The 55,075-nt window shown below is 68.7% G+C and carries 61 protein-coding genes, 1 tRNA gene and 2 pseudogenes (1 of these 64 running past the window's edge); 33 read left to right on the forward strand and 31 right to left on the reverse strand.

Annotated elements, in window-relative coordinates; genetic code table 11:
* Positions 1–722, forward strand: the 3' portion of a protein-coding gene (locus AMO33_RS09805) for a LysR family transcriptional regulator (protein WP_060592147.1). It extends 166 nt beyond the left edge of the window; only the last 722 of its 888 coding nucleotides appear in the window; its start codon lies off the left edge, out of view; the stop codon is at positions 720–722.
* 93 nt (positions 723–815) lie between these two features.
* Here AMO33_RS09805 and AMO33_RS09810 read toward each other — a convergent pair whose 3' ends face one another.
* Positions 816–1,928 carry an NDMA-dependent alcohol dehydrogenase gene (locus tag AMO33_RS09810; protein ID WP_011208628.1) on the reverse strand — a complete coding sequence of 371 codons (1,113 nt, stop codon included), beginning with the start codon at positions 1,926–1,928 and terminating at the stop codon, positions 816–818.
* Positions 1,929–2,010: 82 nt separating this feature from the next.
* Positions 2,011–3,015 carry an AraC-like ligand-binding domain-containing protein gene (locus AMO33_RS09815; protein ID WP_060592149.1) on the reverse strand — a complete coding sequence of 335 codons (1,005 nt, stop codon included), beginning with the start codon at positions 3,013–3,015 and terminating at the stop codon, positions 2,011–2,013.
* Between the two features lie 259 nt (positions 3,016–3,274).
* On the opposite strand from AMO33_RS09815, the gene AMO33_RS09820 reads away from it, so the two are divergent.
* From AMO33_RS09820 to AMO33_RS09845, 6 genes are all read left to right on the forward strand, one after another.
* Positions 3,275–4,534 carry a lipid-transfer protein gene (locus AMO33_RS09820; RefSeq protein ID WP_060592151.1) on the forward strand — a complete coding sequence of 420 codons (1,260 nt, stop codon included), beginning with the start codon at positions 3,275–3,277 and terminating at the stop codon, positions 4,532–4,534.
* 59 nt (positions 4,535–4,593) lie between these two features.
* A complete protein-coding gene (locus tag AMO33_RS09825) occupies positions 4,594–5,034 on the forward strand; it encodes a type II toxin-antitoxin system Rv0910 family toxin (RefSeq protein WP_060592153.1) in 441 nt (146 codons plus the stop codon).
* A gap of 1 nt (position 5,035) precedes the next feature.
* Positions 5,036–5,893, forward strand: a complete 858-nt coding sequence (locus tag AMO33_RS09830; protein WP_060592155.1) for a MaoC family dehydratase — start codon at positions 5,036–5,038, stop codon at positions 5,891–5,893.
* A gap of 24 nt (positions 5,894–5,917) precedes the next feature.
* Entirely contained in the window at positions 5,918–6,799 is an 882-nt protein-coding gene (locus AMO33_RS09835; RefSeq protein WP_011208623.1) for an SDR family oxidoreductase, read from the forward strand.
* A gap of 27 nt (positions 6,800–6,826) precedes the next feature.
* Positions 6,827–8,083 carry an acyl-CoA dehydrogenase family protein gene (locus AMO33_RS09840; RefSeq protein WP_011208622.1) on the forward strand — a complete coding sequence of 419 codons (1,257 nt, stop codon included), beginning with the start codon at positions 6,827–6,829 and terminating at the stop codon, positions 8,081–8,083.
* A 315-nt stretch (positions 8,084–8,398) separates the two neighbouring features.
* Entirely contained in the window at positions 8,399–9,064 is a 666-nt protein-coding gene (locus AMO33_RS09845; protein WP_060592157.1) for a TetR/AcrR family transcriptional regulator, read from the forward strand.
* A gap of 58 nt (positions 9,065–9,122) precedes the next feature.
* Here the strand turns inward: AMO33_RS09845 and AMO33_RS09850 are convergent, their stop codons facing one another.
* The 10 genes from AMO33_RS09850 to AMO33_RS09895 form a co-directional block, all read right to left on the reverse strand.
* Positions 9,123–9,647 carry a flavin reductase family protein gene (locus AMO33_RS09850; protein ID WP_011208620.1) on the reverse strand — a complete coding sequence of 175 codons (525 nt, stop codon included), beginning with the start codon at positions 9,645–9,647 and terminating at the stop codon, positions 9,123–9,125.
* Positions 9,648–9,657: 10 nt separating this feature from the next.
* Entirely contained in the window at positions 9,658–10,005 is a 348-nt protein-coding gene (locus AMO33_RS09855) for a cupin domain-containing protein (RefSeq protein WP_011208619.1), read from the reverse strand.
* A 30-nt stretch (positions 10,006–10,035) separates the two neighbouring features.
* Entirely contained in the window at positions 10,036–11,490 is a 1,455-nt protein-coding gene (locus AMO33_RS09860; protein ID WP_060592159.1) for a 4-hydroxyphenylacetate 3-hydroxylase family protein, read from the reverse strand.
* Positions 11,474–12,172: a DUF2848 domain-containing protein gene (locus tag AMO33_RS09865; RefSeq protein WP_060592161.1), complete on the reverse strand. Its 699-nt coding sequence runs from the start codon at positions 12,170–12,172 to the stop codon at positions 11,474–11,476. Before AMO33_RS09865 ends, AMO33_RS09860 begins: the two co-directional genes overlap by 17 nt.
* Entirely contained in the window at positions 12,169–12,981 is an 813-nt protein-coding gene (locus AMO33_RS09870) for a carbon-nitrogen family hydrolase (RefSeq protein ID WP_060592163.1), read from the reverse strand. The genes AMO33_RS09865 and AMO33_RS09870 overlap by 4 nt, the downstream gene beginning before the upstream one ends.
* A 21-nt stretch (positions 12,982–13,002) precedes the next feature.
* Positions 13,003–13,647 carry a GntR family transcriptional regulator gene (locus AMO33_RS09875; RefSeq protein ID WP_011208615.1) on the reverse strand — a complete coding sequence of 215 codons (645 nt, stop codon included), beginning with the start codon at positions 13,645–13,647 and terminating at the stop codon, positions 13,003–13,005.
* A 24-nt stretch (positions 13,648–13,671) separates the two neighbouring features.
* Entirely contained in the window at positions 13,672–15,042 is a 1,371-nt protein-coding gene (locus AMO33_RS09880) for an MFS transporter (RefSeq protein WP_060592165.1), read from the reverse strand.
* A gap of 356 nt (positions 15,043–15,398) precedes the next feature.
* Positions 15,399–16,475 (reverse strand): NAD-dependent epimerase/dehydratase family protein, encoded by a 1,077-nt coding sequence (locus AMO33_RS09885; RefSeq protein ID WP_060592167.1) that lies wholly within the window; start codon positions 16,473–16,475, stop codon positions 15,399–15,401.
* A gap of 231 nt (positions 16,476–16,706) precedes the next feature.
* A complete protein-coding gene (locus AMO33_RS09890; RefSeq protein ID WP_011208612.1) occupies positions 16,707–16,928 on the reverse strand; it encodes a hypothetical protein in 222 nt (73 codons plus the stop codon).
* A gap of 25 nt (positions 16,929–16,953) precedes the next feature.
* Positions 16,954–17,124 carry a hypothetical protein gene (locus tag AMO33_RS09895; protein ID WP_157838372.1) on the reverse strand — a complete coding sequence of 57 codons (171 nt, stop codon included), beginning with the start codon at positions 17,122–17,124 and terminating at the stop codon, positions 16,954–16,956.
* Positions 17,125–17,408: 284 nt separating this feature from the next.
* Between AMO33_RS09895 and AMO33_RS09900 the strand changes: the two genes are divergently transcribed.
* The 8 genes from AMO33_RS09900 to AMO33_RS09930 all read left to right on the forward strand — a co-directional run bounded on the left by AMO33_RS09900 (position 17,409) and on the right by AMO33_RS09930 (position 21,156).
* Positions 17,409–17,591, forward strand: coding sequence for a hypothetical protein (locus tag AMO33_RS09900; RefSeq protein WP_115410880.1), 183 nt, complete (start codon positions 17,409–17,411; stop codon positions 17,589–17,591).
* Positions 17,592–17,701: 110 nt separating this feature from the next.
* Positions 17,702–17,869, forward strand: a complete 168-nt coding sequence (locus AMO33_RS32310; protein WP_197657689.1) for an FAD-dependent oxidoreductase — start codon at positions 17,702–17,704, stop codon at positions 17,867–17,869.
* Positions 17,866–18,891, forward strand: coding sequence for an FAD-dependent monooxygenase (locus tag AMO33_RS09905; protein ID WP_197657691.1), 1,026 nt, complete (start codon positions 17,866–17,868; stop codon positions 18,889–18,891). Before AMO33_RS32310 ends, AMO33_RS09905 begins: the two co-directional genes overlap by 4 nt.
* 128 nt (positions 18,892–19,019) lie before the next feature.
* On the forward strand, positions 19,020–19,445 hold the full coding sequence (locus AMO33_RS09910; protein WP_060592171.1) for an SH3-like domain-containing protein: 426 nt from the start codon (positions 19,020–19,022) through the stop codon (positions 19,443–19,445).
* Positions 19,442–19,744: an SH3-like domain-containing protein gene (locus AMO33_RS09915; protein ID WP_011208607.1), complete on the forward strand. Its 303-nt coding sequence runs from the start codon at positions 19,442–19,444 to the stop codon at positions 19,742–19,744. Before AMO33_RS09910 ends, AMO33_RS09915 begins: the two co-directional genes overlap by 4 nt.
* Complete coding sequence (scnC, locus tag AMO33_RS09920) at positions 19,741–20,451, forward strand: thiocyanate hydrolase subunit gamma (RefSeq protein WP_060592173.1); 711 nt, start codon at positions 19,741–19,743, stop codon at positions 20,449–20,451. The genes AMO33_RS09915 and scnC overlap by 4 nt, the downstream gene beginning before the upstream one ends.
* The gene (locus AMO33_RS09925; protein ID WP_060592175.1) at positions 20,448–20,771 is read left to right on the forward strand and encodes a hypothetical protein; all 324 of its coding nucleotides are present in this window, start codon (positions 20,448–20,450) and stop codon (positions 20,769–20,771) included. Before scnC ends, AMO33_RS09925 begins: the two co-directional genes overlap by 4 nt.
* Positions 20,772–20,817: 46 nt before the next feature.
* Positions 20,818–21,156, forward strand: coding sequence for a sporulation protein (locus AMO33_RS09930; RefSeq protein WP_011208604.1), 339 nt, complete (start codon positions 20,818–20,820; stop codon positions 21,154–21,156).
* 36 nt (positions 21,157–21,192) lie between these two features.
* On the opposite strand, the gene AMO33_RS09935 is transcribed toward AMO33_RS09930, so the two are convergent.
* On the reverse strand, positions 21,193–22,116 hold the full coding sequence (locus AMO33_RS09935; RefSeq protein ID WP_060592177.1) for a CHAD domain-containing protein: 924 nt from the start codon (positions 22,114–22,116) through the stop codon (positions 21,193–21,195).
* 203 nt (positions 22,117–22,319) lie between these two features.
* Here AMO33_RS09935 and AMO33_RS09940 point away from each other — a divergent pair, with 203 nt between their 5' ends.
* Positions 22,320–22,763, forward strand: coding sequence for a hypothetical protein (locus AMO33_RS09940; RefSeq protein WP_060592179.1), 444 nt, complete (start codon positions 22,320–22,322; stop codon positions 22,761–22,763).
* Positions 22,764–22,803: 40 nt separating this feature from the next.
* Positions 22,804–23,655 carry a GyrI-like domain-containing protein gene (locus AMO33_RS09945; protein WP_060592181.1) on the forward strand — a complete coding sequence of 284 codons (852 nt, stop codon included), beginning with the start codon at positions 22,804–22,806 and terminating at the stop codon, positions 23,653–23,655.
* On the opposite strand, the gene AMO33_RS32560 is transcribed toward AMO33_RS09945, so the two are convergent.
* Positions 23,652–23,945, reverse strand: a complete 294-nt coding sequence (locus tag AMO33_RS32560) for a hypothetical protein (protein ID WP_373862090.1) — start codon at positions 23,943–23,945, stop codon at positions 23,652–23,654. The two genes, AMO33_RS09945 and AMO33_RS32560, sit on opposite strands and share 4 nt — an antisense overlap.
* Before the next feature lie 19 nt (positions 23,946–23,964).
* Between AMO33_RS32560 and AMO33_RS09955 the strand changes: the two genes are divergently transcribed.
* Positions 23,965–24,606 carry a hypothetical protein gene (locus tag AMO33_RS09955; RefSeq protein ID WP_060592185.1) on the forward strand — a complete coding sequence of 214 codons (642 nt, stop codon included), beginning with the start codon at positions 23,965–23,967 and terminating at the stop codon, positions 24,604–24,606.
* A gap of 55 nt (positions 24,607–24,661) precedes the next feature.
* Positions 24,662–25,480, forward strand: a complete 819-nt coding sequence (locus AMO33_RS09960; protein WP_011208601.1) for a maleylpyruvate isomerase N-terminal domain-containing protein — start codon at positions 24,662–24,664, stop codon at positions 25,478–25,480.
* 10 nt (positions 25,481–25,490) lie between these two features.
* On the opposite strand, the gene AMO33_RS09965 is transcribed toward AMO33_RS09960, so the two are convergent.
* Positions 25,491–26,177 (reverse strand): MBL fold metallo-hydrolase, encoded by a 687-nt coding sequence (locus tag AMO33_RS09965; protein WP_228795364.1) that lies wholly within the window; start codon positions 26,175–26,177, stop codon positions 25,491–25,493.
* A 247-nt stretch (positions 26,178–26,424) separates the two neighbouring features.
* On the opposite strand from AMO33_RS09965, the gene AMO33_RS09970 reads away from it, so the two are divergent.
* A tRNA-Pro gene (locus tag AMO33_RS09970) sits at positions 26,425–26,498 on the forward strand.
* 45 nt (positions 26,499–26,543) lie between these two features.
* On the opposite strand, the gene AMO33_RS09975 is transcribed toward AMO33_RS09970, so the two are convergent.
* Complete coding sequence (locus AMO33_RS09975) at positions 26,544–26,969, reverse strand: tyrosine-type recombinase/integrase (RefSeq protein WP_060592189.1); 426 nt, start codon at positions 26,967–26,969, stop codon at positions 26,544–26,546.
* A gap of 879 nt (positions 26,970–27,848) precedes the next feature.
* Here AMO33_RS09975 and AMO33_RS30275 point away from each other — a divergent pair.
* Both AMO33_RS30275 and AMO33_RS31425 read left to right on the forward strand, forming a co-directional pair.
* Entirely contained in the window at positions 27,849–28,025 is a 177-nt protein-coding gene (locus AMO33_RS30275; protein ID WP_159005402.1) for a single-stranded DNA-binding protein, read from the forward strand.
* Between the two features lie 9 nt (positions 28,026–28,034).
* On the forward strand, positions 28,035–28,190 hold the full coding sequence (locus AMO33_RS31425; protein ID WP_159005399.1) for a single stranded DNA-binding domain-containing protein: 156 nt from the start codon (positions 28,035–28,037) through the stop codon (positions 28,188–28,190).
* A 634-nt stretch (positions 28,191–28,824) separates the two neighbouring features.
* Here the strand turns inward: AMO33_RS31425 and AMO33_RS09980 are convergent.
* Positions 28,825–29,817, reverse strand: a complete 993-nt coding sequence (locus AMO33_RS09980) for a hypothetical protein (RefSeq protein WP_086847550.1) — start codon at positions 29,815–29,817, stop codon at positions 28,825–28,827.
* Between the two features lie 292 nt (positions 29,818–30,109).
* On the opposite strand from AMO33_RS09980, the gene AMO33_RS30990 reads away from it, so the two are divergent.
* The 3 genes from AMO33_RS30990 (at position 30,110) to AMO33_RS09990 (ending at position 31,829) form a co-directional block, all read left to right on the forward strand.
* On the forward strand, positions 30,110–30,577 hold the full coding sequence (locus tag AMO33_RS30990) for a restriction endonuclease (RefSeq protein WP_107103094.1): 468 nt from the start codon (positions 30,110–30,112) through the stop codon (positions 30,575–30,577).
* A gap of 54 nt (positions 30,578–30,631) precedes the next feature.
* The gene (locus tag AMO33_RS31430) at positions 30,632–31,033 is read left to right on the forward strand and encodes a hypothetical protein (protein ID WP_139337505.1); all 402 of its coding nucleotides are present in this window, start codon (positions 30,632–30,634) and stop codon (positions 31,031–31,033) included.
* Positions 31,034–31,094: 61 nt separating this feature from the next.
* Positions 31,095–31,829 (forward strand): IS5/IS1182 family transposase, encoded by a 735-nt coding sequence (locus AMO33_RS09990; protein ID WP_062954307.1) that lies wholly within the window; start codon positions 31,095–31,097, stop codon positions 31,827–31,829.
* A gap of 728 nt (positions 31,830–32,557) precedes the next feature.
* Here AMO33_RS09990 and AMO33_RS09995 read toward each other — a convergent pair.
* The 10 genes from AMO33_RS09995 to AMO33_RS10040 all read right to left on the reverse strand — a co-directional run bounded on the left by AMO33_RS09995 (position 32,558) and on the right by AMO33_RS10040 (position 43,215).
* Positions 32,558–33,916: an FAD-binding oxidoreductase gene (locus tag AMO33_RS09995; protein ID WP_060593410.1), complete on the reverse strand. Its 1,359-nt coding sequence runs from the start codon at positions 33,914–33,916 to the stop codon at positions 32,558–32,560.
* Between the two features lie 81 nt (positions 33,917–33,997).
* Positions 33,998–34,324, reverse strand: a complete 327-nt coding sequence (locus tag AMO33_RS10000) for a putative quinol monooxygenase (RefSeq protein ID WP_060592195.1) — start codon at positions 34,322–34,324, stop codon at positions 33,998–34,000.
* Between the two features lie 86 nt (positions 34,325–34,410).
* Positions 34,411–36,060 carry a chaperonin GroEL gene (gene groL / locus AMO33_RS10005; RefSeq protein WP_060592197.1) on the reverse strand — a complete coding sequence of 550 codons (1,650 nt, stop codon included), beginning with the start codon at positions 36,058–36,060 and terminating at the stop codon, positions 34,411–34,413.
* Positions 36,061–36,095: 35 nt separating this feature from the next.
* Positions 36,096–37,121 (reverse strand): NAD(P)-dependent alcohol dehydrogenase, encoded by a 1,026-nt coding sequence (locus AMO33_RS10010; RefSeq protein WP_060592199.1) that lies wholly within the window; start codon positions 37,119–37,121, stop codon positions 36,096–36,098.
* Positions 37,118–37,864: an iron-sulfur cluster assembly protein gene (locus AMO33_RS10015; protein ID WP_060592201.1), complete on the reverse strand. Its 747-nt coding sequence runs from the start codon at positions 37,862–37,864 to the stop codon at positions 37,118–37,120. Before AMO33_RS10015 ends, AMO33_RS10010 begins: the two co-directional genes overlap by 4 nt.
* A complete protein-coding gene (locus tag AMO33_RS10020; protein WP_060592202.1) occupies positions 37,861–38,889 on the reverse strand; it encodes an amidohydrolase family protein in 1,029 nt (342 codons plus the stop codon). Before AMO33_RS10020 ends, AMO33_RS10015 begins: the two co-directional genes overlap by 4 nt.
* A 101-nt stretch (positions 38,890–38,990) precedes the next feature.
* Positions 38,991–39,332, reverse strand: a complete 342-nt coding sequence (mimD, locus tag AMO33_RS10025; RefSeq protein WP_060592208.1) for a propane 2-monooxygenase effector subunit MimD — start codon at positions 39,330–39,332, stop codon at positions 38,991–38,993.
* A complete protein-coding gene (locus tag AMO33_RS10030; protein ID WP_060592210.1) occupies positions 39,329–40,435 on the reverse strand; it encodes an aromatic/alkene monooxygenase hydroxylase subunit beta in 1,107 nt (368 codons plus the stop codon). Before AMO33_RS10030 ends, mimD begins: the two co-directional genes overlap by 4 nt.
* Before the next feature lie 36 nt (positions 40,436–40,471).
* Positions 40,472–41,515, reverse strand: coding sequence for a 2Fe-2S iron-sulfur cluster-binding protein (locus AMO33_RS10035; protein ID WP_060592212.1), 1,044 nt, complete (start codon positions 41,513–41,515; stop codon positions 40,472–40,474).
* A 68-nt stretch (positions 41,516–41,583) separates the two neighbouring features.
* Entirely contained in the window at positions 41,584–43,215 is a 1,632-nt protein-coding gene (locus tag AMO33_RS10040; RefSeq protein ID WP_060592213.1) for a ferritin family protein, read from the reverse strand.
* A gap of 472 nt (positions 43,216–43,687) precedes the next feature.
* Between AMO33_RS10040 and AMO33_RS10045 the strand changes: the two genes are divergently transcribed.
* On the forward strand, positions 43,688–45,217 hold the full coding sequence (locus AMO33_RS10045) for a sigma-54-dependent Fis family transcriptional regulator (RefSeq protein WP_314826516.1): 1,530 nt from the start codon (positions 43,688–43,690) through the stop codon (positions 45,215–45,217).
* Positions 45,218–45,507: 290 nt separating this feature from the next.
* Here AMO33_RS10045 and AMO33_RS10050 read toward each other — a convergent pair whose 3' ends face one another.
* Positions 45,508–46,536, reverse strand: a complete 1,029-nt coding sequence (locus tag AMO33_RS10050) for an Lrp/AsnC family transcriptional regulator (protein ID WP_240327468.1) — start codon at positions 46,534–46,536, stop codon at positions 45,508–45,510.
* Positions 46,537–46,656: 120 nt separating this feature from the next.
* Here AMO33_RS10050 and AMO33_RS10055 point away from each other — a divergent pair, with 120 nt between their 5' ends.
* The 6 genes from AMO33_RS10055 (at position 46,657) to AMO33_RS10080 (ending at position 52,160) form a co-directional block, all read left to right on the forward strand.
* Complete coding sequence (locus AMO33_RS10055; protein ID WP_060592219.1) at positions 46,657–47,757, forward strand: NAD/NADP octopine/nopaline dehydrogenase family protein; 1,101 nt, start codon at positions 46,657–46,659, stop codon at positions 47,755–47,757.
* Positions 47,754–48,797 (forward strand): 3-hydroxybutyryl-CoA dehydrogenase, encoded by a 1,044-nt coding sequence (locus tag AMO33_RS10060; protein WP_060592220.1) that lies wholly within the window; start codon positions 47,754–47,756, stop codon positions 48,795–48,797. Before AMO33_RS10055 ends, AMO33_RS10060 begins: the two co-directional genes overlap by 4 nt.
* Positions 48,798–48,807: 10 nt before the next feature.
* Complete coding sequence (locus AMO33_RS10065; RefSeq protein ID WP_060592222.1) at positions 48,808–50,220, forward strand: MFS transporter; 1,413 nt, start codon at positions 48,808–48,810, stop codon at positions 50,218–50,220.
* 397 nt (positions 50,221–50,617) lie between these two features.
* On the forward strand, positions 50,618–51,016 hold the full coding sequence (locus tag AMO33_RS10070) for a VOC family protein (RefSeq protein ID WP_011208574.1): 399 nt from the start codon (positions 50,618–50,620) through the stop codon (positions 51,014–51,016).
* A 4-nt stretch (positions 51,017–51,020) separates the two neighbouring features.
* Positions 51,021–51,584 (forward strand): PadR family transcriptional regulator, encoded by a 564-nt coding sequence (locus AMO33_RS10075; protein ID WP_060592224.1) that lies wholly within the window; start codon positions 51,021–51,023, stop codon positions 51,582–51,584.
* A 258-nt stretch (positions 51,585–51,842) separates the two neighbouring features.
* A complete protein-coding gene (locus tag AMO33_RS10080) occupies positions 51,843–52,160 on the forward strand; it encodes a hypothetical protein (protein ID WP_011208572.1) in 318 nt (105 codons plus the stop codon).
* A 175-nt stretch (positions 52,161–52,335) separates the two neighbouring features.
* Here AMO33_RS10080 and AMO33_RS32980 read toward each other — a convergent pair.
* Together AMO33_RS32980 and AMO33_RS32565 are read right to left on the reverse strand one after the other, a co-directional pair.
* Positions 52,336–52,460 (reverse strand): annotated as a pseudogene (locus tag AMO33_RS32980) (hypothetical protein); the annotation flags it as partial.
* Positions 52,461–52,467: 7 nt separating this feature from the next.
* Positions 52,468–52,593 (reverse strand): annotated as a pseudogene (locus AMO33_RS32565) (hypothetical protein); the annotation flags it as partial.
* 292 nt (positions 52,594–52,885) lie between these two features.
* Here AMO33_RS32565 and AMO33_RS10090 point away from each other — a divergent pair.
* Positions 52,886–53,893 (forward strand): helix-turn-helix domain-containing protein, encoded by a 1,008-nt coding sequence (locus AMO33_RS10090; protein WP_060592228.1) that lies wholly within the window; start codon positions 52,886–52,888, stop codon positions 53,891–53,893.
* Here the strand turns inward: AMO33_RS10090 and AMO33_RS10095 are convergent.
* The gene (locus AMO33_RS10095; RefSeq protein ID WP_060592230.1) at positions 53,886–55,004 is read right to left on the reverse strand and encodes a class II histone deacetylase; all 1,119 of its coding nucleotides are present in this window, start codon (positions 55,002–55,004) and stop codon (positions 53,886–53,888) included. The two genes, AMO33_RS10090 and AMO33_RS10095, sit on opposite strands and share 8 nt — an antisense overlap.
* Positions 55,005–55,075 lie beyond the last annotated feature (71 nt).

The following is a 55,075-nucleotide window of genomic DNA, read 5'->3' on the forward strand; positions in this document are numbered from 1 at the left end:
GCGACCACCGCGGGGCGCGGCTCACCGCGGCCGGGACGGAATTCCTGCCACTGGCCGTCGACCTGTTGTCGACGCACGATCGCGCCGTCGGCATGATGCGCAGACACCGGCGCGCCGAACATCACCGGATCCGGATCGGTTTCTATGCGACGATGGCCGGCCCTCGCACCCGGGAGATATTGGACTCCTTGCGCACGATTTCTCCCGCCACCACCGTCGAATTGGTGCAAGTGAGCTGGGGCGACCAGGTGCGCGCCGTCCTCGACGGCCGCGTCGACGTCGCTTTCGCCCGGCCACCACTGGATACCGCGCACGTGCGGACATTTCCGGTGTTCACCGAGAAGCGAGTGCTCGCGATGTCGGCGAACCATCCACTCGCCCGTTTTCCCGAATTACGGATCGCCGACATGTCCGGCGTGGTCCAGGTGGACACCGACAACGTTCCCGAAGAATGGCGCCGCTGGTGGTCGGTGGACCCGCGGCCGGACGGCACCGCGGTGCGTTACGGCCCGTTGGTGCACGGCGCCGAGGAAATGTTGGAAGTGGTCGCGAACACCGACGCGGTAGCGATCACCGCGGAAAGCCTGGTGATGGCATTTCCCCGCCCGGATATCGTCTATCGACCCATTGTGGACATCGAACCGGCGCGAATCGTGCTGGTCGCCCCCTCCGACGACCGCCCCGCCGTCCGGGCGCTCGTCCGCGCGGTCACCGGTGATTGACTGCGCCTAGTGCGGATGCCCCTTCGCCATGTTCGGAAGGGGCGCCGCAGAACTGCTCGACGGTGTCCGTCAGTAGACGATCAGGGGTGTCCGTCAGTAGACGATCAGGCCCTTGACGTTCTCCGCGTTGCGCATCGCCTCGTAGCCCTCGTTGACCTGTTCGAGGGTGTAGGTGCGGGTGATCATCTCGTCCAGCTTCAGCTGGCCTTCCATGTAGAGGCGCAGCAGGTGCGGGATGTCGAAGCGGATGTTGGCGTTGCCGAACCAGGCGCCCTTGAGGGTCTTGCGCATGGCGGTGAGGTCGAACAGGTTGAGGGTGACGTCACTGGTCTCCAGGTCGCCGACGGAGACGTTCACGCACACACCGCCCTTGGCGACCAGGCTCATCGCCTGCCCGATCAGCGCGCCGCTGGCGACGCCGACGGTGATGAGCACCTTGTCGGCCAGGTAGCCCCAGGTGAGGTCCTGCACCAGCGGCAGCGCCTCCTCGACGGTGGCCACGGCGTGGGTGGCGCCGAACACCTTGGCCTGCTCGCGCTTGACCGGCGACGGGTCGACCAGCACCACGTGCCGGGCCCCGGCCAGCGCGGCGCCCTGCACCGCGCCGCACCCGACGCCGCCCATGCCGAGCACCACGACCGTCTCGCCCGCGGACACGCCCGCGGCGTAGACCGAGGAGCCCCAGCCGGTGGTGACGCCGCAGCCGACCAGCGCGGCCTTGTCCAGCGGGACGTCGTCGGTGATCTTCACGCACGACGCCTCGTTGACCACCGTGTAGGGCGCGAAAGTGCCGAGCAGGCAGAGGATTCCGGCGTCCTTGCCGCGCACGTGATGGCGGGCGGTGCCGTCGGAGACCTGGTAGCCGTCGAGCAGGTGCGCGCCGAGGTCGCAGATGCTGGACTGGCCGTTGGCACAGGGCCTGCACCGGCCGCAGGCCGGGATGAAACCGAGCGCGACGTGGTCGCCGGGCTTCAGGTTGGTGACGCCGGGGCCGACCTCGCGGACCACGCCCGCGCCCTCGTGACCGCCGATGAACGGATAGAAGCTCACCGGCACGCTGCCGTCGCGGACGTGCTCGTCGGAGTGGCACAGGCCCGAGGCCGCGAGCTCGACGAGCACCTCACCGTATTTCGGTGCGTCCAGCTCGAGCTCCTCGATCTGCCACGGGGCGCCGGGCTCCCACAGAACCGCTGCTTTCGACTTCATCGTCGTGTCCTCTCTCCTCGAACCGGCCCGGCACAGCGGGCTGTGCGCGATCTGGGTCGAGTCTGTTCGGCGCGACGACGGATTACTTGTGCGCAGGCGTACAGCTGTTTGGCCATTCGCGCACCGGCGCGCGGCGGTCGGGCCGGGACGCGGCCAGCCGGTACTGCCGCGGGGTCATCCCGTAGGCGGCTTTGAAGAGCTTGGAGAAGTGCGAGGCGTCGGCCAGCCCCCACCGCGCGGCGACCGCGCTGGTGGAACGGTCGATGCGCGGATCGGCGAGATCGCGGCGGATGCGTTCGAGTCTGCGCTGGCGGATCCAGGTGGTGACCGTGGTGCCTTCGGTCTCGAACAGCCGTTGCAGGTAGCGCACCGAGATGTGGTGGGCGGCGGCGATGTCGGGCACGCTCAGCATCGGGTCGGCCAGGTGCGCATCGATGAACGCCTTGACCTGCACCAGCAGCCCGGCGCCCGCCGAGCGCGCGCGTTCCTCGACGCCGCCGAATTCGGCGACCGCCGCGGTGAGCAGATCCAGCACCGCGTCGGCGATGTGGATGTCGCGGCTGAGATCGCCGCATGCCAGGGTGGCCGGGATGGCGCGCAGGAACGGCGCCAGCAGCGCACCCACGCCGCCGCGGCCGCCGATCCGGCGGGCGGTGATCTCGGTGAGTTCCGCGGCGCGGATCTGCCAGGACTCGCGCGGGAACATCGCCACGATCATCTGGAACGGCTGGTCGAAGTGCAGGGTGTAGGGGCGGCCGGTGTCGTAGACGGCCAGATCGCCCGGCCCCAGGACCGCGGTGCGGCCGTCCTGGACGACGGCCCCGCGCCCGCGGGTCTGCAGGCCGAGCTTGATGTAGCCGGGGTCGGCGCGGCGGATGGCGCGCGGGTCGCGTTCCACCCGCACCGGACCGCCGCCGACCTCGTTGAGCTGCAACGAGCCCACTTCGTGACAGCTGAGCGTGCCGTCGAAGCCCGCCGCGGTCAGCGGGGTGGCGGTGAGGGGGACGAAGGCGTGCGAGATGGTCTCCTGCCATGTGTCGAACCGCTCCGCGGAGGGCGGTGTCGCGGCCGGTGCGAGAGTGCTCATACGACGACTCCGGTGTGGTCTCCTCCCGGGCTCCTGCGCGCCCGCGATCCCGGAATTATTACCGACTGTTCGGTCAGTAATCAAGGGGTCGGCATGCCCGCACCCGCCGACGCTCGGCCCGTCGAAACCATCACGTGTGTCTGTCCGCATCGAGTCGATTCCCGACAAGGTGCCGATTTTGCTTCCCAAAAAAACAGTCAGCTGTGTAGGTTTCTGGCAACCCCGAACCAGGGCCACGATCCGAAGAGGAAGGCGCTCCATGGCGAACAGGGTGTTTGTCGTCGGCGTGGGCATGACGAAGTTCGAGAAACCCGGACGGCGCAAGAACGCGGACGGCAGCGACTGGGACTACCCCGACATGGCCCGTGAGTCGGGCACCGCGGCGCTGGCGGACGCGGGTATCGCCTACACCGACGTGCAGCAGGCCTACGTCGGCTACGTCTACGGCGAGTCGACCTCCGGCCAGCGCGCCGTCTACGAACTCGGTCTCACCGGAATTCCGATCGTCAACGTCAACAACAACTGCTCGACCGGTTCCACCGCGCTGTACCTCGCCGCCCAGGCGATCCGGGGCGGCCTGGCCGACTGCACCCTGGCGCTGGGCTTCGAGAAGATGCAGCCCGGCTCGCTGGGGGCCACCTTCACCGACCGCGAGCAGCCGATGATGCGGCACATGGACCTGCTCGCGCAGATCTCGGAGGTGAAGTTTCCGCCCGCACCCTGGATGTTCGGCGCGGCGGGCCGCGAACACATGCAGAAGTACGGCACCACCGCCGAACAGTCCGCCCGCATCGGCCACAAGAATCACGCGCACTCGGTGAACAACCCGTACGCGCAGTTCCAGGACGCCTACACCCTCGACGAGATCCTCGCCGCGCCGATGATCTACGACCCGCTCACCAAATTGCAGTGTTCGCCGACCTCCGACGGGTCCGGTGCGGCCGTGCTGGCCTCGGAAGCGTTCGTGGCGCGGCACGACCTGGCCGGGCAGGCGGTCGAGATCGTCGGCCAGGCCATGACCACCGATGTCGAGTCCAGCTTCGCCGCGGGCACCGCCGCCGCACTGATCGGCTACGACATGAATGTCGCTGCCGCACAGCAGGTGTACGAGCAGTCCGGGCTCGGGCCGCGCGACTTCCAGGTGATCGAACTGCACGACTGCTTCTCCGCCAACGAGCTGTTGCTCTACGAGGCGCTCGGCCTGTGCGGCGCGGGCGAGGCGGGCGCACTCGTCGACGCCGGGGACACCACCTACGGCGGCCGGTGGGTGGTCAACCCCTCCGGCGGGCTGATCTCCAAGGGCCACCCGCTCGGTGCCACCGGACTCGCCCAGTGCGCCGAACTCTCCAAGGGCCACCCGCTCGGTGCCACCGGACTCGCCCAGTGCGCCGAACTCACCTGGCAGCTGCGCGGCACCGCGGACAAGCGCCAGGTCGACGGCGTCACCGCGGCATTGCAGCACAACATCGGACTCGGCGGCGCCGCCGTCGTCACCGCCTATCAGCGCGCCGAGCGCTGACCCCCAACCACACACACGCACCGTGGCGGTCCGCCGCCGACCCGATCGAGGAGCCGATCATGGGACACATCGAAGAAACCAAGCACCTCGCCGCCGAACCGCAGGCCGTGTGGGCCGTCGTCTCCGACCTCGCCTCGTGGAGCAGCTGGTTCACCGTGCACGACAAGTGGCTCGAGGAACCGCCCGCCGACCTCGCCGTCGGCACCACCCTGGTCGCCAAGGTCGTCATGCTCGGCATGGCCAACAAGATCGAATGGACCGTCCGCGAGGTCGAGGCACCGAGCAAGCTGGTGCTCACCGGCACCGGATTGGCCGGCGTCAAGGTCGAATTCGCGTTCACGCTCACCGCCCGCGACGGCGGCAGCGACTTCCACATCGCGGGCGACTTCGAGGGCGCCATGATCAAGGGCGCGCTCGGCAAGGCGGTGGAGAAGGACGCGGGCCGCCAGCTCGAGGACAGCGTGGGCAAGCTCGAAGCGCTCGCCACCGCCGGGGTCTGACGTGGTGAACCCCGACCTCGCGTTCGCCGAGGAGAACCTGAACGTCTGGACCGAGGACTTCCCGTTCACCGTCGAACGCGACCGCATCGCCGACTACGCCGCCGCCACCAACGATCCGATCCCCGCGCACCGCCGCGGCGACATCGCCTCCCCGGTGTTCGCGATCGTGCCGGTGTTCGAGCGGATGATCGAGCCCGCCGTCGACGTGGTCCCGCTGTCCATCTTCGGCCGGGGTGTGCACGGCGAACAGGACTTCCACTTCCACCGGCCGATCCGCCCCGGCGACACCCTGGTCTCGCGGGCGCGGATGACCGGCTACGAGGGACTGCCCAAGGGCACTCGCGCGGTGGTGCACGTCGAATGCCGCGACACCGCGGGCGAACTCGTCAACGAGCAGTACGTGACGATGTTCTTCCGCGGCGCGGACGCCAGCAACGGGCGGTCCGTCGGCGAGCTGGGCCCGTCCCACAAGCTCCCCGACGGTATCCGCGACCGCGAGCCGGTGGCGAAGGTGGCCCAGCACATCGATGCCGACCAGACCTTCCGCTACGCCCCGGCCTCCGGCGATCCGGTTCCGCTGCACCTGGACGAACAGGTGGCCAAGGACGCCGGCCTGCCCGGCATCATCGCGCACGGCCTGTGCACGATGGCGTTCGCGTCGTGGGCGGTGCTCACCGAGGTGGGTGACGCCGACGTCACACGGCTGAAGCGGCTGGCGGTGCGCTTCTCGAAGATGGTCTTCCCCTCCGACGACCTCGAGACCCGGATCTGGCGCACCGGCGCCGCCACCTATGCCTTCGAAACCGTGCGCGGCACGGACGTGGTACTCGGCGACGGTCTCGCCATTTTCACCGATTGAGCTTTGCGAACAGGAGCGCGACAGATGGGAACACTCGACGGCAAGGTCGCCGTCATCACCGGCGCGGGCCGCGGCATCGGCCGCGAACACGCCCTGCTCTTCGCCCGCGAGGGCGCCGCGGTCGTGGTGAACGACTACGGCGGCAGCAATTCCGGCGAGGGCCACGACGCGGGCCCGGCGCAGCAGGTGGTCGACGAGATCGTCGCCGCGGGCGGCCGCGCGGTCGCCGACACCGGCAACGTCGCCGACTGGTCGGACGCGAAAGCGCTCGTCGACCGGGCGGTCGCGGAGTTCGGCCGGCTCGACGTGGTGGTCAACAACGCGGGCATCCTGCGCGACGGCTTCCTCGCGGGCATGACCGAGGCACAGTGGGACGCGGTACTCGATGTCCACCTCAAGGGCCACTTCGCCGTGCTGCGCCACGCCGCCGCGCACTGGAAGGACCGCTCGAAAGCGGGCGACCAGCCCGACGCGGCCGTGATCAACACCGCCTCCGCTTCGGGGACCACGGTGCCCAACGCCGGCCAGGCCAACTACGGCGCCGCGAAGGCCGCCATCGCCGCGCTCACCCTGGTCGCCGCCGAGGAGCTGGGCCGCTACGGCGTCCGGGTCAACGCGATCGCGCCGATCGCGCGCACCCGGTTGACCCTGGCCACCCCGGGCATGGGCGCGATGATGGCCGCCGAGGCCGAATCCGCCGAGAACGAAGGCGGTTTCGACGCGTTCAGCCCCGCCAACATCTCCCCCCTGGTCGCCTATCTCGCCGGGGACGCCTGCCGGTTGACCGGCAAGGTGTTCGCCGTGCAGGGCGGCGCCATCTCCGAACTGGCCGGCTGGCACGACGTGAAGACCATCGAGACCGACGGCCCGTGGCTGATCGACGACATCGCCGCCCGACTGCCGTGAGACCGGCGCAGAGCTGAGGAGACCGACATGTTCGAGTGGTCCGAGACCGACGAGATGATCCGCCAGGCCGTGCGCGGCTTCATCGACAAGGAGGTGCGCCCGCACCTGGACGCGCTGGAGGACGGCACGATGTCGCCGTACCCGATCGCGCGGAAATTGTTCGCCGAGTTCGGCATCGACGCGATGGCCGGCGAGCAGGTGGACTCGTTGCTGGCGAAGAAGCGCGCCAGGCAGGAGGCGCTCGCGGCCGGGCAGGAACCCGCCTCGACGACAAAGCGCGGCGCGGGCGATCTGCTCGGCGGGCAGGCCTCGATGGCGGCGGTCGTGGTCGGCGAATTGTCCGGGGTGTGCATGGGCCTGCTCACGGCCGTGGGCGTCAGCATCGGGCTCGGCGCGGCGACGATCATGTCCCGCGGCACGCTCGCCCAGCAGGAACGCTGGCTGCGCGACATCGTGACGATGGACAAGGTCGCCGCGTGGGCCATCACCGAACCCGACTCCGGCTCGGACGCCTTCGGCGGGATGAAGACCTACGTGCGCCGCGACGGCGAGGACTACCTGCTCACCGGGCACAAGACCTTCATCACCAACGGCCCGTACGCCGACATCATCGTCGTGTACGCCAAACTCGACGAGCCGGGGGTGGACCGGCGCGATCGCAAGGTGCTCACCTTCGTGCTGGACAAGGGCATGGAGGGCCTGACCCAGTCCAAGCCGTTCAAGAAGATGGGGCTGCACGCCTCCCCCACCGGCGAACTGTTCTTCGACAACGTGCGGCTCGGCCGCGACCGGCTGCTCGGGGAGACCGAGGACCACCGCGGCGGCGACGGCCGCGACAGCGCCCGCGCCAACTTCACCACCGAGCGCATCGGGGTGGCGTTCATGGCGCTGGGCATCATCGCCGAATGCCACCGGCTCTGCATCGATTACGCGAAGAACCGCAGACTGTGGGGCCAGGAGATCGGGCGGTTCCAGCTGGTGCAGCTCAAGCTGGCCACCATGGAGATCGCGCGGATCAACGTGCAGAACATGGTGTTCAGCACGCTGGAGCGGGCGCGGGCAGGCAAACTGCCGACGCTCGCCGAGGCGTCGGCGATGAAGCTCTACGCCGCCCAGGCCGCCACCGAGGTGGCGATGGAGGCGGTGCAGCTGTTCGGCGGCAACGGCTACATGAGCGAATATCGCGTCGAGCAGCTGGCCCGCGACGCCAAGTCACTGATGATCTACGCGGGCAGCAACGAGATCCAGGTGACCCACATCGCCAAGGGACTGCTCGGCCGCTGAGCCAGGCGAGGCAGCGTTTTGCGAGGATCCCCCTGCTGCCCGGCTCCGCGCACTGCCCACGGCTCGGCGACCTCGACACCACGGCCACCCTGATCCTCGACGCACACCTCGACCGGAGGCCCGCATGAGTACGCCCGCCATCGACCCGCGCGGCCGAGCCACCGCGATCACCGGCGGGCCCGCCGCCGTCCTCGCCGGCCCGCCTCCCCGAGCGCCCGGGACTGTGGCGAGCACCGGATCGTCGCAGGTGAGGCCGGTCGAACCCGGCACGCCTGCGGCGAGTTGGCGACGGCACTGACTGTTATTGTCGGCAGCATGTCCGCAGCACCGCACGCCTCGCCGCCCGCCGCCCGGCCCGCCCGGCCGCGGCGGACCCAGGAGCAGCGCAGCGCGGAGACGCAGGCGAAGGTGATGGACGCGGCCATCGAATGCCTGCTCGAGGTCGGCTACGGCGAGACGACCACGCAGATGGTGGCCAAGCGCGCCGGGGTGACCCGCGGCGCCCTGCTGCACCACTATCCCTCCCGGGAGGATCTGGTCGCGGGGGCGGTGCGGTATCTGGCGGTGAAGCGCACCGAGGAGGCGTTGCGCACCTTCGCCCGGCTCACCCAGGGCGAGAGCCTCATCCCCGACGCCCTGGACCTGCTGTGGGCGCTGTATCAGGGCCCGCTGTTCACCGCCGCCATCGAACTGCTGGTCGCCTCGCGCACCGATCCGGCGCTGGCCCGGCAGGTGGAAGCGGTCGAAGAGGTGGTCGTCAGCAGCATCAAGGCGGCCGGCAGCGCGATGGCGCTCAGCGGCATCTCCGCCGAGTCGTTCAACGAACTCGTCGTCACCGCCATGGACGCCATCACCGGCCTGCTCATCCGCTGCTATCCGGCCCGCGACTCCGACCGCCCGGAACGCGCCTGGGCCCGGTTGCGCACCCACCTGCTGGTCCTGGCGCACGCGCAGGTCGGGCGCGCCGCCCACGCCGGCTGAACTCCGGTCCACACCGGGTGCCGGTGGCCGGGCACGGTGCCCGCCCACCGGCATCCCGTCAGTACAACCAGGGCAATTCGTCGTGCCCGAAGTCGTGGAAATCGCCGAAGCGGCCGGAGTAGAAGGCCAATCCGGTGCCGTCGCGCCACCGCATGTCCACGACCTCACCGTAGAAGACGCGGTGGTCGCCGACATCGTGCGCGCTGTGCACCCGGCACTCCAGCTGCGCCAGCGCGTCCGGGATCAACGGCAGGCCGGAGCGGCTCAGGTCCACCGGCAGGCCCTCGAAGCGGGCGCCGCCGCGGGTGGCGAAGCGGCGGGCGATCGCCTCCTGGCGGGAGCCCAGGATCGAGACCGCGAAGCGGCCGCCCGCCTCCACCGCATCGGTGGTCCGGCTGCCGTGGGTGAGCGAGACCAGCAGGATCGGCGGTTCCAGGCTCACCGAGGTGAGCGAGCTGATGGTCATCGCGCACGGGTTGCCGGTGCCGTCGTCGGCGCTGACGATCGCCACGCCGGTGGTGAAGCGGCCCATGCTGCGGCGCATGTCCGAGGGTGTGGGGCAATGGAATGCCGGTAGCGTCATGGCAGGGCTCCTACCTGCTGTGGTAGCGGACTTCGAAGGTCACCACGCCCTCGTCGGTGCGCCAGGGACCGTGCGGCATGCCCGGCGGGCGGCAGGCGTACATGCCCGCGGTGAAGGTCTGGCCGAGGGTGAGGTCGGTGAAGGAACCCTCGAGAATGTAGACCTCCTCCCAGAAGTCGTGCTTCTGCACGCCCATCGGGGTGGAGTCGGCGCCGGGCTCGTAGCGCAGGATGCGGGTGGCGACATTGCCGTCCGGGTCGCGGGCCAGGATGCGCTCGGTGATGGCGGGATCACCGCCCGGGCACACCGTGTACTCGACGTCGGTGACGGGGAAGAACTCGAATTCGGGCTTGGCCATATCTTCTGCCTCTCAGGCGGTTTCAGGCTCTCAGGCGGTTTCGGACTTGTAGGCGGCGAGGAACTGTTCGACGTCGCGCAGCGGCTCCTCGTAGCCGTAGTTGCGGTAGGTGTAGGCGCCCTTCACCACGAACGGCGCGCCCGCGTAGAACAGCTCGTACTGCTGGTGGCGCCCGGCGAACTCCGAGCCGATGATGTCCCACGCCAGCTTGAACAGCTTGATGCGGTCCTCGGAGGGCACACCCGGCGACTGCACGTAGTGCGTGACGTCGCCGGAGGTGAGCGGGCTGGTGAGATCGGCGACGCTGGAGGGCAGCTGCAGCACACCGCCGCCGACCAGGTCGCGCAGGATCGACAGCACCCGCGGGTAGATCTCCGACTGCAGGCCCATCGAACCGTAGAGCGCGCGCTTGCCCGGCACCCACTGGCCCGCCTCGTCGGGGGTGGCGGTGTACTCGGCGGCCAGCACCGCCGATTCGACACCGGCCACCAGGGCCGCGAGTTCGCCGAGCTTCTCCTGCACGCTCGGGATCTTGTCCACCCCGTTCACCTGGGTGACGCGGCGCGCGACACCCGCGATGAACCGCAGCTTGGTGGCGAACCGGATCTGGGCCTGCCAGTTGCCGAGCGCGTGCGCGCCGGTGTCGAAGAACTGCCTGCGCACGCCCGCGATGTCGCGGTCGACGAACACCCGGTCCCACGGGATGAGCACGTCGTCGAACACCACCAGCGCGTCGGGCTCGTCGTAGCGGCTGGTCAGCGGGTAGTCGAAGCTGCTCGTGGCGGCCGGGGCGTAGGGGCGGCGGCAGTAGAGCTTGAGGCCCTCGGCGTTGGCGGGGACGACGAACGACACCGCGAAGTCCTGGTCGTCGGGGCCGAGCGGCTTGATGCAGGACACCAGGATCTCGTCGGCGATGGCCGCGCCGGTGGCCAGCATCTGCGAGCCGCGCACGATCAGGCCCTCCTCGGTCTCGCGCACCACGCCGACCTGGAGGAACTCGCCCTCCCAGCCCGAGGCGGTGGTGGCCCGCGAAACCTGCGGCGGGATGATCGCGTAGGAGACGTAGAGGTTGTCGGCCAGCAGCCGCCGGTGGAAGGCGGTGACGTTGGCCGAGAAGTCGCGGCTGCCCTCGGCGAACACCTCGGGGTGCGCGGCGAACGAGGCGAGGAAGGTGCCCACGTGGTCGGGGCTGCGGCCCACCCAGCCGTGGGTGTGCTGGGCCCAGGTCTGGATCGCCTCGCGGCGCGCCCGCAGTTCCTCCTGGCTGCGCGGGATGCCGAACACCCGGTTGGCCGGTCCGCCGGTCTCCGGCGCGGTGTACTGCATGCCGTTGGCCGGGTCGGCGGCCAGATCGAACAGTTCGGCGATCGTCTGGGCGACGGGCGCGAACGCCGGGTGGGTGGTGACGTCGTCGACCTTCTCGCCGTCGACGAGCACGACCCGGCCGTCGTTGAGGGAGGACAGGTACTCAGCTCCGGTGCGCATCGCGAGCTCCTTCGAGGGTGGTGTAGGTGTGGGTCAGGGCGCGCCCGTCGGGCAGCAGCAGTTCCAGGTCCCAGCGCGTGCCGGGGGTGAATTCGCCGTCGAGCAACGGCAGCGTGCCCGCGAAGCAGACGAAATCGCCGCCGTCGTCACCGAGCCGGTCGGCGACGACTGCGAGCAGATCGGTGGGCGTGCGCAGGGCGGCCAGGGTGCCGTCCTGGTAGAGCTTTCCGTCCACCCAGCTGCGGGCGCGGCAGGCGTCCCAGTCGAAACGCGACCAGTCGGCCACCTCCACCACGTGCGGGCCGATCGGCTTGGCGCAGGCGCGTTTCGACTCGCCGATGTCGATGGTCTCCAGGGCCCGGTCGGTGTGGTCGGAGCCGACGCCGAGGAAGTACCGGCCGCGGTGCCGCAGCAGCACCGGCTCGACCTCGCCGGAGGTGTCGGCGCTCGGCACCGGCGTGGTCGCGGCGGTGGTCACGGTGGCGGTGGACACCGGGTAGAGCATCGGCACGGACTCCGGCGGCGCGACCCCGATGGCGGCCAGTTCGTCGATGTGGTGGCGCACCGCGGCCTCGTCACGGCCGGTGTAGCCGGCGACGATCGCGCGGGCGCCGTCGAAGGACAGGGTCTCCCCGGAATCCAGGACGGTGCAGGACAGGGCGGCGGTGATGGTCTCGGTCACGCCGGCACCTCGCAGCGATTCAGGCCGCGGTAGTCGTCGAGCCGGTCGGCCAGCACGGGGAATTCCGCACGGGTCCGCGCGACGACCGCCGGGTCGATGTCGACGACGGTGAAGCCCTCCTCGGCGCCGGCCTCGCCGAGCACCTCGCCCCACGGGTCCACCACGCGGCTGTGCCCGCCCAGCTCGACACCGTTGTGGGTGCCGACCGCGTTGCAGGCGATGACGATCACCTGGTTGTCGACCGCGCGGGCTCCGGTCAGCAGCCGCCAGTGCGCCAGCCGGGCCGCGGGCCAGGCCGCGGGCACGACGACGATTTCCGCACCGGCGTCGACCAATTCGCTCCACAGGCCGGGGAAGCGCAGGTCGTAGCAGGTGGTGGCGGCGGTGCGGCCGAAGGCGGTGTCGGCGACGCGGATCTGCTGTCCGGGCTGTAGCAGCCGGGCTTCTTCCGAGCGGTAGCCGAAGACGTGAATCTTGCTGTAGCGGTGCGCGATCCGGCCGTCCGGGTCGAGCAGGACAGCGGTGTTGCGCAGCCGGTCGCCGTCGGCGCGCTCGACGATGCTGCCGATGTGCAGGTAGCAGCGGCGTTCGCGGGCGACGGCGGCCAGCACCTGGACGGTGGGTCCGTCGAGGGTCTCGGCGGCGGCCTGGTAGTCGGCGAAGTGGTTGTAGCCGACCCGCCACAGTTCGGGCAGCACGATCAGGTCGGCGTCGGCGCGGAAGGCGGCCAGCGACTGACGTACCCGTTCGAGCCGGTGTGCGGCGGTCTCGGTGTCCGGACTGGCCAGTTGTGCCAGAGCGACTTTCATGGAAGGTCCTTAGGAGTGGGGTCAGAACCTGGGCTGCTTGAGCGAGCACAGGGTGGTGTCGAGGTGTTCGCGCACCGCGTGGATGGCGGCCTCGGTGTCACCGGCGGCGAGGGCGTCCACGATCGCGCCGTGTTCGACGAGCACCTGCTTCTTGCGGCGTTCGTCGGAGAGCATGATGCGCACGCCCATCCGCATCTGGCGGTCGCGCAGGGAGCGGTAGAACTCGTGCATCACCTGGTTGCCCGCGGCGCGGATGACGGTGGTGTGGAACTCGAGGTCGTGGGCGATGAACTCGACGGGGTCGGTGTCGGCGTCCTGGGCGGCCAGCAGTTCCCGCAGCCGGTCGGGCACCTGGCCGGGATTCGGGGCGACCTGCGCGATCGACCACTCCTCCACGACCCGGCGGGCCTGCATGACGTCGTCGACGTCCTTGTCGGTGAGTGCCGGGATGTAGGCGCCCTTGTGGGGCACCCGGCGGATGAAACCCTCGGCCTCGAGCCGGAGCAGTGCCTCGCGGACCGGGGTACGCGAGGTTCCCGACGCCGCGGCGACCTGGGCCTCGGACAGGAACATCTCTTCATCGCGCGGCAGGGTGAGGATGGTGTTCTTCAACCATTCGTAGGCCAGCTCCGGCGCGGAGGCCGCGCTGGTCTTCGATGTCGTCATGAGAGATGCCCTTTCCTCGGTGATTTACGGGATGACTACTGCCGCGTCGGTGGCGGTGCCGGTGGCCGGCGCCTCCTCCTGCACGTCGGCGAGGTCGACCGTGCGGGTCTCCTTGGCCACCAGGGCGGCGACCAGTGAGATCACGCCCATCAGCGCCAGGTAGGCGCCGATGGCCTGACCGGAGCCGAAACGGTCGTAGAGCGCGATGGCGATGATCGGCGCCAGCGATCCGGCCAGCACCGACGCCAGGTTGTAGGCCAGCGACACCCCCGAGTAGCGCACCTCGGTCGGGAACAGTTCGGAGAAGAACGCCCCGATGACGGCGCTGTAGGCGGCGAAGATGACCAGTCCGACGGCCACCGCGAGGAAGATCGCGCCGGTGGCTTCGGTGTCGAGCAGCGCGAAGAAGGCGAACGCCCACACGATCGTCGCGATCGAGGCGCCGATGTAGATGGGCCTGCGCCCGATCCGGTCGGCCAGCACCGCGAACAGCGGGATCGCCACCAGCGCCACCACCATGCCGATCATCACCGCGTTGAGGCCGGTGCTGCGCGGCAGGTCGAGAATCTGGGTGAGGTAGGTGATCACGAACAGCGAGAAGATGTAGAAGCCGGCGTTCTCACCGAAGCGGGTGAAGGCGGCCAGCAGGATCTGGCGCCAGTACCCGCGCACCGCCGCGGTGAGCGGCATCCGCAGCACCGCCGGGCTGGTCGCGGCCCTGGTCTGCTCGAACAGCGGGGTCTCCGCGACGTACAGCCGCAGCACCAGCCCGATGACGACCAGCAGCGCCGACATGCCGAACGCGACGCGCCAGCCCCAGGACAGGAACGCCTCTTCCGGCAGGACCGCGCCGAGCAGCGCCAGCGCGCCCGCGGCCATCAGGTTGCCCAGCGGCGGACCGAGGTTCGGCCAGGCCGACCAGAACGCGCGCCGCTTGGAGTCGCCGTGCTCGGAGACCAGCAGCACCGCACCGCCCCACTCGCCGCCGAGCGCGAAGCCCTGCACCAGCCGCAACAGCACCAGCAGCAGCGGCGCGGTGACGCCGATGGCGGCGTAGGTGGGCAGCAGCGCGATGAGGAAGGTCGACACGCCCATCAGCAGCAGGCTCGCGATCAGCGTGGCGCGCCTGCCCTTGACGTCGCCGAAGTGGCCGAGCACGGCGGCGCCGAGTGGCCGCGCGACGAACCCCACGGCGTAGGTCGCGAACGCCAGCATGGTGCCGACCAGCGGATCCTCCGACGGGAAGAACAGCTTGTTGAACACCAGCGCGGCGGCGGTGCCGTAGAGGAAGAAGTCGTACCACTCCACGGCGGTACCGGCGAGGCTGGACCCCGCGATGACCGGCAGACTCGTATGCGGTCGCCGGTTGATAGATTTGTCCTTGGCGGTTGCCATGTCGACTCCTCGTCGATTCGTCGCTACCTGACGATCCATCGGCCCCGCATCTACCTGCACGTAGATGCCTTCGCCGGGCGATGGAAGGTACTGCCTGGCTCGGTGGTTGTTGGCGCAACCACCGAGCCGTCCGTCCTGCTCCCTCTCACCGTGCGACCCGGCTGTGAACCGGATCACGAACAGGACGTGTACCAGTTGTATACCATCGGTCCACAATCGATCAAGGCCCGGAACCGGACCGAAACGTTGGTAACGGGGTTTTTACCCGTGCCGGGATGATCGCCCGGTCCACACCTCAGCTGTCGGCGATAGCCCGTCCCGGCAGGCGGCGGCCGGCGCGAACATCCGGGAATGTCTCAGAAAGCGCTGCCGGACAGCGCTTTTCGCGGGCTCTGGCTCTGATGGGTCGGCCGGGCGATCCGCACCGGCGGCCGGCCCGGTGACAGCACCGGAGTCGGTCCGCAGCGTTTGCCCGCCAGTGCGTCGACGAGTTCGGCGCAGACCGCGACGCCGTCGTGGCGGGGCCGCCAGCCGAGATCGTGGCGCGCGGCGGTGGTGTCGAGCAGCGGCGCGCGGTCGGCCAGCCGCAGCCATCCCGGGTGCAGGGGTTGCAGACCGAGCCGCCACGCGGGCCAGGCGGCCGCGGTGAGGACCGCGCGCGGGACCGGGACACGGAAGCCGCCGAGCTGCCTGCTCAGCCCGGCGGCCCGCAGGACCGGTTCGGCGGCGAGGTTGTAGGCGCCCGCGGCCTGCGCGCGCAGCGCGAGGTGGATGGCGGCGGCGACGTCCTCGGCGTGCACGAACTGCAACCGCAGTCCGGGCCAGGCGGGCACCGGCAGCAGGCGACGGCCGATCACCGTGCGCGGCAGCCACCGGCTCACCGCCCAGTCGGCGATCTCCGCCCCCGCCGCGCCCTGCACCACCGCGCACGGCCGGAACCGGACCACCCGGGTCCCGGGGTGCGCGGCGACGAACCGGTCCAGCTGCCGCTCCAGCACCGCCTTGCCGACGCTGTAGGCACTGCCGGGCACCCCACCCACCGGCCACCGCTCGTCCACCCGCTCCCAGCGCGGCGCAGGCCGATAAGCGGCCGCCGAGGACGCGCACACCAGATGCGGGACGCCGCGGTCGGCGACCGCGGCGAGCACCCGGTCGGTGCCGGTGAGGTTCGTGCGCATCATCGGTGGCTCCCCGACGCGCGGGTGGATCGCCCACGCGAGGTGGACCACGGCGTCGGCATCGGCGAACGTCGCGCGCAGGGTGTCCACCGCGGCGGGATCGGCGAGGTCGCAGCGCACCCACCGGACGGCGTCGAAGGTTCCCGGCCCGGGCGGTCGACGACACAGGCCGACCACCTCCTCGCCCGCCGCGAGCAGAGCCCGCACGAGCGCGCTGCCGATGTTCCCGCTCGCGCCGACCACGACCACCTTCATCGGTCACCCCCGCCGAGGTGCGGCGTGGTCGTCCGATCGGAGGTCGTCGGCCCCTCACCCATACCCCGCTCCTCGCGCTCGTGGTTCCGCGGCCGGAGCTGCCGCCCGGACGTGGGCTCCGACTACCCGGCCACCAGCGCCGGAAACGGAAAACCGACGATGCCCCGGGCGGTTGTGGCCGGGGCATCGTCGGTTCGGCGGCGGGACCCGCTCAACGGCGGGGCGTGTCCGTCACACCGCGCAGGGGTCGGGGTCGACGATGCCGTCGTCGGGCATCCCGCTGCTCAGGGCCACCAGGGGCCCGATGGGCAGGCAGCGGATCACGTAGATCAGCAGGTCCGACGAACCGGAGGAGGCCGAGCCGGTGGGCGCGTCCGCCGGGGCGGCGGAGGCGGCTGCGGGCGCGGCGAGCAGGGCGGCGGCCACGGCAACGGCGGTGATCAACTTGGACAACGGGTTTCCTTTCCCGGGTTGGTGCTCAGCACAGCGGTGCGCGTGAACCGACGAGTTCGCCCTTGAACAGGCAGACGACCAATTCGACCAGGCCGCGGGCGTATTCGCTCGAACCGGCCGCCGAGCCGGTGTCGGCCACCGCGACGGCCGGCGGGGCAGCGACGGCGGGGGCGAATCCGGCGGTGGACGCGATCACCGCCGCCACCGCGACAGTTGCGAAAGTCCGGGACATTGACATCGACACACTCCGTCCGGTCGGGGTCTGGCGCTTGCACGGACAGTCTCGACCGCGCCGTCCCCCACCGACAGACCCGAACTCTCCGGGCTTCACGCCGCGCCTACACCGTGCTTCGCGGCGGAAATGTCCGCATGACACCGAACGAGGCGCCCGGCGCCATCCACGCGGCGGTCCTCCTGTGACGCAAGGTTTTTCGTCGATCGGCGAACGGGCCCGCAGCTGCCGGCCGCGACGTCACCGTGGTGGCCGACTGGCGCAACCTCGACACCGCCGCCACGGGTTTCGGTGAGCCTGGTTCGTACCTTGCCGGGCAGCGCCTGCCCCCGGCGATCACGCTCCTCCCCACCGGCCCGGGCCGGGTCCAGCTGACGCTGCGGACGGACAAGCCGAACATCCCGGCGTCGCTGGACGTCTTCGCGTCCTGACCGGTGCGCCCATAACGTCGACCTTAGGTTGACGATACCCCCCGCGTCAACTATAGGTTGACGCAGCGCTCGACCGGGCGCAATCGCAACGAGACGAACGGGGCCCACCCATGACCGACCACCACCCGACCCACCACCGCGACGCCCGGCAGAGGCGGGTGATCGTGATCGGGGCGGGCATGGCCGGACTCGCCACCGCCCTGCGCCTGCACCGGGACGGCTGGGACGTGCTCGTCGTCGAGCGCGCCCGGCTCGCCGCAGCAGCGGCTACCTGGTGAACCTGCACGGCCCCGGCTACGACGCGGTGGAGCGGCTCGGCCTGATCCCCGCACTCGCCGCCCGCGACATCGGCTTCTTCCGCTCGATCCTGGTCGACGCGGACGGGCGTGAGAAGTTCACGGTGCCCAGCGAGGTCGCGCAGGCCGCCGTCGGCACCCGCGCCTTGACGATCTTCCGCGGCGACCTCGAGACCGTGCTGTACGAGGCCGTCGCCGACACCGTCGAGATCCGGTTCGCGACCGTGCCGCACGCCGTCACGCAGGACACCGCAGGCGTCGACGTGGCGCTGAGCGACGGCACCCGCATCCGGGCGGACCTCCTCGTCGGCGCCGACGGAGTACGCTCGCGCACCCACGCGCTGGTGTTCGGCGACGACCCGGGACACCTGCGCGACCTGCGGCACATGGTCGCCGCCTTCTCCCTGCCCGAGCCGCCCGCCGGGATTCCCGAGGGCGCGGGCACGACCTACATCGGACCCCACCGCACGGCCGCGGTGATGAACCTCGGCCCGCACCGGTCGGCCACCTTCTTCACCTATCGGTGCGACGACACCGCCGCCGAGTACGCCCGCGGTCCGGAGCGGGCGTTGACCGCCGCCTTCGGCGATCTGGGCGGCGCGACCGCGCAGGCGCTCGCCCAGGTGACCGACACCGCCTACTTCGACGCGGCCACCCAGGTGACCCTGGACGGCCTGCACCGCGGCCGCGTCGTCCTGGTCGGCGATTCCGCCTGGTGCGTCACGGTTTTCGCGGGCTACGGCGCCGCCCTCGCCATCGACGGCGCGGACCGGCTCGGCGCCGCGCTGTCGCGGCACGGCGACATCCCCACCGCGCTGGCCGCGTGGGAGACCGAGTTGGGCCCGGAGATCCACAAACGCCAAGCGCTGGCCCGCCGCGGGGTGAGCCGCTTCGCCCCACCCACCAGAGCCCATGTGATGGCCGGGGAGCTCGCGCTGCGTGCGATCCAGCTGCCCGGCATCCGCGCGCTGGTGCGCCGGTCCATCCAGCGCGCGAACAACTGAGGGCAGCCGGGCGGAAACCGCTCCGACGAGCACCGACCCGTGTACTGTGACCGGAGCGAGTATGTGACGGGGGTCACTCCCCCGGTTGTTCGAGTGCACCAGCAGGCCCGCCCACCGTTGGAGCCACCATGAGCACATCGCGTCCCCCCGAGCCGGCACCGGACGGTGTCGCCGACATCGCCCCGGTGCTGCACCGGACCCTCGACTCCCCGTACGAGATCTCCAACGAGCTCTACGCCGCGCTGCGGCACGTGCCGCACGACGTCGGCGGCCAGCCCGACCTCCCGGTGCCCTATCGGGAGAAGGAGGAGGAGCCGTGGGAGATGAACACCTACGTCACCTGCGAATGTCTCGGCTGGCGCGGTGTGTGGAACTCCGAGGAACGCAGGCGCGCCGAGAACGACCTCGGTGCCACCCTCTACTTCGGCCTGCCCTACTACGCGCGCTGGGCGACGGTCGCCGCGCGCGTGCTGGTCGGTAAGGGCCTGATCACCCCCGACGAGCTGTCGGCGAAGATCGACGAGGTCCGCGCCCGATCGGCGGCGCGCCGATGACCCGCCGCTTCCGCATCGGCGACCGCGTCACCGTCCGCCGCGCCACCTCGCTGTTCCACACCCGCACCCAGGCCTACACCCGCGGCCGCACCGGCGTGGTCGTCGAATACCGGCCGGAGTGGATCATCCCCGAGGACGAGGCGTGGGGCCGCGACGACGGCCGCGTCGAACCGTTCTACGTCGTCCGGTTCCGGCAACGCGAGCTGTGGCCGAACTACACCGGCCACGACGCCGACACCCTGGAGACCGAGGTCTCCGAACACTGGCTGGAACCCGCAGAGGAGGACGACCCGCAGTGAGCCACGACCACGACCACGACGCGCACGCCCCCATCCAAACCGGCACGGAGATAAGCGAATTCGAGGTGCTCGAGACCGCGATCCGGGAACTGGCGATCGAGAAGGGCCTGTTCTCCCAGGAGGACCATCGACGGTTCTCGGAATGGGCGCAGGCCGTCGGCCCGCACGGCGGTTCCACCCTGGTGGCCCGCGCCTGGCTCGACCCCGACTTCAAGGCGCGCCTGCTCGCCGACGGCACCGAGACGTGCAAGGAGATCGGTATCGACTGGCGCGACCCCACCGGTTCCGGCACACCCAGCGACTACACCTACTTCTACGTCCTGGAGAACACCCCCAAGGTGCACAACGTCATCGTCTGCACGCTGTGCTCCTGCTATCCCCGCCCGGTGCTCGGGATGTCCCCCGACTGGTATCGCACCCCGAACTACCGCAGGCGGCTGGTGCGCTGGCCGCGCGAGGTGCTGGCCGAATTCGGCCTGCACTTCCCGCCCGAGGTCGAGATCCGGGTGCACGACTCGAATCAGAAGTCCCGGTTCATGGTGCTGCCGATGCGTCCCGCGGGCACCGAGGGCTGGACCGAGGAGCAGCTGGCCGCCATCGTCACCCGCGACACCATGATCGGCGTCGCCCTGCCCCAGGTCGACTGGACCGCGCAGAAACCACCGGACCGCGCCGAGGACGCGATGCGACGGGAGGCCCGCCCGTGACCCCCTACGAGATCCTGCTCGCCACCCTGCCTGCCGACGCCGCCCGCGAGGCCCGCCTCCCCGACCTCGACCGCACGCCCGACCCGTGGGAATCGAGCATGCAGGCCACCTGCGAATGCCTGTCCTGGCGCGGCACTTTGGACAATCTGGCGCGCCGCCGCGCCGAGGACGCCCTCGGCGAGACCATCTACCGCGACTTCCCCGTGCACGCCCGCTCCGCCGTCGTCACCGCCCACACCCTGATGGAGCGCGGCGTCATCAGCCCGGCGGAACTGCGCGCCCGGATGGACGCGGTGCGCGCGCGATTCGAGCGAGAATAGCGCCGCGGCCGCACAATTGTGGCCCACCCAGGAACGGAGGACCGCAATGAAGGTCGAGGACATCCTCGCGGCGGCGAAAGACACCATGACCGTGCGGCGCGTCTACGCCGAGCCCGTCGAGCGCGACGGCACCATCGTGATCGCGGCGGCGGTCGTCTCCGGCGGCGGCGGTGCCGGCGCGGGCGTGAAGGACGGCGAGGAGGGGTCGGGCGGCGGCTTCGGGTTGAACGCCAAACCCGCGGGCGCCTACGTCATCCGGGACGGGAGGGTGTCGTGGCGGCCCGCGGTCGACGTCAACCGGCTGATCGCGGTGGCGGGCGCTGTGGTGATCACCGGAATGCTGGTGGGCGCTCGCATCGCGACGGCCGCCGTGCGGCAGGGCTGAGCGCGCCGGACGGCCGTCCACCGCTGAGGCGAGGGCTCAGCGCGACGACCGGCACGCCGCGAGTGCCTCCAGTGCGCGGGCGCACGCGGCGGGCAGTTCCCGGCCGCAGCGCTCGGTGATGTCGAGTTGGCGCTGACAGAGCATGCCGTAGGTGAAGGTGGGCTCATCGGCGTTGTCGGCCTCGCGGGCCAGTTGCACGAGGTGGTTCTTGGCGACGACCGCATCGTGGTGTTCGCCCAGGAGGTCCTGGACCGCGGCCAGCTCGGTCCGGGCGTGATCGAACCGCACCGGGTCCAGATCGCGCATCGCCTCCGCGAAGTAGCGAGCCCGGCGCACGACCTTGCGCACGTCGTGTACGGCCGCGTCGTGCGCGTCTTCGCCGAGGGCACCGGTCACCGTGTGCATCCGCAGCCGCATCCGATCGACCAGCTCGGCGATCGAATCGTCCACCGGGTGGGTGTCCGGCCACGCGGCACTACCGTGCAACAGTCCGACCACGTCGGCGAGGTCACCCCGCAGGGTCCGGTAGCGGTCCGAGTCGAGCGCGTCCTCGGCGATGATGCGGGCGGGGCGGATCCGCACGTCGAAGTACGCGCCGATCCGGGCACGCACCGGGCCCTGCACGTGGCTGGGCCGGAGCAGGGCGAGTGCCGCCGCGATCCTGGTCCGCTGCACGTCCAGGTCGTGGAAGAGGTCGAGGTCGTAGCCGAACCAGCGCAGTTCTTCGATCAGCCGCCGGATCTCCCGGTGTCCCCCGACCGTCGCCCGGTACACGGTCAGCGCGCTGCGCGCTCTGCGCACCGCGCCGAGCATCCCGATATAGGCGGTGGCGTCGCCATCGAGTGCCTGGCCCTCGGCGGCGACGAGCGCGTCGCGTTGGGCCTGCAGGTAGGCGGCCAGCCGGGGAGCGGCGATCGGCTGCGCGTCGGTGGCGGGTAGCGGCCGGGTATTCGCGGTCATCGTGTGCGCTTTCGACGTATTGCGGGGACCAGGAAACCCTGTCGCACGGAACCTGAACCGACCTAGGGTCCTTGGACCTCGCGGCGCACCAGGTGCGCGAGGGCCGCCCGAGGTCCGATGGCTGCCGCCCGGCGGCACAGGTCCCTCACACCGGGGCCGTGCGGCCCTCTCCCTCGTGCCGGCTCGCGGAACAGACTTGACCCATGTCCTCCTTTTCGCAACGCAAGAAGAACCGCGCCGTTCGCGCCGCTCTGGTCGGCACGGCCGGGTTCGTTGCCTTCTGGGCCGGGGCGGGAGCGATCGGGCTGATCGGGGGCGGGGTCGATCTGGGCGCCGAGATCACGGCTCGGCTGCCGTTCCAGAGCCCGATATTCGCCGGCACCGCGCTGGCGCTGCTCGTCGGCGCACCCATGACCGCCACCGCTGTACTCGCCCTCCGCTCCCATCCCGCCGCAGCGCCGACCGCGATGGCCGGCGGCACGATCTTGCTCGGCTGGGTGGTGGTGCAGCCCTTCATCATCGGTCAGGTCTCCTGGATGCAGGCGGTCTTCGGCGTGCTGGGTACGGCCGTCGGCGCGCTCGGCTTCCGTCTGGCCCGATTCCGCACCGGCACGCCCACCGGACTCGCCCGCCCAGCCGTCGCCTGACGACCGGATGAACCATTCGGGCACCCGGACAGGAGCCACCATGTCGTACCAGGTCACGGTCGATCGCGCACCCGCCCAAACCGTCCTGGAGTTGCGTCGGACGGTTCACGCCGATCGCCCTGGCGAGGACATCGGCAATGGCATGCGCGCCCTCTACGCCGCCGCGGCGGCCATCGGTCTCGCACCGGCGGGCGCGCCCTCGACCACCTACCGCGGGCCGATCCGGCACGGCAGCGCGACGGAGGTGGATTTCGCGCTCCCCGTCCAGACCTCGCTCGACGACGAACCCGGCGACATCGTCGTGCGCCGCACCGAGCCCATCCTGCACGCGCGTCTCGTGCACCGCGGCCCCTACCAGTCCATCGGTGACGCCTATCGTGCGCTCGACGTCGCGCTGCGCGAGGGGGGCCTGACCGCGACCGGTCCACCGACCGAGGTCTATCTGGTCGCCCCCGACGACGCGGTCACCCCGCACGACCTGCTCACCGAGATCCGGGTCCCGGTCGCCGCCGACGACCTCGCGGTGCGTCTGGCCATGCCCTTCGACAGCGCCCTGGCCGCTGTCCGCTCCGCCCTTCGCGCCGAGGGTTTCGGCGTCGTCAGCGAAGTCGACGTGCGGGCCACCCTGCGTGAACAACTCGGTGCCACGGTGCGGAACCACGTGGTCCTCGGCGCGTTGGATCCGCATCTCGCGCACCGCGCACTGGACGTCGAGGACGGTCCGGCAGCACCGGTGTGCTGCACCGTCGTGGTACGTGAGGAGGAGGCGGACACCGTGGTCTCGGCGGTGGACCCGGATCGCCTGGTGGGCAGTCCCGCGCTGCTGGCGATCGCTGCGCAGGCGCGTGCCGGTCTCGCTGCCGCCCTGCGGCGGGTCGCTTCCCCGGACTAGCTTCGCGAGCGAGGACCGAAAGTACTGCGCGGGACTCTGATTCGGCCGCACCACTGCTGGGCATGCGCGGCCCCGCGACGAAGCAGCGCCCGCACGCCGACGTCCGCCGACGCGGACTCCGGCACCCTCGCCGATTCGGCCGCCACCACCTGCGCGTACCGCACGTGCAACTGCTCGCGCACCTGATCCGGCGTGTAGGCCCGCCGCCGTCGCTCACCGCGCACCACCAGGACACCGGTGGCCACCACACCGGCCGCCCCCGCCAAACCTATTGCCTTCCACCACCGCACACCGCCTAGGCTAGCGGGCATGGCGGGTGCGGGGATCGATCTGGACCGGGCAGTCGAGATCACCAGGACGGGCGACATCTGGTTGTTCCGCGGCCGGTCCACCGCCGACCGCGTGATCCGGATGACGACGAACAGCCCGGTCAACCATGTCGGCATGGCCGTGGTCCTCGACGACCTGCCCGCCCTGATGTGGCACGCCGAACTCGGCCACTCCCTGCCCGACATGTGGACCGGCACCACCCACCGCGGCGCCCAGCTGCACAACCTGCGCGACGCCGTGCTGGTCTGGGCGCACCGCTACGGCCAGCGGGCGTGGCTGCGCCAACTCCACCCACCGGTCACCCGCGACCGCGAGGACGGCGTGCTGCGCGCCATCGCCCGCCTCGACGGCACCCCCTTCCCCTCCACCGCGCGACTCGCCGGCAAGTGGCTGCGCGGCCGCGCCCGCCTGCCCCGCACCCGCCAGCGCGCCACGCGCCGGATGGAGAACGCCTACTGCGCCGAAATCGTCGCCGCCACCTACCAGTCGATGGGCCTGCTGCCGGACAACCGCGACGTCGACTGGTACGACCCCGGCCGCTTCTGGAGCGGCGACCATCTGCGCCTGTCCGACGGATACACCCTCGGCGGCGAGATCGCCGTCCGCATCCCCGACGCCTGACCGACAGCCACGAAAACCACTGGCCACCGCGCGGCCTGCCCGCTTGACTGGCGCCATGATCCCGCTCGACACCCGGCCCCTGTTCCCGCTGCTGCACCGATCCCTGCTGGACCTGCTGCGCGCGCTCGAACCCGCCGACTGGACACGACCGACGATCTGCCCCGGCTGGACCGTCGCCGACGTCACCGCGCACCTCCTCAACGACCACCTGCGACGCATCTCCGGCAGCCGCGACCGGCACAGCGGCGCGGTGTTCCGCGACGACGAAACCCTGCCCGAGTACCTCGCGCGGGTCAACGACGAGTTCGTCCGCGCGATGCGCCAATGCAGTCCGCGCGTGATGATCGACCTGCTCGCGCACCTGGGCCCGGAACTCGATCGTGTCTGGGCCGCAATGGATCCGGACGCCCCGGCCGACCTGGCCGTGTCGTGGACCGGTGCCCGCACCAGTCCGGCGTGGCTCGACATCGCCCGGGACTACACCGAATACTGGGTGCACCAGCAGCAGATCCGCGACGCCGTCGCCCGCCCCGGCGCCGACCAGGTGGAGCTGATGCGCCCGGTCCTCGTCACCTTTCTGCACGCACTCCCCTTCGCCCTGCGCGAGCACACCCGCCCGGCCGAGACCGCGCTGAAATTCGCGATCACCGGCCCGGCGGGCGGCGAATGGTCCGTCGTCTCCGACGGTACCGGCTGGGAGCTGACCGCCGCCGACCACGACCGTTACGCCGCGACCGTGCGCATGGACCAGGACACGCTGTGGCGGTTGGCCACCCGCGGAATCACCGTCGACGAGGCGCGCGAACGCACCGAACCCGCCGGGGACCGCGAGCTCACCGACGCGGCGACCACACTGCTCGCCGTGGTCGCGTGAGCCCCGCCCCTCACCCCAGCTCGGCGCGCGCCTCGTCCAGGCAGGCCGACCACGTCCCCGGTGCGATCCGATGGAACCCCTCCGCGCCCTCCACGAAGGCACTCGAGATCACCACGTCCGGACGCACCGTGGCCAGCACGTCCAGCGCGCCCCGCAGCCCCGTCTTGTCGCTGTACCCGGGCACATACCCGGCCCGCCACACACCGTCGGCGTAGCGCAGCAGGGTGTCACCGGTGAACAGGTAGGTCAGGTCGTCCGCGCCACGCACCAGATAACAGGTGCTCCCCGGCGAGTGCCCCGGCGTCGGAATCACCTCCACCCCCGCGTCATCGGTACCCCGTCGCGATAGCGGCACGTCGATCGCGGCGAACCGCCCGATCTGTCCGGCCTCCGGCGCGGGCGCGTGCAATCGGCTACCGAACCGATCCGCCACCGCCCGAAGCATCGGCCCGGCCTCGTCCTGATGACTCAGATACTGCCGCTCCACCCCGCCCAGCGCCGCCACCCCCTCGAACGGGCCTTCGTCCCCCGGCGAGTAGAAGAGAATGTTGCCCCCGGACGGCGGCGTCCAGAGGTAGGCGTGTGTGCGCGGACCGCCCGGGACGACGAACGCGGGCGTCTCCCACAAATCCGGCAGCACCTGCCGCAACGGAGAGTCGGTTCGGGTGTGGTCGTGTGATTGCGATGTGGTAGTCATGGCCCGACGGTAGAAGCTGAAGTTTACTCGAGGTCAAGGGGTTGCCGAGCATCGGTCGACGCGTTTCCGGGCCACGGTCGAGAGCGGCCCGTCGCCCGATCGCTCCCCCGGGCCCCATTCCGCGCTGCCCGTTCGTCCGAGCGCGCCGGCGGGACCGCGCGACCCCCACCCCACCCCTCTGACCAGGCGATTCGCTGGACGAGCACACCCTGTTGTAATCTCTTGGAGCGCCCGAGCACGGGCGCAACGGGCTGTGGCGCAGTTTGGTAGCGCACTTGACTGGGGGTCAAGTGGTCGCAGGTTCAAATCCTGTCAGCCCGACAATCAAGAATGCCCCTCCGACCAGCACCGGAGGGGCTTTCTTCATCATCCGACCACCCGCAGAGCGGGACCAGAACGGGACCGCAAATGCTCCGTGAGCTTGTCACCCGCGCCGGTGATCTCGCGCCGATCCGGGTGCAAGTACCGCTCAGTGGTGCGACTGTCGGCATGCCCGACGATCTTTTGCAGCACGTGCAGGCTCACCCCGGCATCGGCGAACCACGTCAGGCCGGTGTGCCGTAGATCGTGCCGACGGAGGTGTTCGTACCCGAGCTTGACGACGACCTCATCCCAGTGCGTCGCGTCCCGCAGAACACCGGTGGCGATGCGCCCACCCCGAGGACCACGGAACAGCCGCGCATCCGGATCGCCGCGGCCGACCGCCTGTAGCCGATCCAGGACCAGTTGCCGAACTTCCTCGATCAGCGGGACGTACCGAACACGGTTGCCCTTGGTCCCCTTGTCCTCCATTCCCCCGATGACGACGTGGTCTGTCGACGCACACACCAGGTCCAGGTCTGTGTATCGATGCCGCGCACACGACAGCCGGACACCTCCCCGATCCGCGAAGCCGTGCACGCGGCGAAGATCACCACATCACCCCACCCCGCGGCTCGCTCTGCCACGCTAATCACGACCATGGCTCAGCTGCGCGATCGGCTCGGCTGGTAGGTCGTTGCCGAATTTCGCCATACAGGATCAAGGCGGCGCGCTGGCCGCAGTTGATCGAAGTACTAGTCGAATCCGGCAGCCGACCGCGGTAACCGTCCTCGCCAACCTGACCCGCCCGCATCAGACCCGCTCACCGCGCCCGGACCAGCACACCGACCCGCCGACCTCGCCACCGCTGCCACCACCGCGAATCCATCGAGCGACCCGCACACCCTGACCTCCCACGCCGACAGCCACGACGCCGACGACAAGTCCGCGACCGTCCCCGGCACTCGCCGCCCTTCCCGAGCCAGGACCCAACGGGCAGACGGCGCCCGGCACCAGCGCCCCGCCACCCCGTGCTCTGCCTCTCCCCACCGGTGATGCCGACCAGGCATCCAGCGCTGGCACCCTCGCCGTCACCGGCCACCCAGCATCCTCCTAGCGGTGGGAGGCACCTTCGATTCCCGGCGTCCGGCGGAGCGGATGCCACCATGGCAGGCCCTACCCGTTCCCGGCAAGGCCAAGACGAGTCACCACACACCCGCATCACCAATTCAGCTGCCATACACTGTATTCCAGTGATACGGCTCCATGGCAGCCTTGACGTGACCTTGCATGCCCCGCCACCGCGTCCTCCGTCCAACGAACCACCGGGAGCCGACCGAGCCCCCGGTACCCCGCCAGGAGGAAGCCGTCATGGCCAGCAACGTCACCGTCATGATCACCGGCCACCTCGCCGAAAACCCCGAACCCCGCGTCACGAACACCGGCAAACTCGTCACCAACTTCGCCGTCATCTCCAACGACCGCCGCTACGACCGCGACCGCAACGAATGGGTCGACGCCGCCAAGACCGTCATCCGGATCAACTGATGAGGCGACTTGGTCCAACTCGCCGGCGACAGCCTGACCAAGGGATGCCGCGTCACCGTCACCGGCCACCGCCTGACCGCTGACCCCTACCTCGGCAAGGACGTCAAACCCCGCGCCGCCCTCGAACTCACCGCCGACACTGTCGCCGTCGACCTGAAAGGCTAGACCGCACAGATCACCCGCTGGACCCGCAACGGCACCAGCACCGTCGACGCCACCGAGCCGCCGTTCTGATCCGCACACGGTGACCGGGCCAGCTACAACCAGGTCCGGTCACCGAACCCGGCCACCACGACCGACTGCCGAATTCGCCTATTACTTAGATTAAAGGCGAGACGGACCAGAACCTCTCTGCGGCAGTGGCTTCCGCGTCCTTCGGCCGCGCGGCCTACCGCGGTCACTCCGCCGGCGAGGGTCACCTTCTCGATTGCCGAATAGTGCTGGGCACGTCGAGAGCCGTACCCGACCTACCTCCCACAGTCGACCACAGAGAGGCAGGCAGTCTGCCCAGTCAACCGGTTGTCGTTACGTATTACTCCCAGCCGTGAACGAAGTCTTCGACTGGACCCCAAGTCTTCACGAACTTTGCGACCTGTTCCCAAGTCGCATCAAACAGTAGCAACCGGCCGCGGGGCTCGCTCTGGATCCGCTTCCAAACGACGTACCGCTTGGCGCCACCCGTCCCACCCCCAAGCGATCAGCAGCCCCTTGGCGGCAGCCATACTTTCTGTGAGATCAGTCATTCCGCGAAGCTACACAGTGACCCCTACCGGCCCGGCCAGCCACATATTTCCAGTTCCTACGCGCGCAGATAGATAGGCGTCCACGCATCGTGACCAACCTCGGCGACACCTTCGCTGTCAACGGTGATACCACGACGTGAGGTGAAGCCGAGCTGCCAGCGATTCAGTCGGATCTTCGCCTTCTCGCGCCTCATCCACCTACGGCCATTCCAATCCGGCGGCGGTTCACCTCCTGGCTTCCTGAACCAGTCCGGCGCAAGAAAGACCTCTTCACCCCAGGCGCGCAACTCCGCTGTCCGCGCTTCCAGCTCTGCGCGTTCATCCTTGAGCTTCTCCTCGGCCTTCGCCCAAAACCAGGTGTAGAACTCGCGCACAGATTGGGCGTAGCGCTCCAGGATCGGGAGAAGTGCGATCGATTCCCCAGCCGCCTCAAGATATGGCTTCACTTTCGGCGCCAAGCCACTCCAGTCATAGAGCGGCTTTACCTCTAATAGGAACTGGAGGTCACGAGACGTCGAATGAGAATCAAAAGAAAAGGTATCTCGTGGTTCCAATCGGGGTAGAAAGTAATGTTGCGAGTAGTTCCTTAGCTCTACGATGAACTCAGCTTCGTCCGTCTCGAAAACTTCAACGCGTTTGTTCGTGTACTCGCCCGACTCAAACTCCGATAAGGTCCTGCCAATCTTTGGCCAGATGTGCCGCAGAACCACCCGCTGACCAGAGATCAACGAGCTCGCGGAGGCGAGTGTGTTGTGGAGCAACCGCGCCAGCTCATCGGAGTAGGGGTCACTCACGGCAGAGGTGAACTGGCCGAAACCTGGATACCGCCCTACATGCCCAACCATCTCTTGCGCATTCCGACTGAACGCATACGATGCCAGGTTCAGCGATCGAAGCTTGAGGTTGACGTGGTAGGCGTTCGTCGCCTTCAAGAAGTCGCTGCGCCGTTCGTATTCCGCGATGTAAGGGTTGGTCCAGGACTCAAGGACTTCTTCGTCCTCGTTCTCGGCAGGGGTCACCCGAGCGATGTTGCCACGAAGCACCGACATGAGTTGGCACGCTGGACGACGGACGTCACCTCTGCCGCCTGACCGACATGTGGATCACCCTGGGATGCCGGTCATCACCGCACTCTGGGGACCTCGCCGGCACAAGTCACCTTCAGATTGCCGAACAGTACTGGGCACGACGCGAGCCGTACCCGACCTGCCTCCCGCAGACGAGCACGAATCCGTTGGGCATCTGCCCGGTCCACTGGCTCTGGTCCTGTTGCATCCAAGTTTGTCGCGCCAACCGCAGTAACCGGTCCGTGCTGTCGGTTGCGAGAGATAACGTGACCGGGTGCCAAAACGTACGAACGCGTTCCAGAAGCTGGTGGCAACCATCACTGCGCACCTCAGCGCCGGCGCCATCGTCACTGAATCGAAGATGCTGATCGACCTCGATACGGGGCAAGAGCGAGAAGTTGACATCTGTATTGAACAGGATGTCGCCGGGCATCCACTTCGCATCTGCATCGAATGTTCGAGCCACCAGCGGGCGCGAGACGTGACCTGGGTCGAACAGATGCACGCGAAGCACCAACGCTTGCATACGAACCTGCTTGTGCTTGCATCAGAATCCGGCTTTACGGGTTCGGCTCTGAAGAAGGCAGAGTCTTACGGAATTCAAACGGCCGTCCCTGGTCACTTGTCCGAATCATTCGGTTCTGACCTCGTGGGGAAGTTGAACGCATTGTGGGTCAAAACATTCGCGCTGACCCCGACCAAGATGCGAATGTGGGTCGAGGAATCTGCTGACAGACCCTAAGAAATTATCGTCGCTTTCCCAGACACTCTGATCTTCCGTGGAGACAACACGGAGGTGACTGACGCGTTGTCCATGGCGCGTGGCCTCGTCCAAAACCTCGACATGGACAACGATGCGATGCGAGATGCCCAGGGCGACGAAAAGTTCTTCACCGTCGGCATGGAGCCAGCGCATCTGCGAGATCCGGAAACCGGAGAGCTGTATGATATCTACCTCCGTAAGGAAGAACCAACCGGCGATTACCTCCGCCGAATCACTCGCGTAGAAGTGACCGGCGCCGCAGTGGTCGAAGTTGCTGAGATTCCACTGAAGCACGGCGAATTTCGCGGAGTCGGATACTCCGCAGGTTCAGCGACGCTGGGGGATCGCACCGTGTCGCTTGTCGCAACTGAGACCCCCCAGGGGGAGCGTCGAACGACGACACGATTTGAGCCGCACCTAAGGGCTGTCCCGTAAGTTGTTGAGCGCCAGCCGTTATCGTGTTCCCGTGGCGGTGATCTCGGCGGCCGATCCGGTGATGGTGGAGTTGTTCAGTGGGCTGCGGCCACGCAAGTTCGCCCGCCTGATCACGCGGTTGCGGCGTGAGGGCGCCGACCGGCCGTTGCGGGGCCGGCCCTGGGGGTTGTGCTTCGAGGACCGGGTGTTGCTGGTGGCCACCTACTGGCGCACCAACCTCACGATGCGGCAGCTGGCAGCGGTGTTCGGGGTATCGAAGTCCGCCGCGGCCAGAGTGATCGAAGATCTCGGCCCGGCCCTGGGTTTACGTCCCCGTGTCCGGTTTCCGCATGGCGCGGTGTTGATCGTGGACGGCACCCTGGTCCCGACCCGGGACCACGATGTGGCTGCACCCAGCAAGAACTACCGGTACTCGACCAATCATCAGGTCGTCATCGACGCCGACACCGAACTCGTCGTCGCTCTCGGCCGGCCGCTGCCGGGCAACCGCAACGATTGCCGCGCCTACGGCGAGTCAGGCGCGGCCCATGCCTGCCGCAACGCGGTGGTGATCGCCGATGGCGGCTACCAGGGCACGAGCGCGATCATCCCGCACCGCCGTGTCCCGGGCCGGGACCTACCGGAGTGGAAACAGGCCCACAACGCCTCCCATCGCAAGGTCCGTGCTCGTGTCGAGCACACCTTCTCCCGGATGAAGACCTGGAAGATCCTGCGGGACTGCCGTCTACGTGGCAACGGTGTCGCTGTCGCGATGGCCGGAGTCGCCACCCTGGCCAACCTCGCCCACGCCCGCTGACCCCAGCCAGGGGCAGGTCGTCATCGCCGGGTCGGACTTACGGGACAACCCTTAGACGCAGGTCGCTGGACAAGCTGAGGATTTTCCGCTGCGTGCCAGCATGATCACGCTGTTGAGATGGGGACCGCGTGGGGACCGCACGCCGTGCGCGACCATGTGCCGCACCTGCTTATGCAATGCAAACGGTGGCATGAATCATGGGCATAACGTGCGTGAATGCCCGATCACCATTCCTGGGGGTCAAGTGGTCGCAGGTTCAAATCCTGTCAGCCCGACAACGAACACCCTTCCAACCTCGGCCGGAAGGGGTGTTCTCGTAGAAGAGGCGCGGGGAGATCCGAACCGAGCCGGCAGAAATCTCAAACTGGCGCCCTCCGCACCGTGCACCCAGCACCGGGCACGCCCGGGCCACCGCTCGGGCAGGTCGACCTCGTGGTTCTCGGTGACCGCGCACGTGTCGCTCGGTGGGCGGTGCGCCGAGGTCTCCCCGGGGAGTGGTGGGCCACGGACGCCACCCGTGCCAGGTGCGCGGGCACCCTGGGCGAAGGTGTCCGCGCGCCGCGGGTCCGAGTTCGGGGTGCGCGCCGACCTGTTACCGGCCGGAAGCGCGGACTCGAATACCGCACACCGCCGGGCGCGCACGCCGGAACCGGGCGTGCTCGACGACGATCTCGGGAAGCCGTTCGGCTGTAAGGGTCACGAAGGGGGTCGCCGGTCGATCGGCGCCCTCATATCCCGCGCCCCGGATTGAGGATTCCCCTGAGGTCGAAGGCGTCCTTGATGCGGCTCATGAGCTCTCGCTCCGCCGAACCGACCATCGCTTCGAGGTGACGGGACTTGAGTGTGCCGACTCCGTGCTCTCCGGTGATCGATCCGCCGAGTGCCAGACAGCTGGTCACGATGTCGTCGAAGGCCCGCACGGCGCGCGTGGCGGCGTCGGCATCCGCGGCGTCGAAAACGATCGTGGGATGCAGGTTTCCGTCCCCGGCATGGCCGAAGGTGCCAATCACCAATCCGTGTCGGTCGCCGGTCCGCCGGATCGCGTCGAGCATCTCCGGCAAGCGCGGGACCGGAACAGCGACGTCGTCCAGCAACGTGCTGCCACACCGTTCCAGCGCGGTGAGCGCCACGCCGCGCGCCCGCATCAGAGCGTCGCTCTCGGCCCGATCGCCGGTCAGGTGCACTTCGGTGGCAGCCGACGAACGGCACTCGCGGGCACAGCGCTCGGCCTCGAGCTGCGCGGCGGGGCCGTCACATCCGATCAACAGCAACGCACCCGCCCGCTCGTCCAGGCCCATCCGGGTCATCCGGTTCACCGCCGCGATCGTGGTGCGGTCCATCAGTTCGACCACGCACGGGTCGGCGACCGAGCGGAGGGACAGCACAGCGTCGATCGCGTCGGCCACGGAGGTGAAGAACGCGGCAACGGTCGCGGTGTCCGTCGGCCGTGTCCGCAGTCGCACCGTCGCCTCGACGATCACCGCGAGCGTGCCCTCCGAGCCGATCAGCAGCTGCGTGAGATTCAGGCCGGCGGTGTTCTTGCGGGTGTCGGCGCCGGTGTGGATGATCTGCCCGTCCGCCAGTACTGCTTTGATCCGTGCCACGTGGTCGCCCGTCACTCCGTACTTGGCGCAGCAGGCGCCGCCCGCGTTGGTCGCCAGATTGCCGCCGATGGTCGAGATCGCCCGGCTGCCGGGGTCCGGCACATACCACAGCCCCAGCTCCTCGACCGCCGCCGCGAGATCGCCGTTGAGCACGCCGGCCTCGACTGTCGCCGTGCGTGCCCGCACGTCGATGTCGAGTATTCGGTTCATCCGCTCGGTGCTCAGGACGATGCCGCCCTCCAGCGCGTTGGCGCCGCCCGCCAAGCCGGTGCCGGCTCCCCTGGTGACCAACGGCACCGCGTATCGGTGCGCCGTGCGCGTCGTCGCGACCACGTCATGGGTGGTCTCGGCGCGAACCACCGCGATCGGCCGGCCCGACGGCGTCAGCACCGAGTGGTCGCGGGTGTAGGCCAGCATCGCGTCGGGATCCGTGATCACGGATCCGCCCAGGGCCTGCGTCAATTCCTTCAACGGATCCGTCATCGCCACCGTCGTACGCCACCTTTCCTGTCGCCCGGCGCCAAGTGCTCGTGGTGACGCCGGCCGACCCACTCGCCGTCGGCGTCAGCCGACGATTTCCAGTTCGCCCATCCGTGCCCAATCGGTGTCGGGCAGGGGAGCATGCAGGATGCGCGGGGTGCTCCGCAGCGCGGGCCGCATGGCCTCCAGCCCCTTCCGGAAGTGATCCGCATTCACGTGGTCGGCCCCCGCGGCCGCATCCCGGAAGGCTTCGAGAAGAACGAACTCGGTGGGCTGGGACAGGCTCCGATGCCATTCGAACCACAGATTGCCGGCCTCGGCACGGGTGGCGTCGGTGAACTCTCGGGTAATGGAGGGCCACGTGTCGACGTACTCGTCGCGTACGTCGAATTTGACCACGATGAAAATCATGAAAGTTGCTCCTGTGATCGCTGTTCGGGAAGGACCGCGCTGCCCACGCCGGTGCGCTCTCGGCCGACGCGAGCGCGCGGTCCCGATCAATAGATGTTCGACGGGCGGACCATGCCCTCGGCGAGATCACCGAAGCCGGGAGCGAGAACGGCCCCGGGATTCCCGACGACCTCCTCCACCACGGCGGTCTCGGTGGTGATCAGCAATGCCGCGATGGATGCCGCGCTCTCCAACGCCGCTCGGGTGACCTTGAACGGGTCGATGACGCCGTCGTCGAACATGTCCTCGTAGGCGCCGGTGAGGGCGTTGAAGCCGTGTCCGAGGGGCAGGTCGACGACCGTGTCGACGACCTCGTCGCCGTCGAATCCCGCGTTGACGGCGATCCACCGCACCGGTTCGGCGAGCGCACGCCGCACCACGTCGCAGCCCACTGCTTCGTCACCCGGCAGCACCAGGTCCGCGAGTGCCCAGTGCGACTGTGCCAAGGCGGTGCCGCCACCCGCGACGATCCCCTCCTCCACCGCTGCCTGGGTGGCGGCGAGCGCATCCTCGACCCGCAACATGCGCTCCTTGAGTTCCACGCTCGTGGCACCGCCGACGCGGATCACCGCAACCCTGCCGGTGAGGCGGGCGATGCGGAGGTCGATGCTCTCGCGATCGGCGTCGATCTTCGCGCGTTCACGTTGGGTCTTCAGCTGAGCTACCCGCGCGACCAACAGAGCCTGATCGCCATGGCCCCCGACGATGGTGGTCTGGTTCTCGGTCACGGTGATTCGATCGCACGACCCCAGGTGCTCGATCGTTACCTCCGACAGTTCGAGTCCGGTGTCTTTCGCCACGACATGTCCGCCCAGCGCGACGGCCAGGTCCTCCAGCTCGGCGACCCTGCGGTGCCCGAATCCGGGTGCTCGGACGACGACCGACTGCATCGTCTTGTGCATGTTGCCGCCGACGAGCAGCTGTAACGCCGGCCCGTCGACCTCCTCGGCGAGCACGACCAGCGGTCGGTCGGCACGCTTGGCCGCCTCGATGCTGGGCATGATCTCCTGCACCTGGGTGATCTTCTTGTTGGTCAACAGGATCAGCGGATCGACGTGCACCGCCTCCATCCGCTCCGGATCGGTGACCATGTACCCGGAGGTGTATCCGTGATCGAACTCGATGCCGTCGACGATGTCGACAGACAGGCCGAGTGTTTCGCTCTCCTCGGTGGTGACGATCCCCGAACGGCCGACATACGCCACCGCCTCGGCGACGGCTTGGCCGATGACCTCGTCGTCGCTCGCGGCCAGGGTGGCGATGCGGTGCAGATCGCTGGCGCCACCGACTTCGGCGACCTGCAGTCGGAGCGAATCGATCACCGCGGCGACGGCGCGCTCGATGCCGCGGCGGACCCGCATCGGATTGGCTCCGTTGTCTACGGCTTTCAGTCCTTCCCTGACCATGGCCTGAGCGAGGACGGTCGCGGTGGTGGTGCCGTCCCCGACCAGTCCGTTGGTCTTCATCGCCACTTCCTTGACGAGCTGGGCGCCCATGTTCGCGAAGGGATCGCGGAGCTGGATCTCGCGCGCGATCGTCACGCCGTCGTTGGTGATCGTCGGCGGTCCCGTGAGCTTCTCCAGCACCGCGTTGCGGCCCTTGGGGCCGAGGGTGACTTTGACCGCGTCGGCGAGAGCGTTCACGCCCTGTTCCAGCCTCGATCGCGCATCCTTGTTGTACCGCAACTCTTTTGCCATTTCGTGGTTCCTTTCTCGCCGTCCCGGAAGCGCTGCTAGGGAACGAGGATCGCCCGGCCTCGAACCCGCCCGGCCTCGAGGTCGTCGAGAGCTTGCTGGAAGTTCTCGAGCGGGTACTTGGTCGTGTGCAGGGCCACTTTTCCTTGGGCGGCCAGTGTCATGAGTTCCTGCAGATCGTTGTAGGACCCCACGAGGTTGCCGATGAAGTTGATCTCGGTGGAGATCACGTCGATGGTGGGAACGTCGATGTTCTCGCCGTATCCCACGACGTAGTAGTTGCCCGCGCGCCGAAGCATCGCGATGCCTTCGCGCGTCGACCCGCCTTCGCCGACGAAGTCGACGACCGCTTCCGCGCCGTTGCCCCCGGTCAGGGTGAGCACCTGCTCGACATGGGTGCCGTCGGCGACTATCCCGTGGTCGGCGCCGAGACGTACCGCCAGGTCGACGGCGGCGGGATTGCGATCGAGGACGACCAGCGTCACGCCCGAGATCGCCGCCAGGACCTGAATCCCGATATGACCGAGCCCGCCCGCTCCGATCACGACACACACTTGTCCTGGGCTCGTGGTCTTGGCGACCTTCGCCATGGCGTGGTACGCGGTGAGGCCGGCATCGGCGAGGGCGGCGACGTCCGCGGGCTCGAGGGTGTCATCGATGCGCACGACGCTGCGCGCGGTGGTCCGCAGGAACTCCGCGTAGCCCCCGTTGGTGTCGATGCCGGGAAATCGGCTGTTCTGGCAATGAACGTCGTCACCGGAACGACACGCTCGGCAGAGCCCGCAGGTGATCAGCGGATGCAGGATCACCTTGTCGCCCACGGCGACGTTGGTGACGGCGTCGCCCACCGCGTGCACCCACCCGGCGTTCTCGTGTCCGATGGTGTAGGGAAGTTCGACGCCGCTCTTGGCCTCCCATTGACCCTCGAGGATGTGCAGATCGGTCCGGCATACACCGGCACCTCCGATGCGCACGACCACGTCGAGTGGTCCTTCGACGACCGGTTCGGGTACTTCGGTCAATTGCAGTTTCGTGTGGTATCCGACCACCTGCACGGCCTTCATCGTGGGCTCCTCGACGTTCGCAGATCGGCGATTCTCGTTGTGCTGCACAGGTTCTCGCCGTCGGCATAGCGGGTGGCGAGCAGGCCTCGGCAGAAGTGCGCGTTCCCCTCCATCGATATGCGCACCGACCTGGCGAACCGCAGCCGAAGCGGTACGTCCTCGGGACGTATTCGCTTCCCGTTGTCATCGACGAATACGCGGCCGGCAGGGCACAGGCTCAGTCCCAGCGCCATCCGCCTGCGCAGCAGTGCATCCTTATCCCTGCCCGGCGCGAGATCACCGAGGGTGATCCGGTGTAGGTCGTCCACTGCCATGCCGGTGCGCGCGAGATGCGCAGAGACGCAACGTTCCATTGCGGCGGCGTGCGCCTTCGCACGAAAGGTCCTCCGCAGCTCGTCCAGGTCGTGTTCGGCCTCGACGCCGAAGGTGCCGAGATAGCCGGCGTCGGCGGCGAGCCCGGCGTTGATCTTGTCGCTGTCGTGATGATCGTCGAGCAGGACTCGGATCTCACCGATCCCCTCGACGAGGCGGAGGGCGTCCACCGCGTCGGAGGCCATCAGGTAGGCGAAATTGGGCGAGCAGAAGGCGGTCGGCAGTCGCAGGTGCACCACGACACCCTCGTCGTGGAGTGTCACCGATCGAACGAACCCCAGGTCGGTGATGGGTGTGTCCAGTTCCGGGTCGACGACGGTCGACAGCGCTCGCAGCACCTCGTCCTCGACGCAGAGCGCGGTGCGACTCATGACACTGCCACTTCCCGCGCCCCCGCTGCCGCGACACCGCTGTTCAGCTGCAACTCGGCAGGTACCTCGATGTCGTACAACGTTGCCGCGTTGAGACCGAGGATCTTCCTCTTCTGCTCGACGGTGATCGGTGGGTATTCACCCTGCATGTCCTCCGGGATCTGGAAGTCGACGAACTTCTCGACCAGCCACTTCGGGGTCCACAGGGCGTAGTCGCTGCCGAACAGGATCCGGTCCTCGTCGAGCCAGTACAGGAGCTCGCCGATGATCTGGGCGAAATACCGCGGCCGGGTGTGGATGAAGGGGATCGCCACCGCCAAGCCGCCGTAGACGTTCGATTCCTGGGTGGCGATCCAGCAGAAGTCTTCCAGCCGTGGCAGTCCGACGTGCTCGACGACGAACCGCAGATCGGTGTAGTCGGTGGCGACCTTGTCGACGTCGGACACGTCGAAGGCATCACGGTCGAGCGGCCGGATCGTCGGTCCCTTGTGCACGTGGATGTTGCGGATTCCCAGTTCGAGGCACGCCTCCAGATAGCGCCGGGACCAGGGGTCGTCGAGCTTGTACCCGCGCGAATCGCCGTACCACTCGGCCGTATACAGCTTGACGCCTTGCAGGTCCATCCGCTCCGCGTCTCGCCGCAGCTGCTCCAGGCCCGCCTGTTCGTGGCGCGGATCGTAGGCATGGTTGTAGGTGAGCCGCCCGGGATACTTCTCGACCAGAGCCAGCGCCTCGTCGGTCTGGCCGAAACCCCGGTGGTAGAACTCGTTCAGGAGCGTGGCCTGGAAGATCGCGTGGTCGACGTAGCCCTCCACGAAGAGATCGCGTTCGAACCGGGCACTGCCGTAATAGGTGTAGGTGTCGTAGTCCCAGACCGCATCGGCCGGGCTCAGGTTCTTGTGGTAGTCGTAGAAGCAGTCGATGAACTGCTGTCCGTGCACGTTCTTCTGGTTCGACTTGCGGGCGTCCCAGATATGGACGTGGCCGTCCACGATGAAGTACTTGTCGCCGTTCTTCTCATACATGGCAATGACTCCGATGTCTGTTGCGGGCTGTTGGGGTTGTGTATGCCGGCCCGGCTGCTCGGGCTGCTGTGCGGGCCGGCGCCGTCACCGCCTCGTCGGCCTCACTGGGCGGTGAGGTCGAAACCGATGTACTCGGCCGCGTCCTCCGGACTGGCGAACAGGAGGGTCTTGTCATCGAGGTGGACCATCCGCCCGTAGTGCGTGGAACTGATCTCCTCGAAGATCGAGCCGTCGAAATCCTCGCCGAGCGCCTCGCTGAGTTCGGCATAGTCGAAATCGAGAAGCCGCCGGCCGTCGACACGGATCATCGACGGGTATTCGGTGAGTTCCACGCCGTCCTTCGCCCCCATGACCTCCGCGACGACGCGGCCGACGGGGGTGTTCATGAGGGTGACGCCACACATGTTCGAGAACTCGGTGGACGAACCGAATTGCATGGTCACTGATCCAACTCCTTCGGAATGTCGAGCCCGATGTCCTCGAGCAGAGACCGGAACTTCGCCTTCGCATTCGCCAGGCTGGTCGCGAAGGTGACCGCCTTGTTGCTCGGCTGCGACCAGATGGGCTGGAGGGCTCGGGCCGCTGCCAGGCTGCGCGGGACCCAGGTCCGCAACCAGGTGCCGAACAGCTCCTTGTTCGAATCGCCGTACTCCGGGTCTCTGGTCAGCAGGCGGAACAGATTGCGGGTGTAGGCGAGATCGCGGTCGTAGTCGTATTCGCCGGTGCCGACGATGGTCGGCGTGATGTAATCGCCGTTCCCGGCGGCGACCTGCATGACGAATTCGCTCCGGAACAGCAGACCGACCAGCTGTTCGAAGACGATGTTGGCGCCGAACAGCAGCTCACACCAGTCCGGTACCGCGGTCAAACGCTCGAGCACTTCGCGGGTGGGCTGCCATTCGGGGGCGGACTGCCACACCTGCTTGTGCAGTTGGCCGTCGAACTCCTCGGCTTCCTCGGCCAGATCCAGATTGAACAGCGCCAGATCCTGCGCGAACCGCAGCTTGTGGGCGGCGTTCACCGCAACGGCCGTGTTGATCATGTTGGTCGGACACGACCGCTGGATCGAAGTGAAGACATGGAGCGCGAGGCCGTTCTCCGCGTGCATCCAGGCGCCGAGGTTGCGGGCGAGGAACGTCAGCCAGGACGACCCCCAGGCGTCGTACACCCGCGCGCGCTTGGCGTTGACCAGACACAGTTCGACCTGATGGACGACCTTGGAGTTGTTGCGATAGATCGTCTGGTCCCACTCCTCGTTCGGATCGAGGAAGGCGTGCCAGTTGGCGGACTTCGCGGCCGTCCACTCCAGCGGATATCCGCCGGGACCGTCGCCGAAGCCATAGATCCATCCCTGGGTCAGGTGTCGCTCCGGATCCGGCTGTACGTCGACGGTCACGTCTTCGTACATGGTCGCGCGTCGTTTGGCGGGTGTGTAGTAATTGAACGTGCGGCTGCGTGAACCGGGGAATTCCAGCGCTCCCGCCTCCGAATCGGTGAATTCGATCACGGGGAAGCTGCGTTGCTTCGTCCCTGTGCGTGCCGGCATGTGGTCTTACCTCTCGTGTTGTGTGACTCGCTCCGCCTAATCGAAGGCGGGGCTGGTGAACTTGTCGTAGAAGATCTGATCGGGCGGCGTGCCCTCGGCATCGAGCAGTGCGAGTGCCGCGTCGACCATCGGCGGCGGCCCGCAAAGGTAGACTTCGGATTTCGCGATGTCCGGTTCGAGCCTGCCGACGACGTCGGTGACATTGCCCGGCTCCACGGAGAACGCACCGGTCAGGTCGTGTTCTGCCGATTCGGACAGGCATGCGACGAAGTGGAAGTCCGCCAGACGTTCTCCCCGTTCGAGTATTTCTTCCAGGTAGAACAGGTCGCCGGCCGTCCGCGCACCGTAATAGAAATGCACCGGCCTGGTGTTGCCTGTTTCGCTCATATGCCGAAGCAACGAGAGAATGGGAGCCATACCCGCACCGCCGCCGATGCAGACGATGGGCAGTATGTGGCCTTCCTTGAGTGTGAACGACCCGTAGGGGCCGGTGAGCTCGATTTCGTCACCGATCGAGAGGTCGTTCTCGAGCAACTCCGCGAACTTGCCTCCCGGGTACTTCTTGATCAGGAACTCCAGCCGGTCCGGCGTCGTCTGCGTGCTGGCCATGGAGAAGGAACGGTGTTCGTCGGTCCCCGGGATGGTCAGGTCGGCGTACTGACCCGGTTTGTACTCGAAGGTGGCGGGTTCGATCGGCTGTAGACGGAGCGAGACGATGTCTCTGGTCAGCGGTGTCAGCGCGGTGACCCGGGTGCGGACATCCTGGATGGGGATGCCACCCAGAAGTTCGTCTTCGTCGAAGTTGAGCAGTTCGACGGTGCAGTCACTGTAGGCCGTGGAGCGGCACAGCAGGACGTACCCCTCGTCGACCTCGGCCTCGTTGCACGCGAACGTCGAGTAGTTCTCCATCTGGATCTCGCCGTCGAGCACATACGATTTGCACGCCGAGCACCGTCCCTCACGGCAGCCGTGCATGAGATGAATGCCCTGCCGGAAAGCAGCGTCGAGAATGTACTCGTCCTCCCCGACCTCCATCTCGATATCGACGGGATCGAAGGTGATGCGGTGCTTGTCGGACACGAAAGTTCTCCTGAAATAGGGTTTTCGGCACCTCGATGGGTGGCGTGGCGCCACCCATCGAGTCGGACTCACGCCGGTACCGCGCCTGCGCGGTATGCGGCGACGTGCGCCTCGCGTTCGCTGTCCGACATCTCGTTCAGGAGCACGTTCGGGCTCTGGAACGTGTTGCCCCGCACGTCGTCGAGGGTCCACAGCTTCTTCGGGTCGTCCAGATCCAGGTGCGGCTGGCCGACGAGGGTCTTGCCGTCGTCGCGCACGTAGCCGAGGTCCGACACGATGTCGGCGAGGTCCTTGCCGTGATGCAGGGTCTCCCACTCGCGGAAGCCGGTGAGACGACCCATGTTCGGCGTCGGCCGGCCTTCGTACTCACCGCGGAAGGCGACCGCGTCGGTCCAGTAGCAGGTCTCCGAGCAGTACGTGCGCCACTGGCCGTCGACCTTCTCCACCACCATGTCCTCGCGAATGAGCGCGGGCACCATGCAGGTCCAACACCGGTGCGGGTACTGGTATCCGACCTCCTCGAAGGCGATCGGCTTGTTGCGACCGGGGTAGGCGAGGCGGTTGTAGTCTTCCCACCACTTGCCGTACTTCGAGTACCAACCCGGGTACTTGTGCTCGAACCACTCGAAGTCCTTGTCGGTCATGGCATCGATACGCCAGTAGTTGACCGGCCAGCCGGTCGCGAAGAACCGCGCCACCTCGTGCACATAGCCCTTGTCGACGATGCGCCGCCACGCCTCCTCGACGAGATCGTGCGGAATGGTCAGGCCGTACTTCTCCAGCGGAATCAGGTAGCTGCGGTAGTAGTCGTCGTAGATCCACCGCCGCCACATCTCGGCGTAGCTCTCCCTGTCCTTGCGGCGGTCCTTGGTGCCGTACTCGATGAAGGTGCCGATGGCGGCGTCGACGACACAGTGGTTGTTCCACCACGCGTACCGCAGATCCCGCTCCAGCAAGGGACGGTTGCGCTCGTCGGCGAGAGCCATCAGGAGGATGGAATAGCCGTTGGAGATGTGCCTGGACTCGTCGGACTGGACCGAATGGAAGACCGTGGGGAGCAGGTAGTCACCGTTGGCCGCGGCTTCGTCGGGCATCGCGACGAACAGGGTGTTGGTGAACGCGGTCTCGGCGACCACGGTGAGGTAGATGTTGGCCGCGGTGATGGCGTCGCCGGTGATGAACCCTTCCCCGAACTGGCGCCCGATCGTGCCGGCGTAATTGTTCGCGAACGCCTTCTCCGTGATATCGAACCCGGCCGGGTCGATGTAGTTCGTCATGTACAACTTCTTGAGGTTCATCTGGATCGTCGAATGACGGACCTCATCGATCATCTGCACCGCGAGCCCGTTGTGGATCTCGGGATTGGGCACCGCGTCGATGGCCATCGGCATGGCCCTGGCCGCCGAGATCTCGGGGAACGGAATGATCGACAGGAACAGCTTCTGCCATTCCAGCCAGCGCTGCTGGACCTGCCGGAACATGTTTCCGCGGATGGCCCCGTCCATCGCGCCGTAGACGCGATTGTCCTTTTCCTCCTCCATGGGGAAGTAGGAGCGCATGATCTGCTTGAGCGGGTCCTTCTTCGGCGCCTTCTCGAAGGTGTAGTCGGTGCCGAAACGAGTGGCCGGAGTCGCGAAGGTCGGCTCCCACGACAATTCGGTGATCTTCGCATGCGCCTTCGTCAGGCTTTGCCTACTCAATGTTCGCCTCCTGGGCTGACGGTCGGCGGGGTGTGCCGACTTGTCGGGACGTTGCCTGGTCCATTGGAGGGGCTGAGTGGCCCGGCGAGCGTCTCAGAATGAGACGTGGGTCACACGCGAGCCCCGACCGCGCGCCGCAGCGACACGGCCGGCCCCCTCGAGGCCCACCGTCTCAAATTGAGACGTGCGTCACACAGACGCGCGCTACTGTGTGATCGCCGATGGTGTGTGAGGTGGAGCGATGGCGCGCAAAAACGACCCCGGCCCGCAACTTCTCCGGGCACGTGACCGGTTTCTGAGTTCGGGCCTGGTCGACGAGAACCTGATCTCCGGCACCGTCCGGGACTCCTGGCGACGCTGTCGAGACCTGCGCGTCCATCCGGACCGGGTAGATCTGCCCTTCGTGCGTGAGCCGGACCTCGATTCCCCTCTGGTCACCGCGGCGGCACCGGTCATCCATCAGTTGGCCGACGTGCTCGCGAACCAAGCGGTGAGCGTCATCCTCACCTCGGCGGACGGCGTCGTCCTCGATCGCGTGGCCGCCGACCGGGCGATCCGCGACACCCTCGATTCGGTGCAGCTGGCCAGCGGCTACAGCTACGCCGAAAAGTTCGTCGGAACCAATGGCATCGGCACGGCAGCCGAGACCGGGCGGCCCACCTTCATCCGCGGCGGCGAACACTATCTCGGCGCGCTGGATCGTCTGGCGTGCGCGGGCACTCCGATCCGTGACCCGCTTTCCGGGCGAGTGGTGGGCATCCTCGACCTCACCTGCTGGGCCCACCAGGCCGATCAGCTGCTGGTGGCGTTGACACAGACCGCGGGCGCACAAATCGAGGAGCGCCTGCGTGCCCAAGCCACCGAAACCGAGGCGGCGTTGCTCGACAGCTACCTGAGGCAGTGCCGTCGCTACCCTGCCGGCGTCCTCGGCGTCGGCGCCGACATCATCCTGATGAACCGTTATCTCCGCCAGGCGTTGAACCCGCTCGACCAGCATGCCCTTCTCGAACACGCGGGCGACCTCCAGCGCTCCCGCGCGACAGGCACCGTCACGGTACTTCCGAGCGGCCAGTACGCGAAACTCACTGTCGCACAGCGGATCGATCTGCGTGGTGACGCCACCGACGTGGTCTTCCATGTCGCGTTGACCGACAGTGCCGCAGCGAACACGGCGCTGCTGCCGAGGTCGCCCATCGTGCCCGGTCTCGCGGGCAGCAGTAGTTCGTGGCGGCGCAGTTGTCAGCAGGTGGAACGTTGTTGTGCTGACCGCAACTGGGTGGTCGTCGACGGCGAACCGGGTTCGGGGCGCGCCAAACTGGCCGAGATGGTCGCCCGTCACGTCCGTCCGGCGAGGTCGGTCCGGGTGTTCCGGCTCACTCGCAACATCGACGCCGACGAGTTGTCCGCCGACCTCGAGGCCGAAACCGCCAAGGAGGACTTCGACGTCGTTCTCGCCGACATGGACCAGCTGCCCGCCGAACTCGTCGAGCCCGTCTCGACCATCCTGCAGCGGTGCGCGGGCCGGGGTTGGGTGGCAGCCACGATCTGCTCGACCGAGCCGTCACCGGAAGTGGAATCCCAACTACTACCGCTGTTCATGCACACTGTTCCGGTCCCGGCCCTGCGCCACCGCATCGAGGATCTCGACGAGCTGGTGCCCCACCTGCTGCGCGAGCTCACCAAGGGCGCCGACGTGCGCTTGTCGCCGGCAGCTCACCGGCAGCTGACGAAACTACCGTGGCCGGGGAATGTCGCCCAGCTCCGCCGCGTTCTGTCGGACACGCTCTCTCGGCAACGTTTCGGCACCATCACTCCCGACGTGTTGCCGCCGGAGTGCCACGCGCTCACGCGCCGGATGCTCACACCGATCGAAGCACTCGAACGCGACGCCATTGTCCGTAGCCTCCTCGACCACCGGGGGGACAAGCAAGCGGCAGCAGCCGATCTCGGCATCTCCCGAGCAACGATGTACCGCAAGATCAGGCAATTCGGCATCACCTAGCGCGCCCGGGGGACCAGCCGAGCCGCGAACGATTGGCGTCGCCGCGAGTGCTCGGCCCGCACGAATCTTGCCGGGCGCGCCGACCACCGCCACCGGACGATCCGCTCCGCGTCGATGCCCGATCGACTCATCGGTTCGGGAGACCGGCAGCGCACACGCCGGCGGACCAGGCAGATCGAGCACCCGTTCACACCCGCTGCCCAGGCCTCGACTCTCCCCGACGCGGCTGAACCGATCATCCGCACCCGATGACGGTCCCCGACGCGATGGCAGTGTGCCCCGACACGACCTCACCCGGTGGCCGGGCGACTGGTGGTCAACAGTTCCAACGGATGAAACCCCGTGCACCGCCCCGCACGGTCGAGCAGCGAACCCAGCCGCTTGGGGGTTTCCAGCGTGATGCTGCGGTCGGCGATGACGAGGCCGGGTACCTGCGATTCGAGTTCGTGTTCGAGGCGCGACAATTCGCTGATCTGCCGCAGCCATGCGGTCATCAGGACGTTGGCGGTTCCGGTGACCTCGCAGCACACGCGGATCTGGGGGAACGCGTCGAGCGCGTCGACGAGGGTGCCGAGGGTGCGGGGGATGGCGCGGGCCCAGATGTTGGCGGTGACCGGCCAGCCGCCGAGGACGTGCGCGACTTCGCAGCGGATGGAGAGGATGCGCTCGGCGACCAGGTAGGTCAGGCGACGCCGGACGGCCGCCGCGCTGATGCCGCAGACGTCGGCGAGTTCGACCGCCGAGCGGCGGCCGTCGGCGGCGAGGGCGGCGATCAATGCCAGGTCCACCGCGTCCGGTTGATGGACCAGGGGGCGCGGCGGCGGGCGGTAACGGGACAGGGTGGATTCCTCGCCGACGTCGAGAGCGCGCACCCGCCAGCGTTCGCTCTCCCCGAACACCTGCATCACCACGCGGGTCCGGGTGTGGGCGACCATGGGCGACCCGGACAGCTGCTGCACCCAGTCGCCGAGGCTGTCGAGATCGAAGGTCATGACGGTGAGGAGCAGGTCCCCGTCGCCGGCGGTGCGCTGGATGGTCGCGACCTTGCCGTCCCGGGAGAGTTCCCGCATCAGATCCGGGCCGCGCTGCGCCACCTGGACCTCGACGAAGGCCGCGCATCGCGTGTTGAGGTAGGCCGGGCCGGGGTAGGTGACGATCCACGCGAGACCGCTGTCCACCAGCCGATCCCAGCGGCGGGCGGCGGTGGGCGCGCTGACGCCCGCGACGTCGCCGACAGCGCCCCACGGCGCGCGCGGTGCGGACTGGAGCGCGTGCACGATCCGGAAATCGACGTCGTCCGGAACGTAAGAATCTTTCACCGGGCGGCCCTCTGTCTGCATTTCTCAACACTGCCAGGCAAATTCGGCGAGCGCATCTTAACGTTCGCTTTCACATCTCGGCGGCATTCCCCCGGGCCGTCGATCGAGGAGGTAATCGGAATGAGAATCACGGTCATCGGCGGCGGTCACGGCGCATATGCGGCAGTGGCCGACATGAGCGCGAAAGGCCATGAGGTCGTCTGGTGGCGGCGGGATCACAGCGCTTTCGCACCGCTGCTCGACGCGGGCGGAATTCGCGTCGACGACCACCGCGGGCATCGCGTGCTGCTGATCGGTGCGGCGGGTGGCATCACGGTCGAACCCGATCTCGGTCGCGCGGTGGCCGGGGCGGCGGTCGTGCTCGTGCCGATCCCCGCCTTCTCCCACCCGGACCTCGCCGAGCGGATCGCGCCGCACCTGACCGACGGCCAGGTGGTGTATTTGCCGCCGGGCAGCTTCGGTTCGGTGATCTTCGCGCGGGCGGTGGCCGCCGCCGGTAACCCGGCCAAGGTCGCCTTCGCCGAGACCGGCACCCTCCCCTACCTGGCCCGAAAGCACGGCGACGACCGGGTGGTGGTGAGCGGCTATGCCACCCGGCTGCCCACCGGGGTGCTGCCCGCCCACGACAGCGAGCGCGCGCTGGCGGTGCTGGCGGAGATCTATCCGGTCGAGCCGGTCGAGGACGCGCTGAGCGGGGCGTTGATGAACGCGGGCCCGATCATCCACCCGCCGTTGATCCTCATGAACGCCGGCCCGTTGCAGCACTTCGAGGCCTGGGACATCCACAACGAGGGCACCCAGGACGCCATCCGCCGCGTCACCACGGCCCTCGACGCCGAACGGATCGCCATCCGCACCGCGCTGGGATACGCCGCGCCGCATTTCCCGCTCGCCGACCACTACACCGCCGACGGCGACGAATGGATGTACGGCAACGCCGCGCACGAGAAGCTGACCGACAGCGGCGACTGGCGCGAGCACATCGACCTGCACACCCACCGGTACATGACCGAGGATGTCGAGATCGGGCTCGCGCTGCTCACCTCGGTGGGCCGCTGGGCGGGGGTGCCGACGCCGGTGGCGAGCGGCCTCCTCGCCGTCGCGGGCGCGATCACCGGCCGGTCCGCCGACAGCGGCGGCCGCACACTGGCCGCCCTCGGCCTGGACGGATTGGACCGCGCGGGAATGACAGAGCTACTGCACGACGGGTTCTCGCGGTGACGGGCGTGGTGGCGGTCGTCGGCGCCGGCCGCATGGGGCAGGGTATCGCGGCGGCGCTCGGGTTCGGGAAGGTCGAGGTGATCGTGGTCGACCTGCGGGATCGCGGCGACGCCGGCGAGGCGTATCGCGCGGCGGCCCGGGCCGAGATCCGGTCGTCGCTGGCGCGGAAGGTGCGGCTCGGGCTGCTCGCCGACGCCGATCTGCCGGAGGTGCTCGACCGGATCCGGGTGGTGAGCCGGGACGCCGCGGCCGACGCGATGGCGCAGGCACGGCTCGTCTTCGAGGCGGTGCCCGAGGTCCTCGCGGTCAAACGCGCGGCCCTGTCATGGATCGAATCGGTGGTCGGCCCGGACACGCCCATCGCCTCGACCACCTCGAGTTTCCTCGTGAGTCGCCTCGCCGAATTCGTCGCGCGGCCGGACCGGCTGCTCAACGCGCATTGGCTCAACCCCGCCGACCTGATGCCGCTGGTGGAGGTGAGCCCGAGCGCCGCGACCACACCGGAGGTGGTCGAGGCGACCTGCGAGCTGCTGTCGGCCGTCGGCAAGACACCGGTGGTCTGCGCCGCATCGCCGGGCTACATCGTGCCGCGACTCCAGGTGCTGGTGATGAACGAAGCCGTCCGGATGGTCGAGGAGGGCGTGGCCGATGCCGCCGAGATCGACCGGGCCGTGCGGATCGGATTCGGGTCCCGATTCGCTGTGCTCGGCCTGCTCGAGTTCATCGATTGGGGCGGCTGCGACACCCTGTTCCACGCCTCCACCTATCTGCGCGACGAACTCGGTGAGCGTTTCGCCCCCGCACCCCTGGTCGAACGGTCGATGGCCGACCGCCGTCCCGGCACCGCCGACGGCGGCGGCTTCTACGACATCGCGCCGGCCGCGCGCGACGACTACCGGACCCGCCGCATCGCCGACTTCGCGCAGGTCCTCGATGCGACCGGCCAACTACACAGGTACGACGACCTTCCGCGGCGCAACGGCCGAGCCGTCGCGGAGGTGCTCTCGGCGCGCCCCGCGGGCGGGTCGCAGGACAGATGAGGAGACGGCTGTGACTGCTGTGAATTCACCCCAACTCGCTCCCGCGGAGACCCGCGAGCGCCCGATGAAGCTGGCGATCGCGTCCGGGGTCGGCACCATCCTCGAGTTCTACGACTTCGCGATCTACGGCACCGCCACCGCGCTGGTGTTCAACAAGGTGTATTTCGACACCGACGATCCCTGGTTCGGCACTTTCCTCGGGTTCGCCACCTTCGCCATCGGCTTCGTCATGGCACCGGTCGGCGCGGTGATCTTCGGGCACTACGGTGACCGGTTCGGCCGGCGCGCGGCGCTCACCACCGCGTTCATCCTGATGGGGTCGGCCACCCTGGTCATGGGCCTGGTGCCGGACTCGCGGTCGATCGGGATCGTCGCCCCGCTGATCCTGATCTTCCTGCGGATGCTGCACGGCATCTCGCGGGGCGGTGAGATCGGCGGCGCGGTGCTGTTGGCGGCCGAGCACGCCCCCGCCTCCCGACGCGGGCTCTACGGGTGTTTCGTCACGCTCGGATCGCCGGTCGGCGCGATCCTGGCGAACACCGCCTTCGCGCTCGTCCTGCTGCTCCCGATGGACCAGGTGATCGCGTGGGGCTGGCGGATTCCGTTCCTGGTGGGCGGCGTCGTCCTGATCATCGGCATCTGGACCAGGATGCGGATCTCCGAGACACCCGATTTCGCCGGCGCGCGCTCCGGCGCGGATCGGCCGGCGCCGCGTGGCCTGGCGGTATTGCGCCAGGACTGGCGCGGGGTGTTGCGCGCCGCGGGCGTGAACATCGGCCAGAACTGTTATGCGTTCCTGCTGTTCACCTTCATGTTGTCCTTCCTGACCGAACCCGACCCGGGCCGGGGCTTCTCCCGCTCCGCGGTGGTCTGGGGCATCACCGCGGCCCTCGCCTGCCACGCCGCGACGGTGGTGCTCGGCAGTCATCTGTCCGACCGGCTCGGCCGCAAGACGGTGATCGGCTTCGGTATGACGTCGGCCGCGGTCTTCGCCCCGGTGCTGTTCTGGGTCACCGCCCACGGTTCGTTCCTGGCCTGTATCGCGGTGATCTGCATCGGGTTCACGCTGACCGGGTTCGTGTACGGGCCGATGTTCACCATGTTCGCCGAGCAGTTCCCGGTGACCCAGCGCTACAGCGGTGTGGGCATCGGCTACCAGGTCGGGGCGGTGGTCGGCGGCGGTATCGCGCCGATGGTCGCGAACCGGATCGTGAGCGGCACCGGCAGCGTGATCCCCGTCGGGTTCTATGCCGCGGCACTCATGCTGATCAGCCTGTTCGCCCTGATGAAGGGCAAGGAGACCGCGCCGCTGGCGGTCGGGCGCTCGGTGCGGAGCCGCTTCGGCGCCGCCGCGGGCAGCACCGACCGGGCAGCGCGCGCCGGTTTTCCCGCCGACGCGAAACCGGTGGAGCAATCCAGCTGACGGGATTGAATCGGGAATGTCGATGCCGACCACCGTCGCGACGGTGGTCGGCATCGACGAACCGACTTATATAGGGCATATTCGCGGGGCGCTGAATAGGTAATTCCTTTATCCGGACCCGACGGAATCAGATCAATTCGAGGCACGGTGTTTCGACCGTTGGGTATCACCGGATTTCCCCCACGAATGCAGCAAACATCTGGCTCGCGAGACTTCGCCGGCTCGGACATCCCCGGGATGGCAGCCGAAGCCCTCGCCCGCGAGGAGGTGTGAACCGCCGGGCTGCGCTGAGACCGCGACCCACGCCGGTGGCCACTAGCCAAATTTGGCTACTCGAGCCTATCGTGGAGCGACCAGCCGAGCTCGGCTGGTTCCCCACACAGCCCCGAGGTGAGCAATGACGTCGATAACCCCCTATGTGATGGTCGACCGCGCGCACGACTACCGGGCGTTCCTGGAACACGCCCTCGACGCGGAGGTCTCGACGGTGGTGGCCCTGCCCACGGACGAGAGCCGCGTCGTGCACGCCGAGGCCAGGATCGGTGACAGCGTGCTGTTCTTCGCCGACTCGGGCGCGGAAGGGCAACGGTGCCTGAGTTCGCCCACCGAGCCGGTGCACGTGCAGCTCTGGGCGACGGTGCCGGACGCGGACACGGTGTTCGCGCGGGCGGTCGAGGCGGGGGCGCGGCCCGCGCAGGAGATCACCGCCCAGCCGGACGGGAGTCGGATGGGCGGGTTCGTCGACCCGTTCGGCACGCTCTGGTGGATCAGCACCACCGCCCCCGCGGCGGTCTGAGCCGGTGACGGCGGTTCGGCTGCTGGTGCTCGGCGCGGTGCGGCGGCGCGGGCGCGCGCACGGCTACCAGGTGCGTGCCGATCTCGAGTCCTGGGGTGCGCACGAATGGTCCAATGCGACTTCCGGTTCGGTGTATCACGCGCTGAGGTCGACGGCGCAGGCCGGGCTGCTGCGCGAACACGAGACCACGCCGAGCACGGCGGGCGGGCCGCCGCGCATCGAATACGAACTCACCGACAAGGGTGAGCAGTCCTACCTCGCGTTGCTGCGCAAGGCGCTCTCGGCCCGCGACCCCCGCATGGACCTGCTGGCCGCGGCGGTGGGGTTCATCGAGGACCTGCCCCGTGCGGAAGCCGTCGCGCTCCTGCGCCGTCGAGCGGCGGCCATGGCCGAGTGGGAGGCGTCCATCACCGCGCACCTGCCACCGGACACCGACCTCGCGACCTGGGGCCCGGTCGGCGACGTCATCGGCCTGTGGTTGCACACCGCGCGCAGCCGGGCCGAATGGACTCGTAACCTGCTGGCACGGCTCGAGGCGGGCGCCTACCGCATGGCGGGCGAGAGTTGAGGCAGGGATGCCTGCCGCAGTCCGGTCACCGTGCCGAGGGTTCGGCGACAGGCGCGCAACCGATCCGCCATCTTCGTTCGCAGCACGCCGATTCCGTCGCCCCCGATCGCTGCGAGACCGGAAACCCGCCTCGGCACACGTCGAACCGGCCGCCGGCGACACCACCGCCCCCGATCACGGCGCCCGCTCCGACGGCTCGGCGTAACGTCGGCGATCCTCTGGCGATCTTCCAGACAACATCGACTCAGGAGGTTCGACATGCTCTCCCCCAAGCGACTCGCCGCCGGTGCCTTCGTCGCCGCCGCAGCCGTCTCCACGACGCTCGCCGCCGGCGGCGTCGCCCAGGCCGACGTTCCGGTGTGGCAGGCCAATTGCCACGTCTACAACATCTTCAACACCGGCGGCATGGCCAACTGTGAGCTGCCGACCTGGCATCAGGTGAAGCTGACCTGTGTCGCGTGGCCCGTTCCGTTCACCTACTGGAAGTACGGCCCGGTGCAGTACGGGCAGAACCAGTCCTGGGCCAGCTGCGACTCGTTCAACGCGCTGGTGCGTGTCGAGGTCATCCAGGCGTAGTCGGAAGTCCGGGCGCTCCGGGTATTCGCCCGGGGCGCACCGGAACCGGCCCCGCGGCGAGCGAGCGAGCACGTCCGCCGGAACGGACGGTCAGGCGGACAGTCGCCGGGCGAACCGGACCACCGGGCCGGGACGGCCGCGAGCGCGCGGCCGTCCCGGTTTCACCGCGAGGCGGTCACGCGCAGGATCGCCGCACGACCGCCGCGGCGGCGACGAGATCGCGCAGCGACGCCACCACTCCTCGGCGCCGCGGGTCTCGAGCCCGCAGTCCGGGTTCACCCACAGTCGTTCCGCCGAAACCACTTTGGTGCCCCCGCGCGGCCGCGCAACAGCGATCCAGCTCGTCGTCGATACCGCGCACCCGCTCGGGCAGTGCGCCGAGCAGCACCGCGGTGTCGAGCACGTGGTCGTCGTAGGAGAAGGTGCCGACCGGTCGCGCTGAAGGTCTCCAGTGGTCTGGACATGAGGCGTACTCCCTCGGTCGCAGCGGTGGCCGCCACCCGTTCGAGCGCGCACGACGACACACCCGGCCGGTTCCGGGTGTGTGAACAGTCGGCGTGGCGCCCAGTCCGCGAGGCGACGGCCGCCGGGCACGGCGCCGACGGCGGGCTTCGACGTGCCGCGCCCGCCGAAGCGGCGCGGAACGAACCAGCTGCACCGGCCGGCGTAGGCACCGGCCGCGATGAGGCTTCCGGCAGGGTGGCCGGTCCGCCTACGATGACGCGATGCGAAACCCGGCGGTCGATTCCGGTGGGGGGCGGTTGGCGAAGGCGGTGGGGCAGCTCCAGCGGCACATGCTGTTCGATGCCGCCCTGCTCGTCCATCAACCGGCGGGGGCACGGAGCCGGATCGTGTCGCGGCTCGGGTACAGCCAGGGCGCCGCGTGGGCGTTGCAGCATCTCTTTCCCCGCGACTACGAAGTCGGCTTCACCGCCCGGCTCAACCCGGACGACCACCTGCCGCTGTCGATCAGCGACGTCCGGGTCGACATCCGCGAGCAGTTCACCCGCACGGTGCTGTTCCGCCGGTATCTGCGGGCTGAGGGCTATGCCGACGGGATGTCGGTGGAGTTGTTCGACGACGGCGACTACGTCGGTGTCGCCCACTTCTCCGCGCGTCGCCCGGACGCCTTCGGCACGGCCCAGCGCGCGCTCGCCCAGGACCTGTCCGGGTTACTGGCGCTGGCCCTGCGCCACGGCGAGCACGCGGCCGAGTCACCCGCTGAGCGCGGCGCCGCGGGCCGCACCTACCTGCGGTGGGGCCCCGACCAGCGGATCGCCGACACAGCACGCGCGGTCCCCTTCCTCGACGACCCGGCGTTCGCGCGCGTCGTCGACGCCTTCCTCACCAGCGCCCTGACCGAACTCCGGCACCTGTGGCTGCATCAGGGCGCGTGGTATCGCGTCGTGCTCGCCCGCCGCGGCGACTTCGGCGACCTGGAGGTGTGCGTCCGCGCCGTCACCCCCGACGAGGTGTGGCGGTTGAGTGCGCAGGAACTGCGGGTGCTCAGCGGCCTGGTCGTCGGCCGCACCGATGCCGAGATCGCCGCCGACCTGAGCTTGAGCCCGCGCACCGTGCACGCCCACATGGTCAGCATCCGCCGCAAGCTCGGCGTGACCCGGCGGACGGAGGCCGCCGCCCGCGCGACCGCGACGGCGACCTTCGTGCCCGGCCCGGCGACGGCCCCCGTGCCCGACCTGGCCCGCATCTACCGGGACACCGCGCTCAGCTGATGTCGGCCACCAGCTCGGCGGCCGCGTCGACGGCCGCGCGCTCGTGCGGGAGCAGTTCGTCGCCGCCCATCGCCCCCAGGATCGGCTGGTAGGCGTCGGCGATGCCGGTCGAGACCCCGGCCAGTTCCTCGACCACCGCGAGCCCGCAGAACGGCACGTAGTACGGGCTGTAACCGCCCTCCTGCAGACAGGCCAGCCGGCCGCCCGCCACCTCGTCGGCCACGTCGAGCATCTTGCGGGTCAGCGATCGGAACCCGTCGCTGCGCAACATCATGCGCGCCAGCGGGTCCATCATCGAGGCGTCGAAACCGCTCGCGACGATGATCAATTCGGGCCGGTAGGCGCGCAGCGCGGGCAGGACGACGGTGTCGAAGGCGTAGTCGTAGGCGCCGCTGCCCCCGCCCGGCGGCAACGGAATGTTGAGCGTGTACCCGAAGCCCGCACCCGACCCGCGCTCGTCGCGGAACCCGGAGTCGGACGGGAAGCACCGATCCTGGTGCACCGAAATGTTCAGCACCCGCGCCGATTCCCGGAAGATGTCCTGGGCGCCGTTGCCGTGGTGCACATCCCAGTCCACGATCGCCACCCGCTGCATCCCCAGCACCTCGAGCGCGTACGCGGCCGCGATGGCACCGTTGTTGAACAGGCAGAAACCACGGCCGGTCGCCCGTTCGGCATGGTGCCCCGGCGGGTTGATCAAGGCGTAGGCGTTGGTCACGGTGCCGTCGGCGACCGCGCGAACCGCCTCGATCGCCCCACCGGCCGCCAGCAGCGCGATGTGGTGGCCGCCGTTGCCGAACGGCGACACCCCGTCCCCGGCGTCACCACCCTTGGGCAGCGCGCTCTCGGCGAGAATTCGCTCGTAGTGCGCCTCGTCGTGCACCCGGAGCACGTCGTCCCTGGTGGCGGGCGCGGGCTCGAGCTGGTGCAGCGACTTGATCAACCCCGACGCGCAGATCAACTCGTGCAGCCGCCGCTTGGTGTCCGGGTGCGCGACATGGTGCGAGATCGGCTGGGTCAAGGCGTCCACGCTGGGCGGGAACACGCCGCCGCTGCCCGTGTCCGCCCACCCGTAGAGCGTGTTCCAGATGTATCCGGTGGTGGTTGCCACAATCGTTCCTCTCCGTCCGAGTGTTCGGTGGAGTCAGGATCGAGGGGGGTGGGCAGGCTGTCATCGGTAGA

Origin of the sequence: Nocardia farcinica (assembly GCF_001182745.1) — a bacterium.
In the GTDB taxonomy this organism is placed as follows: domain Bacteria; phylum Actinomycetota; class Actinomycetes; order Mycobacteriales; family Mycobacteriaceae; genus Nocardia; species Nocardia farcinica.

Excerpts from the sequence above, each read along its gene's own strand:
- AMO33_RS09885 (WP_060592167.1), bottom strand. The coding sequence starts at position 16,475 with ATGAAGGTGGTCGTGGTCGGCGCGAGCGGGAACATCGGCAGCGCGCTC.
- AMO33_RS30275 (WP_159005402.1), top strand. The coding sequence starts at position 27,849 with ATGGCCAGCAACGTCACCGTCATGATCACCGGCCACCTCGCCGAAAAC.
- AMO33_RS09815 (WP_060592149.1), bottom strand. The coding sequence starts at position 3,015 with ATGAGCACTCTCGCACCGGCCGCGACACCGCCCTCCGCGGAGCGGTTC.
- AMO33_RS09960 (WP_011208601.1), top strand. The coding sequence starts at position 24,662 with ATGATCCCGCTCGACACCCGGCCCCTGTTCCCGCTGCTGCACCGATCC.
- AMO33_RS09995 (WP_060593410.1), bottom strand. The coding sequence starts at position 33,916 with ATGACGGATCCGTTGAAGGAATTGACGCAGGCCCTGGGCGGATCCGTG.
- AMO33_RS09820 (WP_060592151.1), top strand. The coding sequence starts at position 3,275 with ATGGCGAACAGGGTGTTTGTCGTCGGCGTGGGCATGACGAAGTTCGAG.
- AMO33_RS09870 (WP_060592163.1), bottom strand. The coding sequence starts at position 12,981 with ATGAAAGTCGCTCTGGCACAACTGGCCAGTCCGGACACCGAGACCGCC.
- AMO33_RS09835 (WP_011208623.1), top strand. The coding sequence starts at position 5,918 with ATGGGAACACTCGACGGCAAGGTCGCCGTCATCACCGGCGCGGGCCGC.
- AMO33_RS09845 (WP_060592157.1), top strand. The coding sequence starts at position 8,399 with ATGTCCGCAGCACCGCACGCCTCGCCGCCCGCCGCCCGGCCCGCCCGG.
- AMO33_RS09935 (WP_060592177.1), bottom strand. The coding sequence starts at position 22,116 with ATGACCGCGAATACCCGGCCGCTACCCGCCACCGACGCGCAGCCGATC.
- AMO33_RS09980 (WP_086847550.1), bottom strand. The coding sequence starts at position 29,817 with ATGTCGGTGCTTCGTGGCAACATCGCTCGGGTGACCCCTGCCGAGAAC.
- AMO33_RS09910 (WP_060592171.1), top strand. The coding sequence starts at position 19,020 with ATGAGCACATCGCGTCCCCCCGAGCCGGCACCGGACGGTGTCGCCGAC.
- AMO33_RS09945 (WP_060592181.1), top strand. The coding sequence starts at position 22,804 with ATGTCGTACCAGGTCACGGTCGATCGCGCACCCGCCCAAACCGTCCTG.
- AMO33_RS09875 (WP_011208615.1), bottom strand. The coding sequence starts at position 13,647 with ATGACGACATCGAAGACCAGCGCGGCCTCCGCGCCGGAGCTGGCCTAC.
- AMO33_RS09825 (WP_060592153.1), top strand. The coding sequence starts at position 4,594 with ATGGGACACATCGAAGAAACCAAGCACCTCGCCGCCGAACCGCAGGCC.
- AMO33_RS09855 (WP_011208619.1), bottom strand. The coding sequence starts at position 10,005 with ATGGCCAAGCCCGAATTCGAGTTCTTCCCCGTCACCGACGTCGAGTAC.
- AMO33_RS09930 (WP_011208604.1), top strand. The coding sequence starts at position 20,818 with ATGAAGGTCGAGGACATCCTCGCGGCGGCGAAAGACACCATGACCGTG.
- AMO33_RS10090 (WP_060592228.1), top strand. The coding sequence starts at position 52,886 with ATGCGAAACCCGGCGGTCGATTCCGGTGGGGGGCGGTTGGCGAAGGCG.
- AMO33_RS09860 (WP_060592159.1), bottom strand. The coding sequence starts at position 11,490 with ATGCGCACCGGAGCTGAGTACCTGTCCTCCCTCAACGACGGCCGGGTC.
- AMO33_RS09965 (WP_228795364.1), bottom strand. The coding sequence starts at position 26,177 with ATGACTACCACATCGCAATCACACGACCACACCCGAACCGACTCTCCG.
- AMO33_RS10015 (WP_060592201.1), bottom strand. The coding sequence starts at position 37,864 with ATGAGTCGCACCGCGCTCTGCGTCGAGGACGAGGTGCTGCGAGCGCTG.
- AMO33_RS10020 (WP_060592202.1), bottom strand. The coding sequence starts at position 38,889 with ATGTATGAGAAGAACGGCGACAAGTACTTCATCGTGGACGGCCACGTC.
- AMO33_RS09850 (WP_011208620.1), bottom strand. The coding sequence starts at position 9,647 with ATGACGCTACCGGCATTCCATTGCCCCACACCCTCGGACATGCGCCGC.
- AMO33_RS09975 (WP_060592189.1), bottom strand. The coding sequence starts at position 26,969 with ATGGAGGACAAGGGGACCAAGGGCAACCGTGTTCGGTACGTCCCGCTG.
- AMO33_RS09990 (WP_062954307.1), top strand. The coding sequence starts at position 31,095 with ATGGTGGAGTTGTTCAGTGGGCTGCGGCCACGCAAGTTCGCCCGCCTG.
- AMO33_RS09880 (WP_060592165.1), bottom strand. The coding sequence starts at position 15,042 with ATGGCAACCGCCAAGGACAAATCTATCAACCGGCGACCGCATACGAGT.
- AMO33_RS09810 (WP_011208628.1), bottom strand. The coding sequence starts at position 1,928 with ATGAAGTCGAAAGCAGCGGTTCTGTGGGAGCCCGGCGCCCCGTGGCAG.
- AMO33_RS09940 (WP_060592179.1), top strand. The coding sequence starts at position 22,320 with ATGTCCTCCTTTTCGCAACGCAAGAAGAACCGCGCCGTTCGCGCCGCT.
- AMO33_RS10070 (WP_011208574.1), top strand. The coding sequence starts at position 50,618 with ATGACGTCGATAACCCCCTATGTGATGGTCGACCGCGCGCACGACTAC.
- AMO33_RS10030 (WP_060592210.1), bottom strand. The coding sequence starts at position 40,435 with ATGCCGGCACGCACAGGGACGAAGCAACGCAGCTTCCCCGTGATCGAA.
- AMO33_RS09840 (WP_011208622.1), top strand. The coding sequence starts at position 6,827 with ATGTTCGAGTGGTCCGAGACCGACGAGATGATCCGCCAGGCCGTGCGC.
- groL (WP_060592197.1), bottom strand. The coding sequence starts at position 36,060 with ATGGCAAAAGAGTTGCGGTACAACAAGGATGCGCGATCGAGGCTGGAA.
- AMO33_RS09955 (WP_060592185.1), top strand. The coding sequence starts at position 23,965 with ATGGCGGGTGCGGGGATCGATCTGGACCGGGCAGTCGAGATCACCAGG.
- AMO33_RS32310 (WP_197657689.1), top strand. The coding sequence starts at position 17,702 with ATGACCGACCACCACCCGACCCACCACCGCGACGCCCGGCAGAGGCGG.
- AMO33_RS10080 (WP_011208572.1), top strand. The coding sequence starts at position 51,843 with ATGCTCTCCCCCAAGCGACTCGCCGCCGGTGCCTTCGTCGCCGCCGCA.
- AMO33_RS10000 (WP_060592195.1), bottom strand. The coding sequence starts at position 34,324 with ATGATTTTCATCGTGGTCAAATTCGACGTACGCGACGAGTACGTCGAC.
- AMO33_RS09915 (WP_011208607.1), top strand. The coding sequence starts at position 19,442 with ATGACCCGCCGCTTCCGCATCGGCGACCGCGTCACCGTCCGCCGCGCC.
- AMO33_RS10010 (WP_060592199.1), bottom strand. The coding sequence starts at position 37,121 with ATGAAGGCCGTGCAGGTGGTCGGATACCACACGAAACTGCAATTGACC.
- AMO33_RS10055 (WP_060592219.1), top strand. The coding sequence starts at position 46,657 with ATGAGAATCACGGTCATCGGCGGCGGTCACGGCGCATATGCGGCAGTG.